We start from the raw sequence: 57,671 nt of genomic DNA, 5'->3' as shown, positions 1-57,671 counted from the left end.
GGAACGACACGTTCACACCCGTATTGAATTGCCAGCCGTCAATACCTGCCTCGCCCAGGCGGGTTTGGTAGCCACCGTTAGCAAAGAGCGTAATGTTTTCAGCAGCTTTTCCATTTATCCCCAGATTGAAACTGGCATAGCTACCTGGGGTGGCGGCGCTAAAGTCGGCGCTTTGATCCGCATTGTTCCCGGAGATCGTCACGCCAGGATTATTATTTTCATCCCAGTTCACCTGTGAACCGGCTGTGAACTCCAGCGCATCAGTAAGATGATAGCGATAACCAAGACCGGCGTGATAGAGCGGACGGACGATACTGTCGTAAGACGTGTGCGTATTATCAACGTCGTCGATATCATCAATATCAAGGTACTGTACTCCCACCCCTATCGCTGGAGTGACAACATGTTTGCCAAAGGTGAGATCTTTCCCCACGTTCAGATCGGCGGTCAGACCTTTCGCTTTCACTTTAGCAATACTTTCACCGCGCAGCGTGGTGCTGATATCACCACTGTATTTAGATACGTCCGGCAGTAGTTCACCGAACCAGCCGGAAGCATGACGCCATTCGGTCAGTGTGCTCAATGTATGTGCCGTGTAATCCCCTTGGCTTTCTCCATCCTGCGCATGTGGTGTGACGCTAATCTCAGCCGTTGACCATGCGACGTTAAGGGACAGGTGCTGTGACTCATCAGGACTTTGCCAGTGTGCTGCACGCCCACCAAACAGGAAGCCGTTTGCCTTTTGATCGAAATCGTAACCAAACTGGCTGAAGCTCAGGTTGCTGTTATAGCGATCATCCTGATGGAAGTATTCCATAAAGATGCCCAGATTTTCTTTCTCCGACCGCATAGCTTGCTGGTGAAGTGTGCTTCGCAGGGAATTGTTGTAGTTCAGTAGCGCCGTCGGCAGTGACAGATAGGACGGTACTTGTGGGATAACGGCACGACGAACGTTGTCTGCGGGCTGTTCTGGATCTGAAGGGAGATCCTCCGGCGGTGTTACATCAGGCAGTTCATCGTCAGCTGGTGTGTCTGGCTCGTCAACGACCTCTTCGGCTGGGATGGTGTTTTCCCCTTCAAAAAGAAGATCGTTTTGCAGACGGTAGTCCCAATATCGCTTGCCGGAGGTGAGATTATCACCTGCATCGCTTTTCCCTGGTGCGAAGGCATAAAGTGAATAGCGCCATGCCCCCATCGCAACATAACCACCGCTGAGCTTAACGCTTTCCTTACTGACACTGCCGTTTACCTGCACCAGCGAGACACCTTCTTGCGCATCGGCTTTACCATTGTTGTTGGTATCGGTATTCAGGGTTTCTCCCGAAAGTGAGAGATTGAGCCACAGCGGTTCATTTCCGCTGATATCGCCATTGATCACCAGACGGTCGGAAAGGCTGCTGGCTGTACCGAGCTGTGTGCGCAGAACCGCCTGACTATTGCTGCCAGTGGTCAGCGTACCGTTAATGTTCAGGGTTTCTGGTTCGAACACGCTAGCTTTCAGTAAGATTTCGGGTGTTTCGCGCTGCCAGCCGGGATAAATCACCGCGTTGTTGCCAAGCGTGATATCGGCCGTGGTTCCAGAGCCACTTAACAGTGTCCCACTGCCCATCGTGAGTGAAGAGGAGAGACGACCATTTAGTGCCAGTTGCCCTGCATTGATTGTTGTACCTCCCGTCCAATCGCCATTACCCGTGAACCACAGGATTCCGTTTCCCTCTTTCACCAGTTTGCCGTCTCCGCCGATGTCAGCGGTAATTTCAACGTCATTAAAGCCATCGGTGCTTTGATCCAGTGAACTGTCTTGAATAACGCGCAATGTGGCATTTTCGGCAAGTAAGGCTGAACCGCTGAATTTACTCCGGCTTTGCAGTATCAGTTCTGCGTTGTCGCTTATATTCACATTGCTGCTCAAGGCGCCATGCTCACCCACCATCAGGGACGTATTACTGCTAACGGTTGTGGTCGTGACAGCAAAGGTGCTATCAATCCAGTCGTTGCTAAACACGATATTATTAGCATGCGGGGTTGGACGCCCGCGCAGGATCAGATTGCCGTTAGTGAGGGACAACGTATTGACTGCGACATTACCCGCCAGCGTTCGCGTTTTGCTTTCCTCAGTGGATACGACAATATCAAGATTCCTCTGGCTCTCAGCAGCACCGATTTCACCAATAAACAACCGGTCTTTGTCAGAAGAGAGCGTGAGCGTAGAGCGTTGCTGGTTATTATTGTTGAGAAGGGTAGCACCGTTATCGTTGTGTTTGATTTCGTCAAAGGTCATATCGTAACCATTGAGATCAATATTACCGCCACGGAAGCCAAACTGGACGTTATCAGCCGTGATTTGACCTTCGCCCGCCAGTTGTACGGTAGGGCGGCCACTTACCAGCGTGATAGTTGAAAAGGCCTGACGTTGACCCTTCTCATCGACACGTTGTGCTAATACAACAGTACCATCACCGACATTTAGCGCACCGCCGTTGATACCTTCTGCGTTAACATAAAGTGTACCCGCGCCGATTTTATGAAGTGTATCGCCAGCCAGACCATTAACCTGCCAGTTGACGGTTTTATCCGCATCGACTTCTACACCACCACCGACCCAGGTATAGTTTTGTCCTTCAGCAGGTTTGACGATGTAGTCATTTGAAAACTGGAGCTTAGCCGCACCATGATTGACGGATTGCTCAAGAACGATTGTCCCCCCGTCACCATTAAAACGGAGATCTTTGGTGGCATCTAGCTCAGCATTTGTTGACTGGGAAGGTAATTCTTTGTTCGCAACTCCATGCCATTGCCAGTTTGCGGCACCTTGAGAAATATTATTACTGCGCCATATTATGCTGCCGTTCTCAGCGCTGTCCGTTACATCGGGATCGGTGTTTTTAGCTAATACACTCTGATAAAAATCGTTACGGAAATAAAGATTGTAACTATTGACGGAATAAGGGGTACTACCACTTATCCATGGAGATACTCCAATCAGTTTCCATATTTTATCCTGATTGTCGTAAACGAAAACAGGGCTTCCACTGTCTCCTGATTGCACCGCTGAACTAAAAGGGAGTGCTTGTGGATTAGGCGGACCGTAGTTTACCCAACGTAACCGGTAAGCATTTTCGAATACCGGGTTTGTAAACATACCACCAGTAACCCAGTTATAGGCACCCGTTAATGTTGTGACATTATTTGTCCCTGGAACAACCTGCTTCTGTGTGCCAGAACCGACTCGCGTATACCATGTATAACGTGATTTCTCTTTTAAAGCACTGCTGTCTTTAAGAATTGGCGTCGGAGCGCTTTCTGTCACCACTTTATTAAGTCGTGGTACGTGAAAGTCTATATTATATTCAGGAACGACAGGGTGATTATTACGGTTAATCAGGACATATTTCGTCTTGAATTTTGCATTGTTCCCGAAATCAACAGAAGTATAACCCCCATTATGCTTTACGCTGGTGATATAAGATGGGCCGACCAGCGTCGCGATACCCAGACTATCTGATACGCTAAAATCAGGCACTGGAAAATCGAGTGTCCCTGCAACAGTTCCATCCGTTTTATACACCACGATCCCTGTCGTGCCAGGGCTGTACTTCCCTTTGTTTTCAGCAAAATCTCTGTAATCCTGCACGGAAACGTCTTCACGCATCACACTTGCGTTAGCATCACAAAGCGCAAAAGAGATAAAACTGGCAAGCAGTTTTTTTTCCCATTTCATTAATCAGCCCCTTACAAAAATAAGGGGGGATTATATTTTTATCCGATTTCTGGCGGTTTAGTTTTTATTAATTTGTGAATTTTGTTTATCTTAATATATACAACTCAGTTATATTTTAGAAATCCACCGGAGCTTTAAACGTCATCGCATTACCGAAAATCGGATGGGTAATGGTCAGCATTTGCGCATGCAGTTGTAACCGCGGCGCTAATGCCAGCGCTTCTGGTGGCGCGTAGAATCGGTCTCCCAGAATCGGATGGCCGATGGCAAGCATATGGACACGAAGCTGATGCGAGCGCCCGGTAATCGGTTTAAGCAGTACGCGCGCAGTATTGTCGGGCGCGTACTCCAGCACTTCATACTCGGTTTGCGCTGCTTTGCCGGTTTCGTAGCAGACCTTTTGCTTTGGCCTGTTCGGCCAGTCGCAAATCAGCGGTAAATCTACCAGATCTTCTGCTTTTTCCGGGTGACCCCAGACGCGCGCCACATACTGTTTTTTCGGCTCACGTTCGCGAAACTGCCGCTTGAGTTCACGCTCAGCCTCTTTATTCAGAGCCACCACAATCACGCCGCTGGTTGCCATATCAAGGCGATGGACAGACTCAGCCTGCGGATGATCGCGCTGAATGCGCGTCATCACGCTGTCTTTGTGCTCTTCAAGACGCCCAGGGACGGATAACAGGCCACTCGGCTTGTTGACCACCATAATGTGTTCATCCTGATACAGGATGACCAGCCAGGGCTCCATCGGGGGATTGTAGGGCTCCATTACCATCTTGTGCTCCGCTTACTGGTGTGTCACGACGATAAGACGCAGTGCATCCAGACGCCAGCCAGCCTGATCCAGGCTTTCCAGAACCTGCTGGCGATTGCTTTCAATAGCAGCAAGTTCGTCATCACGAATGTTCGGGTTCACTGCTTTCAGGGCTTCCAGACGAGATAACTCGGCAGACAGCTTCTCATCCGCCTCGCTTCGTGCCGTGTCAATCAACGCTCTGGCCGCGCTTTCAGCCTGAGACTCACCCAGTTGCAGAATCGCGTGGACATCTTGCTGTACCGCATTCACCAGCTTGCTGCCCGTGTGGCGGTTGACCGCACTGAGCTGACGGTTAAAGCTTTCGAACTCGACCTGCGCAGCCAGGTTTGTACCGTTTTTATCCAGTAGCAGGCGCACAGGCGTTGGCGGCAGGAAGCGGGTTAGCTGTAACTGTTTTGGCGCTTGCGCTTCAACAACGTAGATAAGCTCCACCAGCAACGTACCTACCGGCAAGGCTTTGTTCTTCAGCAGTGAAATGGTGCTGCTGCCAGTATCACCTGACAAAATCAGATCCAGTCCATTGCGGATCAGCGGATGTTCCCAGGTAATGAACTGTGCATCTTCCCTGGACAGCGCCACGTCACGTTCGAAGGTGATGGTGCAGCCATCTTCCGGCAGGCCTGGGAAATCAGGCACAAGCATGTGATCGGATGGTGTCAGGACAATCATGTTCTCGCCACGGTCGTCCTGATTGATGCCAACGATATCAAACAGGTTCATAGAGAAACTGATCAGGCTGGTGTCATCATCTTGTTCTTCGATACTTTCTGCCAGCGCCTGGGCTTTCTCTCCACCATTGGAGTGGATCTCCAGCAGGCGGTCACGCCCCTTTTCCAGTTGAACTTTCAGCGCGTCGTGTTTCTCGCGGCAGGATTTGATCAACTCATCGAAACCGTCAGTATTTTCTGGGGCGGCCAGATAACCGATCAGATCGCTATGCACTTGATCGTAAATGGTGCGACCTGTCGGGCAGGTATGTTCAAATGCATCCAGCCCTTCGTGGAACCAGCGTACCAAAACGGACTGCGCTGTTTTTTCCAGATAAGGGACGTGAATTTGAATATCGTGTGCCTGACCAATACGGTCCAGACGGCCAATACGTTGCTCCAGCAGGTCCGGGTTAAACGGCAAATCGAACATCACCAGATTGCTGGCAAACTGGAAGTTACGCCCTTCAGAACCGATTTCAGAGCACAGCAGAACCTGTGCACCACTGTCTTCTTCACCGAACCAGGCTGCCGCACGGTCTCGCTCAACAATAGACATGCCTTCGTGGAACACTGCTGCACGAATACCTTCGCGCTCGCGCAACACTTGCTCCAGTTGCAGGGCGGTTGCCGCTTTGGCGCAGATCACCAGCACTTTCTGTGAGCGGTGGGCAGTCAGATAGCCCATCAGCCATTCAACGCGCGGGTCGAAGTTCCACCATGTGCCAGTATCGCCCTCGAACTCCTGGTAAATCTGTTCCGGATAAAGCATATCGCGCGCACGTTCTTCCGCTGTTTTACGCGCACCCATAATGCCGGAGACTTTAATCGCCGTTTGATACTGGGTCGGCAATGGAAGCTTGATGGTATGCAGTTCGCGTTTCGGGAAGCCTTTAACACCGTTACGGGTGTTACGGAATAGCACGCGGCTGGTTCCGTGGCGGTCCATCAGCATGGCGATCAGTTCCTGACGAGCGGATTCCGCGTCGTCACTGTCGCTGTTTGCTGCCTGTAACAGCGGCTCGATGTCCTGCTCACCAATCAGATCGCTCAGTGTATTGAGTTCATCATTCGATAAGTTTTTACCCGCCAGCAGTAGCGTGACTGCGTCAGCCACCGGGCGATAGTTTTTCTGCTCTTCAACAAACTGCTCAAAATCGTGGAAACGATTTGGATCAAGAAGGCGCAGACGGGCAAAGTGGCTCTCCAGGCCCAGCTGTTCTGGGGTTGCCGTCAGCAGCAGAACGCCAGGCACGCGCTCAGCCAATTGTTCAATGGCCATGTATTCACGGCTTGGGGCGTCTTCACTCCAGACCAGATGGTGTGCTTCATCGACGACCATCAGATCCCATTCGGCATCGCACAGGTGTTCCAGGCGCTGCTTGCTGCGGCGCACGAAATCCAGCGAGCAGATCACTAATTGCTCCGTTTCGAACGGGTTGTCCGCATCGTGCTGGGCTTCAGCGTAGCGTTCGTCATCGAACAGCGAGAAACGCAGATTAAAGCGGCGCAGCATTTCGACCAGCCACTGATGTTGCAGCGTTTCAGGAACCACAATCAGAACGCGCTCGGCAGCGCCCGAGAGCAGTTGTTGATGCAGGATCATGCCGGCTTCAATGGTTTTACCCAGGCCAACTTCGTCTGCCAGCAGCACGCGTGGCGCGTGGCGACGGCCTACATCATGGGCAATATTAAGCTGATGTGGGATCAGGCTGGTGCGCTGACCGCGCAGGCCACTCCACGGCATGCGGTACTGTTCACTTTGATACTTACGTGCGCGATAGCGCAGAGAAAAACGGTCCATGCGGTCAATCTGACCGGCAAACAGGCGGTCCTGCGGCTTGCTGAAAACCAGTTTGCTGTCGAGCAGCACTTCACGCAGGATGACATCAGTCTCGTCGGTATCGAGACGTGTGCCAATGTAAGCGAGCAATCCATTCTCTTCTTTTACGTCTTCAATCTTCAGCTGCCAGCCTTCATGGCTGGAAACGGTGTCGCCCGGGTTGAACATCACGCGGGTAACCGGGGAGTCATTGCGTGCGTACAGACGGTTTTCACCGGTTGCGGGGAACATGAGTGTCACCATACGCGCATCCAGCGCTACCACAGTTCCCAATCCAAGTTCGCTTTCTGTATCGCTGATCCAGCGTTGACCAAGTGTAAAAGGCATATTTGTTCGGCTCTAATCTTTAATTGCAGGCAATAGTTCAACCACCGTCATAAATGACGGTATCGAAAAATGGGTCCGGGAATGGAAAGGGCGCTATGGTACTGGATGGCAGCGATTTCGTCACGCGTCAAAATAAGCCAAGTTGCCCTGTCACTAGTGTAGCAAAATCATCGTCGATGAAGGGCAAAATTCCGTCAGCGACGGGTTGCAGCTGGCGCGTCAGGTAGTGTTCGTAGTCAAGCGGCGATTGTTGATAATCTACCGGTTCCGGGCCGCTGGTGGTCCATATGTACTTGATGGTTCCACGGTTTTGATACTGTGGCGCACGCCCACGGCGAATGTTTTCTTCATCAGCCAGACGTGCAGCACGGACGTGCGGGGGGACATTTCGCTGGTATTCCGCCAGTGGGCGGCGCAGGCGTTTGCGGTACACCAGTTGATCATCCAGCTCACCGGCCATCAGGCGGGCAATCGTCTCACGCACATAATCCTGATAGGGCTCGTTGCGAAAGATCCGCCGATAGAGCGTTTGCTGGAACTGCTGCGCCAGCGGCGTCCAGTCTGTTCGCACCGTTTCCAGCCCTTTAAACACCATGCGCTGGTCCTCACCCTCCTGAATTAACCCGGCGTAACGCTTCTTGCTACCCTGATCGGTTCCCCGAATGGTCGGCATCAAAAAGCGGCTGAAATGGGTTTCAAACTCCAGTTCTAATGCGCTGGTTAATCGCTCTTTTTGTAGATGGTTTTGCCACCAGCTATTGACGAAAGCGACCAGTTTTTTGCCAATTCGTGAGGCGTCGTCTTCATTGTGCACACGTTTTAGCCAGACGAAGGTTGAGTCGGTATCACCGTAAATGACGTCATAGCCCTGAGACTCAATCAGTGCTTTGGTCTGGCGCATGATCTCATGCCCGCGCATGGTGATTGACGAGGCGAGGCGCGGATCGAAGAACCGGCACGCGCTGGTTCCGAGCACGCCGTAAAAGGCATTCATGATAATTTTTAGCGCCTGCGACAGCGGTTGACTGCCGTGACGTTTGGCCTCATCACGCCCGTGCCAGATTTGGCTGACGATGTCTGGCAGGCAGTGTTTTTCACGGGAAAACCATGCGCCAAGAAAGCCCGTTGTGCTGTGTGCATCATCCGGTTGCGCCATGCCTTCTATCAAACCAACCGGATCGATAAGGAAGGTGCGAATAATCGACGGGTAAAGGCTTTTGTAATCCAGCACCAGGACAGAGTCGTACAGGCCGGGGCGGGAATCCATGACATAACCGCCGGGGCTTGCCTGCGGAGGGATTTCACCGAGGTTGGGGGCAACGTACCCAGCCCGATGCATTCGCGGCAGATACAGGTGGCCGAATGCGGCGACAGATCCTCCGTGCCTGTCCACCGCCAGTCCATTGACGGTTGCGCGTTCCAGCAGGAAGGGCATGATCTCTGTTTTGTGAAAAATCCGCGTAACCAGCTCGCAATCTTTCAGATTATAGGTCGCCAGGGCGGGTTTATCTTCGTTAAAACGCCGGTCAATCTCATCCATTCTGTCCCAGGGATTATCGATAGATTTCCCTTCGCCGAGCAGTTCCTGGGAGACGGTCTCAAGAGAGAATGACGAGAAACTCCAGAAGGCCGACTTCAGGGCTTCGATGCCGTCGATAAACAAACGGCCATTGGCCTGTGCGAAAAATACGCCGTTTTTAAAGCCGTGTTCACGCCATTCAATTTCGGTGTTGTCGCGCCCCAGCATCAGGGGAATACGGTAGCGTTCGGCATGTTTTTGCAGAACACGCAGGTCAAACTGGACGAGGTTCCAGCCGATGATCACATCAGGATCATGCTCAACAAACCAGTGGTTAAGCTTCTCCAGCAGTTGCGGACGGCTATTCACATACTCAAGCTGGAAATCGAGCGCAGCGGCGTCGCCATTGGGCGGTCCGAGCATATACACAACCCGTTGCCCGCATCCTTCCAGGCCGATGCAGTACAGCTCGCCATGGCGTGTGGTTTCGATATCCAGCGAGACCCACTTCAGTGGCGGACGATAGTCCGGGTTCGGTTTAAGGCGGGCATTAACCAGGCGTTTGCCTTGCGGTGTTCCATCAACCCAGACTGGTGCGGTAATAAACCGTTCCATCAGGAAACGTTCGGGGGGACGAATATCGGCTTCGTATAAGGTGATACCCGTTTCCCGCAGCAGCTTTTCATAGCGCATTAACTGGCGATGGGCGCGACAATAAAGGCCGTAAACAGGTTGACGATGGAAGTCTTTCAGCGCCAGTGGGGTGATGCGCCAGCCGTTTTCGCCCCGCAACATGTGTTTGGCTTTTTCGACATCAGACTCGGGGATAAAGGCGACAGATTCCTGCGGCGGTAGCGTCACGTTTAGCGGGCCATTATCTGTTGCCAGCCAGAACTCGACTTCTGTCCCCTGCGGAGTGTCCCGCCAGTGACGGGTCAGTAAAAAGCCAGCTTGTGCCTGCGTCACGCCGTTATCCCCTGAAATAAAACCAGGCGTGAGTATAGCCTGGTTGAGGGGGTTATGCTGTGGTTTTATACAGGTGTGATTTGCCGGATAATCACTCGTCCCGAAGGGGGGAGATTATTACTGCCCGTAATAGGCTTTTGCGCCGTGTTTACGCAGGTAATGTTTATCCAGCAACGTTTGTTGCATATCCGGCAGTTGCGGTGAGAGCTGGCGGCAGAAAATCCCCATATAGGCCACTTCCTCCAGCACGATGGCATTATGCACTGCATCTTCCGCATCTTTTCCCCATGCGAACGGGCCGTGAGAGTGCACCAGCACGCCTGGCATTTGTGCGGCGTCGATACCCTGTTTTTCAAAGGTTTCAACGATCACATTGCCTGTTTCCCATTCGTACTCGCCGTTGATTTCCGCATCGGTCATTTTCCGCGTGCAGGGGATCGTGCCATAAAAATAGTCTGCATGCGTTGTGCCCGTCGCCGGGATAGATTGTCCGGCCTGAGCCCAGATGGTCGCATGGCGAGAATGGGTATGCACAATACCGCCAATGGACGGGAATGACTGGTACAACAGACGGTGGGTCGGGGTATCGGAAGAGGGTTTTTTCTTCCCTTCCACAACGTCACCGGTCGCGATGCTGACCACCACCATATCTTCCGCCGTCATCGCGCTGTAATCGACGCCAGAAGGCTTGATAATGAATACCCCTTTGTCACGGTCGACTGCGCTGACGTTGCCCCAGGTCAGCGTCACGAGGTTATGCCTCGGCAGCGCCAGGTTGGCTTCAAGCACCTGACGTTTAAGATCTTCTAACATGCAATCCTCCAGGAAAAGAGGCCCACCCTGCGGCAGGCCAAAGGTTCCCCTGTTAACGTTTTGAACCGAAATAGACTTCGTTCCAGCGCAGTGCATCTTTGAATGCCGGCAGACGGGTATCGTTATCGATCACCGTCAGCTCAATATCGTGGAGTTCTGCAAACTGACGCATATCGTTCAGATCCAGCGCGTGGCTGAAGACGGTGTGGTGTGCGCCACCGGCCACAATCCAGGCTTCGGAAGCTGTTGGTAGATCAGGCTGTGCTTTCCATAGTGCGTTAGCGACCGGCAGTTTCGGCAGTGCGTGCGGGGTTTCGACAGCATCGACGCAGTTCACCAGAAGGCGGAAGCGATCGCCCAGATCGATCAGGCTGGCGTTGATCGCCGGTCCGGTACGGGTGTTGAAGATCAGGCGTGCCGGATCGGCTTTGCCTCCGATGCCGAGGTGCTGAACATCGAGGATCGGCTTATCTTCGACCGCGATAGAAGGACACACTTCCAGCATATGCGAGCCGAGCACCAGATCATTGCCGTTCTCGAAGTGGTAGGTGTAATCCTCCATAAAGGAAGTGCCGCCCTGCAGACCGGTTGACATCACCTTCATGATGCGAAGCAGGGCGGCGGTTTTCCAGTCGCCTTCGCCAGCAAAGCCATAGCCCTGCTGCATCAGACGTTGTACTGCAAGGCCTGGAAGTTGTTTCAGGCCATGGAGATCTTCAAACGTGGTGGTAAAGGCATGGAAGCCGCCCTGTTCCAGGAAACGCTTCATCCCCAGTTCGATGCGTGCCGCATCCAGTACGTTTTGACGTTTGTCACCGTGTATCTGCGCGGCTGCGGTCAGGCGATAGCTACTTTCGTATTCATCGACCAGCGCGCTGACTTCCCCGTCAGTAATCTCGTTCACGACCTGTACCAGATCGCCCACCGCCCAGGTATTCACGGAGAAGCCGAACTTGATCTGCGCGGCGACTTTGTCGCCGTCGGTCACTGCAACTTCACGCATGTTGTCGCCAAAACGCACCACTTTCAGGTGGCGGGTATCCTGTCTGGAGACCGCCTGGCGCATCCAGGAGCCGATGCGCTGTTGCGCATGTTGATCCTGCCAGTGACCAGTCACCACACCATGCTGCTGGCGCATACGTGCGCCGATGAAACCGAACTCGCGGCCGCCGTGCGCAGTCTGGTTCAGGTTCATAAAGTCCATATCAATGCTGTCCCACGGAAGGGAAGCGTTGAACTGGGTATGGAATTGCAGCAGTGGTTTATTAAGGATGGTCAGGCCGTTGATCCACATTTTGGCCGGAGAGAAGGTGTGCAGCCACACCACCATGCCTGCGCATTTGTCATCGTAGTTTGCATCGCGGCAAATATGGGTGATCTCATCGGGAGATGTTCCCAGTGGCTTTAACACGAGTTTGCACGGCAGTTTTGCTTCTGCATTCAGTGCATTCACGACATGCTCTGCATGTTGTGTCACCTGACGCAGTGCTTCCGGCCCGTACAGGTGCTGGCTGCCAATGACAAACCACACTTCATAATTATTAAAAATGGTCATTATTGTGTCCTTAATGTGTCAGGGTTGCCGTAGTGTCCGCGGTGTGTTTGGCCGGGGCGGCGACAGGGAGATAGTGAAGTTCGGCGCTTTTCGACCATTGCTGGTAGCGCTGATAAAGTTGTTCAAAGCGTTGAGCCTGCTCGGCGCGTGGCTGAAGCGTATTTTCAACGGCGCTTGCCATCTGTTTCTGCGCTGTCGGAATGTCTGCATGAACACCTGCGGCTACCGCAGCGAAAATAGCGGCCCCCAGTGCACAGCACTGATCGGAGGCCACAATTTGTAGCGGACGGTTAAGAACGTCGCAGCAGGCCTGCATGATCACCGGGTTTTTACGGGCGATCCCGCCCAGTGCCAGCACGTTGTTAACGTCGATCCCTTGTTCGGTGAAGCACTCCATAATGGCGCGTGCGCCAAAAGCAGTGGCGGCAATCAGGCCACCAAACAGAGCCGGAGCATCGGTGGCCAGGTTGAGATCGGTAATCACCCCTTTCAGACGCTGGTTGGCAAACGGCGTCCGGCGACCGTTAAACCAGTCGAGCACGACCGGGAGGTGATCAAGTGATGGATTTTGTGCCCAGGCATCGGTGAGTTGCGGCAGTAACTGTTTTTTACTGGCGGCGATTTGTGCCTTCAGCTCAGGATGTGCTGCGGCCAGCTGATCAAGCGGCCAGCCTAATACGCGACCAAACCAGGCGTAGATATCACCAAATGCTGATTGACCTGCCTCCAGTCCGATAAAGTCAGGAACGACACTCCCGTCCACCTGGCCGCAAATGCCTTTCACTGCGCGGCCACCCACGCTCGCTTTATCGGCCGTCAGGATGTCGCAGGTTGACGTCCCAATGACTTTGACCAGCGTATTTGGCTGTGCACCTGCGCCGACTGCGCCCATATGGCAGTCAAATGCGCCACCTGAAATCGTCACATTTTTCGGCAAGCCCAGGCGTTTGGCCCACTCGTCACACAGTGTGCCAACAGGCATGTCTGCGGTGTATGTATCCGTAAACAGGGGATACGTGAGATTTTTATTGATGATCGGATCGAGTTCATCAAAGAACGCAGCGGGTGGCAGCCCACCCCAGCTCTCATGCCACAGCGATTTATGCCCGGCGCTGCAACGACCACGGCGGATGTCCTGCGGACGCGTTGTGCCGGAAAGGAGTGCCGGAACCCAGTCGCAGAGTTCAATCCACGAGACTGCGGCCTGTGCAACGGCCCTGTCGGCGCGCGTGACATGTAAAATTTTCGCCCAGAACCACTCACTGGAATAAATTCCCCCGATATAGCGGGAATAATCAGTTTTGCCTGGCTGATGGCACAAACGGGTGATGGCTTCTGCTTCTTCGACGGCGGTATGGTCTTTCCACAATACGAACATGGCGTTCGGGTTATCGGCAAATTCAGGGCGAAGGGCCAGAACCCGGCCCTCAGCATCAACAGGGGCGGGTGTTGAGCCAGTACTGTCGACGCCAATCCCGACGATTTGCGCACGCTGAGCTTCATTCAATTCCGCCAGTACGGTCTTAATTGCTGCTTCCATCGACTCAATGTAATCACGCGGGTGATGACGGAACTGGTTGTTTGGCGCATCGCAGTAGCGCCCTTCCTGCCAGCGCGGATACCACTCAACGCTGGTTGCTATTTCCTGGCCAGTTGTACACTCCACTGCCAGGGCGCGAACTGAGTCGCTGCCAAAATCGAGGCCAATCGCAATTGCCATGGTGTTGCTCCATCAAAAAACAGGTATGAAAGAACATTAGAGACTGGGGGCGAAAATCGTCAGGCAGGATCCGCTAATCTTATGGACTAACGTGCTGTTGCGGTTGAAAGTGTGACGCCGTGCAAATATTCAATGTGGACATTTCTGCCGCAGTTATAGACACTTTTGTTACTGCTGATCCGCGCTCATCAACGGATAAATCAGGGGGAAGGGCTGAGTTAAGGCGGACCTAAAAGCGAAGTGATACTTTTTAGTGCTTTCAGAGGCCCGTTTTTATACTGCTTTTTTAGATATGGACAATTGGTTTCCTTCGGGACTGCCGGGAGAACTGAAATATGGCCGAAACGCAAAATGACCCCTTACTGCCGGGCTACTCATTTAATGCCCATCTGGTCGCGGGGCTGACCCCGATTGAATCGGAAGGCTATCTCGATTTTTTCGTTGATCGACCGCTGGGAATGAAAGGGTTTATTTTGAACCTGACTGTGCGTGGTGAAGGGGTGATCAAAAATAATGACCAGCAGTTTGTCTGCCGTCCTGGCGATATGTTGCTGTTCCCGCCGGGTGAAATTCACCATTACGGGCGTCATCCGGATGCTAAAGAGTGGTATCACCAGTGGGTCTATTTCCGCCCCCGCGCCTACTGGCAGGAGTGGCTCTCCTGGCCCGCTATTTTTGCCCATACGGGTTTCTATCGTCCTGATGAAGCTCATCTGACTCAGTTCCGGGAATTATTCGCCCAGATTATCGAGGCCGGGCAGGCAGGGGGACGTTATGCAGAACTGCTGGCGATTAATCTGCTGGAACAGGTGCTACTGCGGCGTATGGAGGCCATCAACGAATCGCTCAATCCACCGCTGGATAACCGGGTCCGCGATGCCTGTCAGTACATCAGTGACCATCTGGCAGATAGTCAGTTCGATATCGCCAGCGTTGCCCAGCACGTCTGCCTGTCACCGTCACGTTTGTCACATTTGTTTCGTCAGCAACTGGGAGTCAGTGTGTTGAGCTGGCGTGAAGATCAACGTATCAGCCAGGCGAAACTGTTGCTCAGTACGACCCGAATGCCTATCGCAACCGTAGGACGAAATGTGGGCTTTGAGGATCAGCTTTATTTCTCGCGTGTTTTTAAGAAATGTACCGGTGCGAGCCCCAGTGAATTCCGTGCAGGATGTGAATGAAAAGTAAAAAAAGATAAACACGCAGGTGAAGTTTCATCACAGCCAGTAAACTATTTAGACAATTGTTGTCTTGACGTGCCAGGGACCTCTTTGCAGAATCCCTGCTTCGTTTTCTGACCGGAATAGTTATGCAGGTATTGCTGGAACATTTTATTACTCAGTCCGTTATGTATTCGCTGATCGCGGTTGCGCTGGTGGCGTTTCTTGAGTCGCTGGCGCTGGTTGGGCTGATTCTACCCGGCACGGTTATGATGGCGGGCCTCGGCGCGCTTATTGGTAGCGGCGAGGTAAATTTCTGGCAGGCGTGGCTGGCCGGTATTATCGGTTGTTTGCTGGGGGACTGGATCTCTTTCTGGCTGGGCTGGCGTTTTAAGAGACCGCTGCACCGCTGGTCATTCATGAAAAAGAATAAAGCGCTGCTGGATAAAACCGAGCACGCTCTTCATCAGCACAGCATGTTCACCATTCTGGTCGGTCGGTTTGTGGGGCCAACACGCCCGTTAGTGCCGATGGTCGCCGGGATGCTGGATCTTCCCGTATCGAAATTTATCCTGCCCAACATCATTGGCTGTGTGTTCTGGCCGCCTTTCTATTTCTTGCCGGGGATTCTGGCCGGGGCCGCCATTGATATTCCTGCCGATATGCAAAGCGGCCATTTTAAATGGCTGTTGCTGGCGACGGTAGTGCTGCTGTGGCTGGCGGTATGGTTGTGCTGGCGACTGTGGCGCAGTGATAAAGCGGCAGTGGATCGCCTGACGCATTTTCTGCCTCGCTCACGTTTACTCTGGCTTGCACCGCTAATGTTGGGTATTGCAGTGGTCGCACTGGTGGCGCTTATTCGTCACCCGTTGATGCCGGTCTATTCTGCGATTTTATTGAAAGTGGTAAGCCGATAACTGACGAGCCCTCTGTTCTGCTTTGAGGGCATCAGTTCGCGCGGATCCCCAACAGGGAAGATGCATCCGCGGTGCCGCTTAGCAGTGCCTCCGTCTCACCATCCCAGGCAATACGTCCATCCGCAATGACTACCGAACGAGGCGCAATCCGGGCGGCATCTTCAATGCTGTGGGAAACCATCAGCATGGTGAGTTGCTGGCGCTGGCAGACCTCTTTTACCAGAGAAAGCATCTCCTGGCGCAGAGCAGGATCGAGAGCGGAAAATGGCTCGTCGAGCAGTAATACTGGCTGCTCGCGAACCAGACATCGTGCCAGTGCCACGCGCTGACGTTGTCCGCCTGAAAGCGCGCCAGGCAGACGGTCAATAAATGCGGTGATCCCCATTTGCGCTGCGATGATATCCAGTTTCTGCTGTTGCGCGGCGTTGAGTTTCAGCCCTGGATCCATTCCCAGCGCGATGTTTTGCCGGACTGTCAGGTGGGTAAACAGGTTGTTTTCCTGAAACAGCATTGATACCGGACGCCTGGCGGGCGGCGTGCGAGTATGTTCCCGGCCTTCAATCATAATTGTGCCGCTGGCAGGCGGGAGGAAACCGGCTATCAGGTTCAGCAAGGTGCTTTTCCCCGCACCACTCGGGCCGAGGACAGCAATCATTTCACCCTGCTGAACGGACAGCGTAAAACGCATCGGCAGATGCTGGTAAAGCCAGGTCACATCAATCAGTTTTAACATCACGCCCCGGAAGTTTTTCGATAACGGTAAATAAGGCGAAGCACAGTAAGAGCAGCAGCAATGCCGTTACGGCGCCATCCTGGCTGCGGTAAGAGCCAATTTGCTGATAGAGCCAGAAGGGTAACGTGCGGAAATCGTCGTTACCAAAAAGCGCAACCACGCCAAAATCACCAATCGACAAGACGCTGGCAAATGCCAGAGCCTGAGCCAGCGGGCGTTTTAACGCGCGCAGTTCCACGACTTTTAACCGTCGCCAGCCGCGCATCCCCAGCGATTGGCACAGCACGCTGTAACGACTGTTCACATCGCGCATGGGGTTTTCCAGCACTTTAAGCGCGTAGGGGATAGCCATTAGCGCATTGGTGAAAATCACAATACCATCAGCCCTTTCCGGCAGCCCAATGGTGGTGTTGAACAGTAAAAAGAAGCCTGTCGCCAGCACAATACCGGGCATCGCCAGAATCAACATGCCCGTCAACTCAAGCGCCTGCCCGGCCTTGCTGGCCTGGCGGGCGTAAAGCTCACGGCTGCTCCATAACAGCATCATGGTCAGTATTACGCATAACACCCCGGCAGCCAGCGCAATGCGCAGAGAGGTCCACAGGGCTTGCCAGAGCACAGGTTGCCATAATACGGACAACATGTTCAGGTTCAGACCATCGGCAACAACCGCCATCAGTGGCGGCAGCAGGAGCAATAATGCCAGCGTAATCAAGGCGGTATCGGTAATGCGGCTGTACAGACAATCCTGCGGATCGCGCCAGCCTGCTATTTGATTACTGCCCGGAGGAATCGCTTTACTTAAGCGCTGGCTCAGTAGCACCAGCCCCAGACAACAGACCATTTGCACCATGGCCAGCAATGCGGCCCGTCCTGGATCGTAGTCGTAGCTCAGTGCCTGATAGATTGCCAGCTCAATGGTGGTTGCCTGGGGGCCGCCGCCGAGCGAGAGGACTGTCGCAAAACTGGCAAAGCAGAGCATAAAAATAAGTGCAGCGACGGGGGGGATTTGTCGCCGCAGCCAGGGCCATTCGACAAAACGAAAGAACGGCCAGCCGCGCATTCCGAGCTGTGCTGCGAGCTGGCGCTGTTCACCGGGGATATTTTCCAGCGCCTGCAAAAAGAGCCGTGTTGCCATCGGCATATTGAAAAAGATGTGTGCCAGCAGGATGCCTTTCAGACCGTAGGGCGAAAAGGTCCACTCCAGTCCGAGAAGGCTGAACAGTGAGGCCAGCCAGCCCTGACGCCCGTAAACACTCAAAATACCGAACACCGCGACGAGCACAGGAAGGATCAACGTCATGGCACACAGACGCAACAATGCCTGTCGGCCAGGAAAATGTCGTCGGTAGAGCGCGCGAGCCAGAAAGATCGCCGGAACGACGGACAGCAATGCGGAGAGAAAAGCCTGCCAGAAGGAAAAACGGATGACATGCCAGAGATAGCTATCATGCCAGAGGGAGACAAGATCGCGCTCTGGCGCGTTTAACCACAACGCAAGGAATGCACCCAGGCTGACCGCCACCATCAGGATGGCGGCGAGCAGCCCAGGGACTAACCAGCCGGGGATTAACGGCTGACGGCGCGTTGCCATTCACTTACCCATGCAGCACGCTGCGCAGCAACCTGCTGCGGTGTAAATTCCAGTGAGGTTTGCGGTTTGGTCAGTTGATCAAAACCGGCAGGCAGCGTCACATTGGTCACCGGATACATCCAGTTGCCCGTTGGGATCGCATTCTGGAACGCAGGAGAAACCATAAACTTCAGGAACTTTTCGGCCAGTTCAGGCTGTTTGCTGGCGGTGGTACGCGCAGCGACTTCTACCTGCAGGTAGTGTCCTTCAGCAAAATTGGCGGCAGCGTAGTGGTCTTTCTTCTCAGCAATAATGTGATAGGCCGGGGAGGTGGTGTAGCTCAGCACCAGGTCACTTTCTCCTTTCAGGAACAAACCATAGGCTTCGCTCCAGCCTTTCGTGACGGTGACGGTTTTGGCCGCCAGCTTCTGCCAGGCTTCCGGTGCTTTATCGCCATACACTTTTTGCATCCACAGCAGCAGACCAAGCCCCGGTGTGCTGGTACGCGGATCTTCATAAATCACGCGCCATTTTTGATCGCTTTCAACCAGCTCTTTCAGGCTTTTCGGTGGGTTTTTCAGTTTGTTTTTGTCATACACAAACGCAAAATAGCCATAGTCGAAAGGCACGAAGGTATCGTTTTTCCAGCCGCCAGGAACGCTGACGGCATCGGTTGCTACGCCGCTTTTGGCAAACAGTTTGGTTTGTGAGGCGGCATCAAGCAGGTTGTTATCCAGGCCGAGGACGACATCGGCTTTGCTGTTTTTTCCTTCCATCCGCAGACGGTTGAGCAAGGAGACACCATCTTCCAGCGCCACGAACTTCAGCTCGCAGTTGCAGTCCGCTTCGAAGGCTTTTTTGACCACCGGGCCAGGACCCCAGTCGGCAGAGAAAGAGTCATAGGTGTAGACCGTCAGGACGGGTTTTGCGACAGCAGGCAGTGCGAAAAGCACCAGCAGGGGAAGAACTTTTTTTAACACTTTGCACCTCAGAGTTGAGTGGCAAAGGATTTTGAGCGACAGCCTCAAATCCCTTCGCCGGCGTTATCCGGATCAGGTTCGACGGGTATTATCTCAGCGCACATCAGCAGTGATGCAGCACCCCGTTGAGAACGGCGGTATTGTAATGATTTGGTGAAAATTACGAAAGTATTATGGTTCTGGTGGCGCAAACCAGGCCGATTTGAAGTCAAACCAGCCCAGGGTGTTCATGCGCAAACCACGCATACTTCGCTGGCCCTGGATCATCAGCCAGTGGTGAATGAGTGGCACAATTGCCTGTCCGGCAAGTAACTGCTGACACCAGGACGCCAGATTCATCTCGCCTGCGCGCCACTGCGCGGCATCCTGCTGCCAGTCGCGATCGATGCAGTGCTGGATCAGCGGAACTTCATACAGATGCGAAAACAGCGAGAAATCAAGCGGCAGGGTGAAGTTGGCGCTGTTCAGCCAGATATCGCTGATGATGTCACCGCGATGCCATTCATCATAGTCGACTTCCTGGATCTCCAGCTTGACGCCTTCAGCCGCCAGCAGTTTGCTCATGATTCTGGCTATGAAGCGGTGCTCGACGTGCTCGCGGTAGTAACTGAGGGTGATGGATTCCAGCCCAGCGGGTTTTTCACTGCTAATCGGGCGAGCATGATGCCAGCGGGGAAGTAATCCATAGGCCGGGAACCAGTAAGTCTGGTACTGCTCTTCGGCATGGTAAATCAGGTTTGCAGGAGCCAGAATGTGGCTCACCCATCGGCGAACATCCACGTTTGCACCGCGATGGGTCCGGGCATCAAACAGCAGATAGTAGCAGCCCTCTTCAAGGCGGCTCTCTACGGCTTTTTCCCCTGTTGTGGGGCCTTCTATTGTCAGACCAACGCTGAGTTCTTCGCTGATGTCCGGTAGCACCCAGACGTTCACTTCGTCGATCAGCGCCCGGTAGCCAAAATAGTCATCGAACGCCCGGATCTTCAACTGGTTATTATTGTTGCGTGATACCGAGTATGGCCCTGTGCCAATCGGCAGGCTGGCGAAATTATTCAGAGACCCCCATTCGGCCGGCAAGATCATGGATGGCACATAGCCCAGCAGCCAGGGCAGCCATTTATCGGGTTGGGATAACTCAATATCCAGCGTCCAGGCTGTAGGTGAGTGAATATGTAAAATGTGGGAATAAAGCGGCAGTTTGCGGGCACGCTCAAGCGAGGCAATGACATCGCTCATTTCCAGTTCACGGCCATGGTGGAAATGGATGCCTGGACGAAGAAAAAAGCGCCAGTGGAGTGGGGTAAGTTGTTGCCAGTGGTGCGCAATATCCGCTTCCAGTTCCCCGTTTTCCTCATTTATGCGCGTCAGCCCGCTGAAGATCTGGCGAGCCATGTGCGTTTCAGAGCGGCGTAATGCCGTACCAGGCAACAGATTTTTCATCGGACGGTAGTAGAGCACCCGCAGGATGTGGCGTCCCTGGCGAAAGCTGCGGCCAAGATGAGACACCAGCATCTGGCGTACAGCCGCCTTGTCGCCAACCAGTTGCACCAGTTGATCGATTCTGTCCTGCTCCAGCAGATCCTCTGCTCGTTGTTGCTGAAGCGCCAGCCCGGTATAGAGGAAGGTCAGATGCGAGCGTTTGCCGCGCCCCGCTTCGGCTTCCCAGTTCAGCCAGCCCTGCTGCTGCATGGTGTTGAGCAATGTACGCATATGTCGGCGGGAACAGTTCAGCAGTTCGGCCAGCTCGTTTAGCGTGGTGTCCTGTGATTGCCCCTCACAGCACTGCCAAAGGCGGATAAATTGTTGTTGCAGACGACCGGACGGCATAAAAGGGGAACTCCTGACAAAAAATCAGCAATTTATTAATCCCTATATTAAGCCAATAATTCTTCCCGATGAAGCGAGGAGGTAAATTATGAAGAGGTCTACCGCACGTCAGTTTTATCAGCAGTATTTTTCAGCGACAAAGGGAGTGTCCTGGCTGGCCCGCCGGTGCGCAGAACAGCGGCTGAAAATGTTGGAGGATCTGATGCAGTGGGATGTTACGAAACCGACCTCTTCTCGCTAACTCGCCTCGATCATGTGTGACTGAGTATTGGTGCTAATCACCCGCCAGCAAAATGTTTTTGCTGGCTTTTTTCGTTTATTATTCCACCCACTTTTGAATCGCTTTCTTCATAAGGATTTGCGCATGCTCTGGTTGATGACAATGGGGCGACGCCTGAACGGCGTCTATGCCGCTTTTATGCTGGTGGCCTTTATGATGGGCGTGGCTGGGGCATTACAGGCTCCGACGCTCAGCCTGTTCCTCAGCCGTGAAGTCGGTGCGCAACCTTTCTGGGTTGGCCTGTTTTACACCATCAACGCGATTGCCGGGATCCTGGTCAGCCTTGGGCTGGCGAAACGATCGGATAGCCGTGGGGATCGCCGTAAGCTGATTCTGTTTTGCTGCGCGATGGCGGTAGGAAATGCGTTGCTGTTTGCTTTCAACCGCCATTACCTGACGCTTCTTACCTGCGGCGTGTTGCTCGCCTCGTTGGCGAATACCGCAATGCCGCAGCTTTTCGCGCTGGCCCGTGAATACGCCGATAATTCTGCGCGTGAAGTGGTGATGTTCAGTTCGGTAATGCGTGCGCAACTCTCACTGGCATGGGTTATTGGCCCGCCGCTGGCGTTTATGCTGGCGTTGAATTATGGCTTCACCATGATGTTCTCCATTGCGGCGGGGATTTTTGCCATCAGTCTGGCGCTGATTGCCTTCGTGTTACCCTCGGTGGCGCGGGTGGAACAGACAGCAGATAAGCCGATAACTCAGGTGAGCGGCTGGAAAGATAAAAACGTTCGCATGTTGTTTATCGCCTCTACGCTGATGTGGACCTGCAACACCATGTACATCATTGATATGCCGCTGTGGATCAGCAGCGATCTGGGGCTTCCGGACAAAATTGCTGGGATATTGATGGGAACGGCTGCCGGGCTTGAGATCCCGGCGATGATTCTGGCGGGTTACTACGTCAAACGTTTTGGAAAACGCCCGATGATGGTGATTGCCGTCGCCGCAGGTGTAGTGTTCTATCTCGGGTTAATTTTCTTCCACTCACGTGAGGCGTTACTGGTGCTGCAACTGTTCAATGCGGTCTTCATTGGTATCGTCGCCGGGATCGGCATGCTCTGGTTCCAGGATCTGATGCCCGGAAGAGCGGGTTCTGCAACCACGCTCTTTACCAACAGCATCTCAACGGGCGTTATTCTGGCGGGGGTTATTCAGGGAGCATTGTCCCAAAGCTACGGTCATTCGGCGGTGTATTGGGTGATTGCGGTGATATCCGTTGTCACACTGCTGCTGACCTGCCGTGTCAAAGATGTGTGATAGACACGTTTTTTGAATATAGCCTGGCTGACGGAAGCATATTGTTTCCGTCATTTTCTCGGGTGTTATGAAATAGATACATGAGAAACAGCCTAAGTGTGTATGGCACACAGAATTGAGCCGCTTTAATTAATCGCTTGTTGCACTTCTGAGATCAATAAAATACTATTTTTGTGATGTAAAATATCGCCCCATTATTGATATTTTTACCTTACTGTTCAACGGACTGACGGTGAAAACTGTTGCTGGCACACCTGCAAGAGTACGCTATTATGGTCTACGGACACACCCCAGACGGCGATGGATATGCCAGTGAAAAGTCATCTCTGCTGCCTATGAATTTCTTTAAAAAACCGCAGTTTAGCCTTCATTTATGTTGCTATTTTGCCACTCATTAACAAATTATAATCGGTAAACACGATGAATTCGTTCGTGGATATTTTTTCCGCCTATCTTTATGGTCTTAAATTTGTTGCAATTACGCTTGCCATAATGATGTTAATCAGTGGCTTAGATGATTTATTCATCGATATTGTCTACTGGTGTCGTCGCCTTTTCAGGCTATTAACGGTATATCGTCGCCACCCGCGCATGGATTATCGCGAGCTGTATAAGCCCGATGAAAAACCGCTGGCGATTATGGTTCCAGCATGGAATGAAACCGGTGTGATTGGCAATATGGCTGAACTGGCGGCAATGACGCTGGACTACGAGAATTACCATATCTTCGTGGGTACTTATCCAAACGATCCAGATACTCAGCGAGATGTGGATGAAGTCTGCGCCCGTTTTCCGAATGTGCACAAAGTCGTGTGTGCCCGGCCTGGCCCCACCAGTAAAGCGGATTGCCTGAATAATATTCTCGACGCCATTACCCAGTTTGAACGCAGCGCGAATTTCACCTTTGCCGGCTTTATTTTGCATGATGCGGAAGATGTTATTTCGCCGATGGAGCTGCGTTTGTTTAACTATCTGGTCGACAGAAAAGATCTTATCCAAATCCCTGTCTATCCGTTTGAACGTAGCTGGACGCATTTTACCAGCATGTCCTATATCGATGAATTCGCCGAACTCCACGGTAAAGATGTACCGGTGCGTGAGGCCATCGCTGGTCAAGTTCCCAGTGCAGGTGTAGGGACATGTTTTAGCCGTCGTGCGGTAATGGCACTGCTGGCTGATGGTGATGGTATTGCTTTTGATGTACAGAGTCTTACCGAAGATTACGACATTGGCTTCCGTCTGAAGGCCAAAGGGATGACGGAAATCTTTGTACGTTTCCCGGTGGTGGACCCTTCTCAGGAAGCCAAACGTCCACGCCGGTTTTTACAGAACGTCCGTTGGTCGTCCGTGATTTGTGTGCGGGAATATTTTCCGGATACCTTTACGACCGCCATGCGCCAGAAATCACGCTGGATCATCGGCATCGTTTTCCAGGGATTTAAAACCCACCGCTGGGCTGATAGCCCTACGCTTAACTACTTCCTGTGGCGAGATCGGAAAGGAGCGATCAGTAACTTCCTGAGCTTCTTTGCCATGATCATTATGATCCAGCTGGTGATGCTGCTGATTTACCAGCGGTTGTGGCCAGATGCCTGGCAGTTCCTCTCTATTTTCACGGGTGGGCCCTGGTTAGTGACGCTGCTCTGGATTAACTTCGGTCTCATGGCTAACCGAATTCTCCAGCGCGTGATTTTTGTGACAGCCTATTATGGCCTTACGCAAGGTTTGCTGTCCGTGTTGCGTTTGTTCTGGGGCAACCTGATCAACTTCATGGCCAACTGGCGTGCCCTGCGCCAGGTGATTCAGCATGGGGATCCGCGCCGCGTGGCATGGGATAAAACCACCCATGATTTCCCAAGCGTGACGGGCGAAAACCGCGCACTGCGTCCATTAGGGCAAATTCTGATTGAGCAGAAGGTGATTACCGAAGAACAGCTCGAAGATGCGCTGACAAACCGTATTTTGGGTTTACGTCTGGGCGGATCGCTGTTGATGCAGGGAATGATTACGGCGGAACAGCTTGCTGCCGCGCTGGCGGAGCAAAATGGTGTTAAAACCGAATCCATTGATGCGTGGGAGATTGATAAGTCGCTCATCGCTATAATCCCTGCTTCGGTTGCCTTGCGATATGCCGTATTACCCCTGCGCGTTGACGGTAATCTGCTGACGGTTGCCAGTGAGGATGGGATCGACCCGGTATCGCTGGCGGCGCTGGAGCGTAAAGTTGGGCATCAGGTGAATTATGTCATTGTGCCACGTGGTCAGGTGGTTACTGGCTTGCGCTACTGGTATGCACGTTATCGCAATCGGGATGACCGGGAGATGCTCCGCTCAGCGGTGACAAAAGGCTGGCTCACACCATCACAGGCTGATGACATCTGGCAATACTTCGTTCCTCGACAACTGCTCTTCGCTGAAGTGTTGACGACGCTCGGACATATCAACCACTCCGCAATGTCGGTGCTGTTGTTGCGTCATGAGCGAAGCGATATGCCACTGGGGGAATTCCTGGTGTCAGAAGGCGTCATTACGCAAGAGATGCTTGATCATGTTCTTGAATTACAAAAAGAACTTCAGGTATCCATGCGCGAGCTGTTGTTACGCGCCGGAATTAATGAGTCGCAACTGGATGAACTGGAGCAGGAACAGGCATGAACAGGGAACATGAAATCCGCATTGCACCGCGATTATTAACGGTACTGGTTGCTGCACTGCTCAGTAGCCCGGTGCTGGCGGAAAGCCAGATCACAGAGACTTCAGCCACCGCACTGGGGCTGAGTGATTATCGACACTTTATGATTTATCCGCATCTGGAAAAGGCAGTACGAGCGCAAAAGAGTCAGGATGAACAGACTGCGCTCAAAGAGTTCCGCTACATCCATCAGCAACTTCCTGACAATGTGCCATTGACGCTGTACCTGGCTGATGCCTATCGCCATTTCGGGCATGATGAGCAAGCCCGTCAGGTGCTGACAGCGCAACTGAAACGCTATCCAGGCGATAAACGCCTGGTGCAGCGGCTGGAAGAGATCCCGGTTATTACCACCCCGGTGACGACGATTGAGCAACTGCTTGCACAGCAAAAAAGCTGTGATGCCGCACCTACTGCGCGTTGTCGGGCTGAGACGGGCCAAAATGCATTGAAACTGGAACAGCTGGCAGTTGCCAGAGCGCAGTTGAACGATACCGCTTTTGCCGCTTCTGGCGAAGGACGTGAGCTGGAAGACGCGATTATACAGCGGGCGATTTACCTCAAAGTCTGGCCAGCGGCTGATGACATTTTTACCCGTAAACAGCAGCAAAACCGGTTGAGTGATGCCGAGAAAAAACAGTGGTTTGACGTACTGCTCGCCGGGAAACTTGACGATCGCCTGTTGGCTCTGCAATCGCAAGGTGTGTTTAGCGATGCCCAGCATCAACTGGATTATGCCGGTACGCTGGCCACGCGGGGTGATCGCGCGGCGTTGCAGCGTTACCTCAGGGAGAATAAGCCTCACTTCCAGGATGCCGCCCAGGAAAAACGCTGGCTGTACCTGATTTCCCGCTTCGGAAACGATCCGTATCAACTGCTTCGCCAGTATTCCCCACAGTTTCCGGCCAATGACATGCTGGAAGAGCGATTTGCTCTGAGTACCTCGAACCAGGATACGGCGGAAAGTATTCGCTTAGCACGCCAGATGTACCAGCGCGATCCCGGTAATCTTAAGCAACTTGATCAACTGACATGGCTGCTGATGCAGGCCAACCAGTCCCGTGATGCGGCGGTACTTTTGCTCCAGCGTTATCCTTTTGGTGGACAATCTCATGCAGCTGGACAGCTGATCGAACGTCTGGCGGGATTACTGCAGACCTATCCTGAGCTGATGACAGCCGCGCAGCGTGCGCGGCTGTCCGCGCCGCTGGCTACGGCATCTTTGCGCCAGGCACAAAGTCAGTTACCTGGGGTTAATCAGGATTGCGAGACGACACGTCGGCTGTTTGGGGATATGTCGGCTAATTATAATGCTGCGACATGGCGCAGCCTTGCCGGGTGCTACCAGCACGACAATCCTGGTATGGCGCTGCACGCGCTCCAGCAGGCGGAAAAACGTCAGCCAGATGCCTGGCAGCATCGCGCCGTGGCTTATCAGGCCTACGCTGTTGAGGACTATCCTGTCGCCATGCGTGCCTGGAAAGCGCTGAGTCTGGCGGACATGAAGAATGAAGATGTGATGGCGGCAGCCACCACGGCCCATGCGGCAGGGGATACGGCAAACCGCGACAAATGGCTTGATGAAGCCCAGCGCCGTGGACTCGACAATACCGAGGCCTGGTGGTGGTTACATGCCCAGCGTTTCCTGCCTTCGCAGCCTGAAAACGCCATCAGCGATCTTAGCCATGCGATTGCGATCCAGCCAACGGTGAAGGCGCTGCTTGCCAGAGCCGCGCTGTATCGCGAGCAGGGTAAAACGCAAACGGCTGTTGACGATTTGCGGCAGGCTTTGTCGATCGAACCCGCTAACAGCGACGCGCAGGCGGCGCTTGGCTATGCCCTGTGGAGCAACGGCGACTATGCTTCGTCGCGGGATATGCTCGAAACTGCGCTCAAGTCCACGCCTGATGATCCGCAACTGGTGCGTCAACTGATGTATGTGAATGAGCGTCTGGCCGATATTCCGCAGACCCAACAGTATGCCCGTATGGTGGTCGATGATATTGATGCCAATGCGCAGATCAGCCCGCTGACGCCGGCGCAAAACCAGGAGAGGTTTAACGTTCGCCGCCTGCATGAGGACATTGCCCGCCGTTGGAGCTTCAGTTTTGATTCCACAATAGGTCTGCGTTCCGGTGCAATGAACTCCGCGAGTACGATACCGGGGAACGTTGCTATGGGTAAAAGCTACCGTAGCTATGGCCAGATGGAGGCTGAGTATCGTATTGGCCGTAATATGTTGCTGGAAGGCGATATGTTGTCGGTGTATAGCCGTCTGTTTGCCGATACCAGTGGAAGCAATGTGGTGCTGCCCGTCAAACAGCCGATGCTGGGAACGGGGATCCGCTGGAAACCGTTGCACGATTACACGCTGTTTTTTGCCGCAGAACAGCAAGTTCCCCTTGATCACCACCACGGTGAGGCCGATGCGATGCTACGCGTAAGCGCGTCGTTCTTTAACAACGGGCGATACAGCGACGAGTGGCATCCGAACGGACCAGGCTGGTTTGCGCAGAACCTCTATCTTGATGGCGCACAGTACGTTCGCCAGGATACGCAGGCCTGGACGGTGGATTACCGTACCAGCTGGCATCAGAAAGTTGCGCAAGGGCAGACGGTTGAGCCCTATGCGCATGTTCAGCTCAACGGTTATCGTGATGACTATACGGTGGGAAGTCAGTTAGGTGGTGTCGGTGTTCGCTGGAACATCTGGACCGGGCAGACACATTACGACGCCTGGCCGCATAAAGTCAGTCTTGGACTGGAATACCAGCACACCTTTAAATCGATTAACCAGAATGTTGGGGAACGTAATAACGCTTTCCTCACCGTGGGAGTTCATTGGTAATGTTTAAACGATGTCAAATTGTGCTGCTTCTGCTGTTGGTAAGTCCTCTGGCCTGTGCGATGAAAGGGGTGTTTTGGCAGCCACAGCTGAGAGATAACAGCGTAACAGAGGTCCAGTGGACGTCTCTGATGCAGACGTTGCGCCAGCAGGGGTTTGATACGCTGGTGCTGCAATGGACGCAGTACGGCGATGCTTTTGCTGATGAAAATGGTCGTTTTCTGTTACGCCAGCGTGCAGAGCACGCACGTGCGGCCGGGCTGAAAGTCGTGCTCGGGTTGAACGCAGACCCTGCGTTTTTTGACCGTCAGAAACAACCCGCAGCCGCGCTGGAACACTACCTGGGTCGACTGCGTGTGGCGGATATCGCTCAGGCGAAACGCTGGCGCGATCAGATGGCGTTTCAGCCTGATGGCTGGTACATCAGTGCTGAAATTGACGACCATAACTGGCGCAATACACATGCCCGCGAGTTACTGTTTAGCTGGCTGGAGAATACCCGTAAACAGCTCACTGCGGTGGAGAATAAACCGGTCTATATCAGTAGCTTCTTTGCCGGGAATATGACGCCAGAGAGCTATAGCCAGATGCTGGCAGAGATCCATGTCCGTGGCATTAACGTCTGGGTGCAGGATGGGCGGGGCGTTGGGACACTGAGTGATGCCGTTCGGGATCTTTATCTGGCGGCGAGTTCTGGTTGTCAGGGCGATACGCCTACCAGTGGGATCGTCTATGAAATCTTTAGCGTTCGTCCTGGTAAGACATTCAGTGCTGTGCCTCAGCCTGCGGACGCCATCGCGAAAGCTCTGAGACAATCATCTTCCTGCGGTAAGGATCGGTTGTACTTCTCACTGCGTTACTTGCCTGTCGCAGAGAACACGCTGAAACATGACTAACCGATAAAAAAGGGCCTGCATGACGCAGGCCCTTTTTTTAGCCCATAAACGCAGGCTGTTTATTTTCGTAAGCGGCAATCGCATCGTCGTGTTGCAGGGTTAAACCAATGCTGTCCAGGCCATTGATCATGCAATGGCGGCGGAAAGCATCAATCGTAAAGCTGTAGGTTTTATCCCCGGCTTTTACGACTTGCCCTTCCAGATCCACTTCAAACGACATCCCCGGATTCGCCTGCACCAGGTTGAACAATTCGTCGACCTGATCATCGCTCAGCGTCACAGGCAGCAACTGGTTGTTGAAGCTGTTGCCGTAGAAGATATCGGCGAAACTCGGCGCGATCACCACTTTGAAACCGTAGTCTGTCAGTGCCCACGGAGCATGCTCGCGCGATGAGCCACAGCCAAAGTTTTCCCGCGCCAGTAAAATCGACGCACCCTTAAATTGCGGGAAGTTCAGCACAAATTCAGGGTTAGGCTGTTGCCCCTGATCATCGAGGAAACGCCAGTCATTAAACAGATGCGCGCCAAACCCCGTGCGGGTGACTTTCTGCAAAAATTGCTTGGGAATGATCGCGTCAGTATCAACGTTGGCTGCATCCAGTGGGACAACCAGGCCTGTATGTTGGGTAAATTTCTCTGCCATGATTGTCTCCTTATTTCAGGCTGCGAATATCGGCAAAATGGCCGGTGACGGCAGCAGCAGCGGCCATCGCCGGGCTGACCAGGTGGGTACGTCCACCACGACCCTGACGGCCTTCAAAGTTACGGTTGCTGGTAGAGGCACAACGTTCGCCTGGGTTCAGACGGTCATTGTTCATCGCCAGACACATGGAGCAACCCGGCAAACGCCATTCGAAACCGGCTTCAATAAAGATTTTGTCCAGACCTTCTGCTTCCGCCTGTGCTTTCACCGGGCCAGAACCCGGTACAACCAGCGCTTGCACGCCCGGCGCGACTTTACGTCCTTTGGCGATCTCAGCTGCGGCACGCAAATCTTCAATACGGGAGTTGGTGCAGGATCCGATAAAGACTTTATCAATGGTGACATCTGTCAGTGGTACACCAGGTTTCAGCCCCATGTAGGCTAACGCTTTTTCTGCGCTGGCACGTTCGACTGGATCGGCGAAGGAGGCCGGATCAGGCACGTTGTCGTTGACGGAAATGACCTGGCCTGGGTTTGTTCCCCAGGTGACCTGTGGCGCAATCTCTTCTGCCTGCAAGGTCACAACGGTATCAAAAGCTGCACCGTCGTCAGTTTTCAGCGTTGTCCAGTAGTTGACCGCATCATCAAAACTCTTGCCTTTCGGCGCATGCAGGCGGCCTTTCACATAGTTGAAAGTGGTTTCGTCTGGCGCAACCAGCCCGGCTTTTGCACCCATCTCAATGGCCATGTTGCACAGGGTCATACGGCCTTCCATGCTCAGCGCCTGGATGGCTTCGCCGCAAAATTCAACGACGTGACCTGTACCGCCTGCACTGCCGGTTTTACCGATGATCGCCAGTACGATGTCTTTTGCAGTGATGCCTGGCGCGGCTTTGCCCTTCACTTCAATTTTCATGGTTTTGGCGCGGCCCTGTTTCAGGGTCTGTGTCGCCAGAACGTGTTCAACTTCAGATGTGCCAATACCAAAGGCCAGTGCACCAAACGCACCGTGTGTGGCGGTATGAGAGTCACCACAGACGATGGTCATGCCCGGCAGCGTGATACCTTGCTCTGGCCCCATAACGTGGACGATGCCTTGATACGGGTGATTCAGGTCATACAACTCTACGCCAAACTCGTTGCAGTTCTTAATCAGCTCCTGCATCTGGATACGCGCCATTTCACCTGACGCATTGATATCTTTGGTCTGGGTGGAGACGTTGTGATCCATGGTGGCGAAGGTTTTGCCCGGTTGACGAACCGGACGTTTGTGCGCACGCAGGCCGTCAAAGGCTTGTGGAGAGGTCACTTCGTGGACCAGATGACGGTCGATGTACAGCAACGGGGTTTCGTTTGGCGCTTCATACACAACGTGCGCATCAAACAATTTTTCGTATAACGTCTTCGCCATGATTACACCCCTTCAGCGACATAGCGGGCAATGATATCGCCCATTTCATCGGTACTGACTGCTGCCGCGCCGCGGGCTAAATCCCCGGTACGGATACCTTCTTCTAACGCACGGTTGATGGCATTTTCGATGGCGGTGGCGGCATCGTTCGCATCCAGGCTGTAGCGCAGCAGCAGGGCCAGGGACAGGATTTGGGCAATCGGGTTTGCGATGTTTTTGCCTGCGATATCCGGTGCGGAACCGCCTGCAGGTTCGTACAGACCAAACCCTTCTTCATTCAGGCTTGCGGAAGGCAGCATGCCCATGGAACCGGTGATCATCGCGCATTCATCTGACAGGATGTCGCCAAACAGGTTGGAGCACAGCAGAACATCGAACTGAGAAGGATCTTTGATCAACTGCATAGTCGCGTTGTCGATATACATGTGTGCCAGCTCGACGTCCGGATACCCTTTTGCGACTTCGCTGACGATCTCACGCCATAAAATAGAGGACTGCAGAACGTTCGCTTTATCAATCGACGTCACTTTACGGCGGCGTTTACGCGCGGATTCAAAGGCGATATGGGCGATACGTTCGATTTCAAAACGGTGATACACCTCGGTATCAAAAGCTTTCTCATGCTGACCGCTGCCTTCACGGCCTTTAGGCTGACCAAAATAGATCCCCCCGGTCAGCTCACGCACGCACAGGATATCGAAGCCATTCGCGGCGATGTCCGCACGCAGTGGGCAGAACTCTTCCAGCCCCTGGTACAGCTTCGCTGGACGCAGGTTGCTGAACAATTTGAAATGCTTACGCAATGGCAGCAGTGCGCCACGCTCAGGTTGTTCAGCGGGGGGCAGATGCTCCCATTTCGGACCACCCACGGAGCCAAACAGGACAGCATCGGCATTTTCACAGCCTTCGACGGTTGCTTTTGGCAATGGCGTCCCGTGATTATCGATAGCGATCCCACCCACGTCATGGTGGCTGGTGCTAATTTTCATCGCAAAACGCGTGCGAACGGCTTCCAGTACTTTCAGCGCCTGTGCCATCACTTCCGGACCAATACCGTCGCCCGGTAACACAGCAATATGGTAATTCTTCGACATTACACGGTTTCCTTTTTGTTCTCTTTATTCTGAGCTTTGCGTTGCAATTCTTTTTCGACTTCGGCGGCGCGCCAGATGTTGTTCAGGACATGCACCATTGCTTTGGCAGAAGATTCAACGATATCGGTCGCCAGGCCGACGCCATGGAAGCGGCGACCGTTGTAATTGACCACGATATCCACCTGACCCAGTGCGTTTTTACCCTGGCCTTTGGCAGTCAGATCATATTTGACCAGTTCCACGTCATAGCTGGTGACGCGGTTGATTGCCTGATAAATCGCATCAACCGGGCCGTTGCCGTTAGCGGCTTCCGCTTTAACTTCATCGCCACAGGCCAGTTTGACGGAGGCGATGGCAATGTCGCTGGAGCCAGACTGTACACTGAAGTAGTCCAGACGGAAGTGTTCAGGTTCTTCCTGCTGTTTGTTTATGAATGCCAGCGCTTCCAGATCGTAGTCGAAGACCTGGCCTTTCTTGTCGGCCAGCTTCAGGAAAGCGTCGTACAGGTGATCCATGTTGTAGTCGCTTTCTTTGTAGCCCATCTCTTCCATGCGATGTTTCACCGCAGCGCGGCCGGAACGTGACGTCAGGTTCAGTTGCACCTGGTTCAGGCCAATGGACTCTGGCGTCATGATTTCGTAGTTTTCGCGGTTTTTCAGGACGCCGTCCTGGTGAATACCTGAGGAGTGCGCAAATGCACCAGTACCGACAATCGCTTTATTCGCCGGAACCGGCATGTTGCAAATCTGGCTGACGGTCTGGCTGGTGCGCCAGATTTCGTTGTGATTAATCTGAGTGTGCACGTTCATGATGTCCCGGCGCACTTTGATGGCCATGATCACTTCTTCCAGCGAACAGTTACCTGCGCGCTCACCGATACCGTTCATCGCGCCTTCAACCTGGCGTGCACCGGCATGAACGGCGGCAATGGCGTTGCCGACGGCCAGGCCCAAATCATCATGGGTATGAACGGAGATGATGGCTTTATCAATATTTGGAACGCGGTCATACAGACCGGTGATGATGTTGGCGAATTCGAACGGCATGGTGTAGCCGACGGTGTCCGGAATGTTGATGGTGCGCGCGCCGGCATTGATGGCCGCTTCAACCACACGAGCCAGGTCTTCAATTGGCGTTCTGCCGGCATCTTCACAAGAGAATTCAACATCATCGGTGTGGTTGCGTGCGCGTTTAACCATATAAACTGCACGTTCGATAACCTCATCCAGCGTGCTGCGCAACTTGGTCGCAATGTGCATCGGCGAGGTGGCGATAAAGGTATGAATACGGAATGCTTCCGCGACTTTCAGCGATTCGGCTGCGACATCAATATCTTTCTCAACACAACGGGCCAGGCCACATACACGGCTGTTTTTGACATGACGTGCGATGGTTTGAACCGACTCAAAATCACCCGGTGAAGAGACAGGGAAGCCCACTTCCATCACGTCGACGCCCATGCGTTCGAGGGCCAGTGCAATCTGCAGTTTTTCTTTCACACTCAGGCTTGCCTGTAATGCCTGTTCACCGTCACGTAAGGTCGTATCGAAAATAATGACTTGCTGGCTCATGGGTTAGGTCCTTGTCTGTCTTAGGTCGCCTTGCTACGAGCATAAAAAAACCCGCGCAATGGCGCGGGTTTCTTGTTTACTGAAGACGATTCAATGCTGAATTTCGCCCGCCAGTCTACCGCGCACAGTGGATGCGTTTAGTAGTAGTAGACCGAGTGAACGAATGTTGCGAGTCATGAATCATGCTCCAGATAAATACGATATGTATCTAGTGGTACTGGATACGGTGATTCATGTCAACCCCTTGGGGTAAAATGACATCAATTCCCCGACGTGATGCACCCATTAACTTTAGCTTATTGTGCTGGTTTTTTCTTTTATGACCATTCTAATTGTCTAATTTTGGAAATGGCATTCATCTTCGGAATGATTTAAATATAATTTGTATCAATTAAACATAATATGATTTTTACTCCCTGTGATCGTAAATCTTTTAAGTATCATTAAATTATAACTATGATGAATGATGTGGAGGCCCAAAAATGGGATGTTATGATAATGGAATGTTAACTACTGCGCGTGCTTTGGCTTTAATAGTTTAATAATACTTAAACCATCATTAACCTGACAGGTGATTGTTTATTTACATCATTTATGATTTGATCTCGCGCATATTGCTTTTTATATGTTTAGAACTCTCTTCTTTGTCAGTAAAGCGCTTGTCGTTTTCTCGTTGATTACGGCTTTATATATTCCGAATTTTAAATAATTCGCTTTCGTAGGTTGTATATGCATGGTAAATCATATTTTTCGAAGTTATTACTGCTCATTGATAAAGGGAGTTTAGTGTGACAGTGGAATCAGGAATGCCAGAAAATAATATTAAACAGGCCCGAGTGTATGATGGCGTTAAACCTCAGTTGCGCACGGTTGATCTCAATCTTTTAACCGTGTTTGATGCGGTGATGCAGGAACAAAATATCACGCGAGCGGCACAGACACTTGGGATGTCGCAACCCGCGGTGAGTAACGCTGTCGCCCGGCTTAAGGTAATGTTTAATGACGAGTTATTTGTGCGTTATGGACGAGGCATTCAGCCCACGGCCCGCGCATTTCAACTGTTCGGAGCCATCCGGCAGGCGCTTCAGCTAGTTCAAAATGAGCTTCCTGGGTCTGGTTTTGAACCGTTGGTGAGTGAGCGTGCGTTCAATCTTTGTGTGTGCAGTCCGCTGGATAATTATTTGACGTCGATTATTTACAATCGAGTTGAAGAAATTGCGCCAAATATTCATCTGGTATTTAAATCGTCGCTAAATCAAAACACTGAACACCAACTTCGTTATCAGGAGACAGAATTTGTCCTGGGTTATGAGGAGTTTCGGCGTCCAGAGTTTTCATGTGTACCGCTGTTTAAGGATGAAATGGTTTTAGTGGCCAGTAAAAAACATCCACGTATGAATGGACCATTGCGGGAAAGCGATGTGTATAACGAACAGCATGCGGTTGTTGCTCTCGACCGATATGCTTCATTTAGCCAACCGTGGTATGACACTATCGATAAACAAGCGAGTGTTGCTTATCAGGGAATGGCAATGGTGAGCGTATTAAATATTGTCTCACAAACTCAACTGGTCGCTATTGCACCGCGCTGGCTGGCTGAAGAATTCGCCCCTCAGTTAAATCTGCAAGTTCTTCCTCTGCCTTTAAAGCTAAATAGCCGAACCTGTTATCTTTCCTGGCATGAAGCGGCTGGAAGGGATAAAGGCCATCAATGGATGGAAGAGTTACTCATCAGCGTTTGTCGGCGATAAGCTTATCGGGATAAATCGTCCCTGAACTTGCGATTTATCCTGCATTTTTTTATTTCCATGTTATTTTGTCCTGTATGATTTTTTTCTGCTTGCTGTGAACCTCGCAAAAATAGATGAATTCCTGAATCCGCTCTCTTTTAACCGATGAATTGTCATCGTGTTCACTTATTCCAGATGAATTCACCATATCCAGTCGCAATGCGTGTTGTTTCTGCTTTCATTGCCATTTGCTGCCCTCCGTTTGCTAATTGCCTGCCTCATAACGAGCGGTTAAGGTAACTGTCACTCTGCAAAATATAAGATTGGGACATCCCGATCAGAAGACGGAACGGAAATGAATTCTGCCATCCGTCTATAACAAAAAGCCTGGAGGCAAAGCATGGAGATGTTGTCTGGCGCGGAAATGGTCGTCCGATCGCTTATTGATCAGGGCGTGAAGCAAGTGTTCGGCTATCCCGGAGGCGCGGTACTTGATATTTATGATGCGCTACATACGGTAGGTGGCATTGACCATGTTCTGGTACGTCACGAACAGGCGGCTGTGCATATGGCTGATGGGCTGGCGCGAGCAACGGGTGAAGTAGGCGTTGTACTGGTTACGTCTGGCCCTGGGGCAACCAATGCCATCACCGGTATTGCCACTGCGTATATGGATTCGATCCCACTGGTCATTCTCTCCGGCCAAGTTGCTACCTCGCTGATTGGCTATGATGCTTTTCAGGAGTGCGACATGGTGGGGATCTCGCGTCCTGTCGTAAAGCACAGTTTCCTGGTCAAACAAACGGAAGACATTCCCGGTGTGCTTAAGAAAGCTTTCTGGCTGGCGGCAAGCGGCCGTCCTGGCCCGGTGGTTGTCGATCTGCCAAAAGATATTCTGAACCCAGCAAACAAACTGCCTTATGCCTGGCCAGAATCGGTGAGCATGCGCTCTTATAACCCGACGACCCAGGGACATAAAGGGCAGATTAAGCGAGCGCTGCAAACACTCCTGGCGGCCAAAAAACCGGTTGTCTACGTAGGCGGTGGGGCGGTTAACTCAGCTTGTGAAACGCAACTGCGTGAGTTGGTTGAAAAGCTCAATCTTCCTGTTGCATCGTCGCTGATGGGGTTAGGGGCGTTCCCGGCAACACATCGTCAGGCTTTGGGTATGTTGGGGATGCACGGGACGTATGAAGCCAATATGACCATGCATAACGCCGATGTGATTTTTGCTGTCGGGGTACGTTTTGACGATCGCACCACCAATAATCTGGCGAAATACTGTCCTAACGCAACGGTGTTGCATATCGATATTGATCCCACATCGATTTCCAAAACGGTTCCAGCCGATATTCCGATTGTTGGTGATGCACGTCAGGTGCTGGATCAAATGCTGGATCTGTTGGGGCAAGAAACGATCACACAGCCACTGGATGAGATCCGTGACTGGTGGCAGAACATCGAACAGTGGCGTGCGCGTCATTGTCTGAAATACGACACGAAAAGCGAAAATATCAAACCGCAGGCTGTTATCGAAACGATCTGGCGTCTGACCAAAGGCGAGGCCTACGTGACGTCCGATGTGGGCCAGCATCAGATGTTTGCTGCACTTTATTACCCGTTTGATAAACCTCGTCACTGGATCAATTCTGGTGGTCTGGGAACTATGGGTTTTGGCCTGCCTGCTGCACTTGGCGTAAAACTGGCTTTACCGAATGAAACTGTCGTGTGCGTGACGGGTGATGGCAGTATTCAGATGAATATCCAGGAACTGTCTACGGCACTGCAATATGAGCTTCCGGTTCTGGTGTTGAACCTGAACAATGGCTATCTCGGTATGGTGAAGCAGTGGCAGGACATGATCTACTCTGGTCGCCATTCCCAGTCTTATATGACGTCATTACCCGATTTTGTCCGCCTGGCTGAAGCTTACGGCCACGTTGGCATGCGTGTGACTGACCCAACTGAACTGGAAGCAAAACTCGGTGAAGCACTTGAGCACGTTAAGAACAACCGCCTCGTTTTTGTCGATGTCATTGTCGACGGTACAGAGCACGTGTATCCGATGCACATTCGCGGAGGGGGTATGGACGAAATGTGGTTAAGCAAAACGGAGAGAACCTGATATGCGCCGGATATTATCTGTATTACTGGAAAACGAGTCAGGCGCGTTGTCACGTGTCATTGGGCTTTTTGCACAGCGCGGCTACAACATTGAAAGCCTGACCGTAGCCCCAACGGACGATCCGACGCTTTCGCGCATGACTATTCAGACCGTGGGCGATGCGAAAGTGCTTGAGCAGATCGAAAAACAGTTGCACAAACTGGTCGATGTACTGCGAGTGAGCGAATTAGGGCAGGGCGCATATGTCGAGCGTGAAGTCATGCTGGTTAAGATTCAGGCTAGCGGGTATGGACGTGAGGAAGTCAAACGGAACACGGATATTTTTCGTGGGCAGATTATCGATGTAACGCCTTCTATATATACTGTGCAACTCGCAGGAACCAGCGACAAGCTGGATGCATTCCTGGCATCCATCCGGGATGTGGCGAAAATTGTAGAGGTTGCGCGCTCAGGTATCGTGGGGCTCTCCCGCGGTGATAAAATCATGCGTTAGATGTCAAAACAATTTGCCTCTTTCTGCCCGGTCGCCAAAGCCGGGCTTTTTTTTGCGTAACGGGCAGTCAATGCAGATAAAAGCGGTTGCCGCGATGACTATTCTGCGTTTACATGTTAAAAGATTTAACCATAACCTTGACAAGGCCATGGACTCTTTTCTTTTTTTAAGGGGCAATTGTGAAACTGGATGAAATCGCCCGGCTAGCCGGCGTGTCACGAACTACGGCAAGCTATGTGATTAACGGTAAAGCAAAGCAATACCGTGTCAGCGATAAGACCGTTGAGAAAGTCATGGCAGTGGTGCGTGAACATAACTACCATCCGAATGCTGTCGCTGCTGGCCTTCGTGCCGGACGAACCCGCTCTATAGGCCTGGTGATCCCCGATCTGGAAAACACCAGCTACACCCGTATTGCTAACTATCTCGAACGTCAGGCTCGCCAGCGCGGTTATCAACTTTTGATTGCCTGTTCGGAAGATCAGCCAGATAACGAGATGCGTTGCATTGAACATCTGCTTCAACGGCAGGTGGATGCGATCATCGTTTCAACCTCGTTACCGCCTGAACACCCGTTTTATCAACGCTGGGCAAATGATCCGTTCCCCATCGTTGCACTGGACCGAGCGTTGGACAGAGAGCACTTCACCAGTGTTGTGGGTGCAGACCAGGATGATGCTGAAATGCTGGCGGCAGAGTTGAGAACGTTTCCGGCAGAAACGGTGCTCTATTTGGGAGCCCTACCGGAGCTTTCTGTGAGTTTCCTGCGTGAGCAAGGATTCCGGACCGCCTGGAAAGATGATCCACGTGAAGTGCACTATCTCTATGCCAATAGCTACGAGCGCGAAGCCGCAGCGCAGTTGTTCGAAAAATGGCTGGAAACGCACCCTATGCCGCAGGCATTGTTCACGACCTCTTTTGCGCTGCTGCAAGGGGTTATGGATGTGACATTACGCCGCGACGGGAAATTGCCATCCGATCTGGCGATTGCAACCTTCGGTGATAATGAACTGCTGGACTTCCTCCAGTGTCCGGTTCTTGCCGTTGCCCAGCGCCATCGCGATGTAGCAGAACGTGTATTGGAAATTGTTCTGGCAAGCCTTGATGAGCCGCGTAAGCCTAAACCGGGGTTAACCCGCATCAAACGTAATCTTTATCGTCGCGGAATTCTGAGTCGCCATTAATGAAATAGAGAAAGGGGAGTGAAAACTGCCCCTTTTTTTGTGGAATAATTCAGAATCGTAATTCCCGGATAAAATTTAGGATAATTCCTTAGGAATCATAGCCTGCTATTTTTCTTAATTGATTTGGGCTTTTAAATTGTCTTTAAAAGCGCATTTAGCCCTTTCTCATTCGTTGTTTTGTATTGTTTTGTTACAAAGACTGTCCGGCCGATGAATAATCAGCCGTTTTTTCTGTCCACCGACCAGCCTGTGCTGCTCTGCTGCGGTTCCACGTGCCGTTATGATGAATCTGACGCTGTTATCACCAGACAATATGTCTTAAAATGCCGCCCGCGTCGCAAACTGACACTTTATATTTCCCTGCGATGATATTGAGTGGCCCTTAACGCTAGTGTGCATATTCTGTTTTTTTCTTACAAATATTCATAACGTTAATTTTGCCTCGCCAGTTGTGCAGTTATTAATCAGGTCGGGTTATATCCCTAAATAGACGCCTTTCGGGCCGATATAGCGATAGTCCTGGCTTGACAAGCTTTTCCCTCGCTCCGTAAACTCCTTTATGTGGGAATTTGTGGGTTAAAGTGGTGAGGAGGGGTGAGGCTGGCATGTTCCGTGGAGCAACGTTAGTCAATCTTGACAGCAAAGGGCGTTTATCGGTTCCAACCCGATACCGCGATCAGCTGATCGAGAACGCTTCAGGTCAAATGGTTTGCACCATTGACATCAACCACCCCTGCCTGCTGCTTTACCCCTTACCTGAATGGGAAATTATTGAGCAAAAGCTGTCGCGACTGTCGAGCATGAACCCGCAAGAACGCCGTGTGCAGCGGCTGTTATTGGGACATGCCAGTGAGTGTCAGATGGATAACGCAGGGCGTTTACTGATAGCGCCTGTGTTGCGGCAGCATGCCGGTCTGACAAAAGAAGTGATGCTGGTCGGGCAGTTCAACAAGTTTGAACTGTGGGATGAAACGACCTGGTATCAACAGGTCAAGGAAGATATCGACGCTGAGCAGTCTGATTCCGCAACATTGTCGGAACGGCTGCAGGACTTGTCTCTATAAATATGATGGAAAATTATAAACATACAACGGTGTTGCTGGATGAGGCCGTTAACGGCCTGAATATTCGTCCAGACGGCATCTACATTGACGGAACCTTTGGCCGTGGTGGTCACTCGCGTTTGATTCTCTCTCAACTGGGCGAGGAAGGACGCTTGCTGGCAATTGACCGCGATCCGCAGGCGATTGCCGTTGCGCAAACCATCAATGACCCTCGCTTTTCCATCGTGCATGGCCCCTTTTCTGCGCTCGCCGATTATGTTGCTGAGCGTGGCCTGACGGGTAAGATCGACGGGATTCTTCTCGATCTTGGCGTATCTTCACCACAACTTGATGACGCAGAACGTGGTTTTTCCTTTATGCGCGACGGCCCACTGGATATGCGCATGGACCCTACCCGGGGTCAGTCTGCTGCCGAGTGGCTGCAAACCGCTGATGAAGCGGATATCGCCTGGGTGATAAAAACCTTTGGTGAAGAGCGTTTTGGAAAACGTATTGCGCGCGGCATCGTTGAGCGTAACCGCATCGAACCGATGACACGCACGAAAGAGTTGGCAGAGGTGATTGCTACGGCAATGCCGGTGAAGGATAAACACAAACATCCCGCGACCCGTACCTTCCAGGCGGTTCGCATCTGGGTAAACAGTGAACTGGAGGAAATAGAGCTGGCGCTAAAAAGCTCGCTCGGCGTGCTGGCCCCTGGTGGGCGGTTATCCATTATCAGTTTCCATTCGCTGGAAGACCGTATTGTGAAGCGCTTTATGCGTGAGCAAAGCCGCGGTCCACAAGTGCCAGCGGGGTTACCGATGACGGAAGAACAACTCAGGAAGCTGGGCGGCCGTCAATTGCGAGCATTAGGCAAGTTGATGCCGGGTGAAGAAGAGGTGGCAGAGAATCCACGTGCCCGTAGTTCAGTGCTGCGAATCGCAGAGAGGACGAACGCATGATCAGCAGAGTGACAGAGACCCTAAGCAAAGTTAAAGGATCGTTAGGAAGCAACGAGCGCCATGCTTTGCCTGGCGTGATCGGCGACGATCTTTTGCGGTTTGGGAAACTGCCACTCTGCTTGTTCATTTGCATCATTGTGACGGCCGTAACGGTGGTAACAACAGCCCACCATACACGTTTATTAACTGCGCAACGCGAGCAGATGGTACTGGAACGCGATGCACTGGATATCGAATGGCGAAATCTGATTCTTGAAGAAAACGCGCTCGGCGATCACAGCCGGGTTGAACGGATCGCAACGGAAAAGCTGCAATTGCAGCATGTTGATCCTTCGCAGGAAAATATCGTAGTACAAAAATAAGGGAAAACGCGACGCATGAGAGCAGCGGCAAAAACGCAAAAACCAAAACGTCAGGAAGAGCAGGCCAACTTTATTAGTTGGCGTTTTGCGTTGCTGTGTGGCTGTATTTTGCTGGCGCTGAGTTTCCTTCTGGGACGCGTGGCGTGGCTACAAATCATCGCACCTGACATGCTGGTACGTCAGGGAGACATGCGTTCTCTTCGCGTGCAGGAGGTATCGACCTCCCGCGGGATGATTACCGATCGCTCAGGCCGTCCATTGGCAGTGAGTGTCCCTGTTAAGGCGATTTGGGCCGATCCCAAAGAATTGCACGATGCGGGTGGTATAACGCTTGATAACCGCTGGAAAGCGCTTTCGGATGCGCTGAAGATGCCACTGGATCAGTTGGCCGCCCGTGTTAATGCCAACCCAAAAGGGCGCTTTATCTATCTGGCTCGTCAGGTCAACCCTGATATGGCGGACTACATTAGAAAGCTGAAGCTGCCGGGCATACACCTGCGTGAAGAGTCTCGTCGTTATTATCCTTCCGGCGAAGTAACCGCTCACCTCATCGGCTTTACCAACGTCGATAGCCAGGGTATTGAAGGTGTTGAAAAAAGCTTTGATAAGTGGCTGACCGGTCAACCAGGCGAGCGTATCGTGCGTAAAGACCGCTATGGCCGTGTCATTGAGGATATCTCTTCCACCGACAGCCAGGCGGCGCACAACCTGGCCCTGAGTATTGATGAACGTTTGCAGGCGCTGGTGTACCGCGAGCTGAATAACGCCGTTGCTTTTAACAAGGCTGAATCCGGCAGTGCCGTGCTGGTGGACGTGAGTACCGGCGAAGTGTTGGCGATGGCGAATAGCCCATCCTATAACCCGAATAATTTTACCGGCACGGCAAAAGATGCCATGCGTAACCGGGCGATCACCGACGTGTTCGAACCGGGCTCAACGGTAAAACCGATGGTGGTGATGACAGCGCTTCAGCGTGGCATCGTCAATGAAAGTACTGTTCTGAATACGATCCCTTACCGAATTAATGGCCACGAGATTAAAGACGTGGCGCGTTACAGCGAATTGACCCTGACAGGGGTTTTGCAGAAGTCGAGTAACGTCGGTGTTTCCAAGCTGGCGTTAGCGATGCCGTCCTCAGCGTTAGTAGAGACTTACTCACGTTTTGGGCTAGGAAAGGCGACCAATTTGGGGTTGGTCGGAGAACGCAGTGGCTTATATCCTCAAAAACAACGGTGGTCTGACATAGAGAGGGCCACCTTCTCTTTCGGCTACGGGCTAATGGTAACGCCGTTACAGTTAGCGCGAGTCTATGCAACGATTGGCAGCTATGGCGTCTATCGCCCGCTGTCGATTACCAAAGTTGATCCACCGGTTCCGGGTGAGCGTATCTTCCCGGAATCCATTGTTCGTACCGTTGTTCATATGATGGAAAGCGTAGCGCTGCCTGGTGGTGGCGGCGTGAAAGCGGCGATTAAAGGTTATCGCATCGCCATTAAAACCGGTACGGCGAAAAAAGTGGGGCCGGATGGCCGCTATATCAACAAATACATTGCCTATACCGCAGGCGTTGCGCCTGCCAGCAATCCGCGTTTTGCGCTCGTGGTCGTTATCAACGACCCACAAGCGGGTAAATACTACGGTGGCGCTGTCTCCGCGCCCGTGTTCGGAGCCATCATGGGCGGCGTTTTGCGCACCATGAATATCGAACCGGATGCGCTGGCGACTGGCGAGAAAAGTGAATATGTAATTAATCAAGGCGAGGGTACAGGTGGCAGATCGTAATTTGCGCGACCTTCTCGCTCCGTGGGTGTCAAATGCACCGGAGCGAGCACTGCGAGAGATGGTACTGGACAGCCGTGCGGCTGCATCTGGCGATCTTTTTGTGGCGGTGGTCGGTCATCAGGCGGACGGGCGTCGATATATCCCGCAGGCGATTGCGCAAGGTGTAGCTGCCATTATTGCTGAGGCTAAAGATGAGGCAACCGACGGCGAAATCCGTGAAATGCACGGTGTGCCGGTTATCTATCTCAGCCAGTTAAATGAGCGTCTCTCCGCGTTGGCGGGACGTTTCTATCACGAGCCTTCCGACCAGTTGCGCCTGGTTGGCGTAACCGGCACTAACGGTAAAACCACCACCACGCAACTGATGGCGCAATGGAGCCAGTTGTTGGGTGAAACCAGTGCGGTGATGGGAACGGTAGGGAATGGGCTGCTGGGTAAAGTTAACCCGACGGAAAATACCACCGGTTCAGCAGTTGACGTTCAGCATGTTCTGGCGGGTCTTGCAGGACAAGGCGCGACGTTTGCTGCGATGGAAGTCTCTTCACACGGACTGGTGCAGCATCGTGTTGCTGCGCTGAAATTTGCGGCTTCCGTCTTTACCAATTTAAGCCGCGACCACCTCGATTATCATGGTGATATGGAGCATTACGAAGCCGCAAAGTGGCTGCTGTACTCCACACATCACAGCGGTCAGGCGATCATTAATGCTGATGACGAAGTGGGCCGCCGCTGGCTGGCAAAACTGCCGGATGCGGTTGCGGTATCGATGGAAGATCACATTAATCCGAATTGCCGCGGCCGTTGGCTGAAGGCTGTCGAGGTCAATTATCACGATAGCGGCGCAACTATTCGCTTCAACTCCTCATGGGGCGAGGGTGAAATTGAAAGTCGCCTGATGGGGGCTTTTAACGTCAGCAACTTGTTGCTGGCATTGGCCACACTGCTGGCGTTGGGTTATCCGCTGGACGACCTGGTGAAAACCGCTGAACGCCTGCAACCAGTTTGTGGTCGCATGGAAGTGTTTAGTGCTCCAGGTAAACCGACGGTGGTCGTTGACTATGCCCACACACCGGATGCGCTAGAAAAAGCGCTGGAAGCGGCACGTCTGCATTGCGCAGGGAAACTCTGGTGTGTCTTTGGTTGCGGCGGCGATCGCGACAAAGGCAAACGTCCATTGATGGGCGCAATTGCTGAACAGTTCGCTGATATTCCGGTTGTGACCGATGACAACCCACGTACAGAAGAGCCGCGTGCCATCATTAACGACATTCTGGCGGGAATGCTGGATGCAGGTCGAGCACACGTGGTGGAAGGCCGTGCGGAAGCGGTGACAAATGCCATCATGCAAGCGCAGGAGAATGATGTGGTTCTGCTGGCGGGTAAGGGGCATGAAGATTATCAGATCGTCGGAAACCGTCGTCTGGATTACTCCGACCGCGTCACTGCAGCTCGTTTGCTGGGAGTTGTCGCATGATTAGCATCACGCTGAACCTGGCTGCTGCAATCCTGCAGGGCACACTGCATGGTCAGGATCTAACGATTGATGCAGTGACGACAGATACTCGTAAAATTACGGCGGGTTGTCTGTTTGTGGCACTCAAGGGCGAGCGTTTCGACGCACACGATTTTGCAGAACAGGCTAAAGAGAGCGGTGCGGGTGCGCTGCTGGTCAGCCGTAAGCTCGATATCGATCTGCCGCAGATTGTGGTGAAAGATACGCGTCTGGCGTTTGGCGAGCTGGCTGCGTGGGTACGCCAGCAGGTTCCGGCCAGGGTTGTGGCGTTGACGGGATCTTCAGGTAAAACCTCGGTTAAAGAGATGGCTGCGGCGATCCTCGGCCAGTGCGGCAACACGCTATATACCGCAGGAAACCTAAATAATGACATCGGCGTGCCGATGACATTACTTCGCCTCACCAAAGAACATCAATTTGCCGTGATCGAATTAGGGGCAAACCACCAGGGCGAAATTGCCTGGACGGTGAGCCTGACACGCCCGGAAGCCGCGTTGGTGAACAATCTGGCGGCTGCGCACCTGGAAGGTTTTGGTTCGCTGGAAGGTGTCGCCAAAGCCAAAGGTGAGATTTACACCGGCCTGCCGATTGACGGTATCGCGATTATGAATGCCGATAACAATGACTGGCTGAACTGGCAGAGCATTATTGGTGCGCGTAAAACCTGGCGCTTCTCACCGAATGCCGCCAATAGTGATTTTACGGCGACCAATATCCATGTGACCTCACATGGCACGGAATTTACGCTCAATACCCCAACAGGGGGTGTCGATGTTCTGTTGCCGCTGCCGGGACGACACAATATTGCTAATGCGCTGGCTGCTGCAGCCTTATCTATGGCTGTTGGCGCAACACACGACGCGATCAAAACCGGATTGTCGACGCTGAAAGCTGTACCAGGACGTCTGTTCCCGATCCCGCTTGCCGAAAACAAGTTGTTGCTGGATGACTCCTATAACGCGAACGTCGGGTCGATGACAGCGGCTGTACAGGTTCTGTCCGAAATGCCGGGCTATCGTGTGATGGTCGTTGGCGATATGGCTGAACTGGGTGATGAAAGTGAAGCCTGTCATCTCCAGATTGGGGAAGCCGCAAAAGCTGCGAGCCTTGATAGCGTTCTGAGTACCGGGAAACTGAGTCAGGCAATTAGTCAGGCGAGTGGTGTTGGCGAGCATTTTGCGGATAAAGCGGCATTGATTGAACGTCTGAAAACGTTGATTGCTGAAAAACAAATTGTGACTGTGTTAGTGAAAGGTTCACGTAGTGCCGCCATGGAAGAGGTTGTGCACGCATTACAGGAGAACGGAACATGTTAGTTTGGCTGGCCGAACATTTGGTCAAATATTACTCAGGCTTTAACGTCTTTTCCTACCTGACGTTTCGTGCCATCGTCAGCCTGCTGACTGCGCTGTTCATCTCATTGTGGATGGGCCCGCGTATGATCGCCCGTCTGCAAAAACTCTCTTTCGGCCAGGTTGTGCGTAACGATGGTCCGGAGTCGCACTTCAGCAAGCGCGGTACGCCGACCATGGGCGGCATCATGATTCTGACCGCCATCGTCGTATCGGTCCTGTTATGGGCGTATCCGTCTAACCCGTATGTCTGGTGTGTACTGACGGTTCTGATCGGCTACGGCATCATTGGCTTTGTGGATGATTACCGAAAAGTTGTGCGTAAAGATACCAAAGGCCTGATTGCCCGTTGGAAGTATTTCTGGATGTCGGTCATTGCGCTGGGTGTGGCTTTTGCGCTGTACCTTGCAGGAAAAGATACACCAGCCACCGAGCTCGTGGTTCCATTCTTTAAAGACGTGATGCCGCAGTTAGGGCTGTTCTACATTCTGCTGGCTTATTTCGTGATTGTGGGCACGGGTAATGCCGTGAATCTGACGGACGGCCTGGACGGCCTGGCAATCATGCCGACGGTTTTCGTCGCGGCTGGTTTTGCGTTAGTGGCCTGGGCCACCGGTAACATGAACTTTGCCAACTACTTGCACATTCCGTATTTACGTCACGCAGGTGAACTGGTGATCGTCTGTACGGCGATTGTCGGGGCTGGTTTGGGATTCCTGTGGTTCAACACCTATCCGGCTCAGGTATTTATGGGTGATGTTGGCTCGCTGGCACTGGGTGGTGCGCTGGGTATCATTGCTGTGTTGCTGCGTCAGGAGTTTCTGCTGGTGATCATGGGCGGTGTGTTCGTAGTAGAAACGCTGTCGGTCATTTTGCAGGTCGGTTCCTTCAAACTACGTGGGCAGCGTATTTTCCGCATGGCGCCGATTCACCACCACTATGAATTGAAAGGCTGGCCAGAACCGCGTGTTATTGTGCGCTTCTGGATTATTTCGCTGATGCTGGTGCTGATTGGCCTGGCAACGCTGAAGGTACGTTAATCATGGCAGATTACCAGGGCAAAAAAGTCGTTATCATCGGGTTGGGCCTGACGGGCCTTTCCTGCGTGGACTTTTTCCTCGCACGGGGCGTGACGCCACGCGTGATGGATACGCGTGTGTCTCCGCCAGGTCTGGATACACTGCCGGAACAGGTTGAACGTCACCTGGGCGGGCTGAATGATGATTGGCTGCTGGCTGCCGATCTCATCGTTGCAAGCCCTGGCATGGCACTGGCACATCCTTCACTCAGCGCTGCGACAGATGCGGGCGTTGAGATTGTTGGAGATATCGAGCTGTTCTGTCGTGAAGCGCAAGCCCCGGTCATCGCCATTACAGGTTCTAACGGCAAAAGCACCGTCACTACCCTGGTCGGTGAGATGGCAAAAGCGGCGGGCATCAATGTAGGCGTTGGTGGCAATATTGGCCTGCCAGCCTTGATGCTGCTGGATAAGGGCTGTGAACTTTATGTTCTGGAACTTTCCAGCTTCCAGTTGGAAACGACCTCAAGCCTACAAGCGGCGGCGGCGACGATCCTGAACGTAACCGAAGATCATATGGATCGCTATCCATTCGGTCTGCAGCAGTATCGTGCGGCGAAACTGCGCGTTTATGAAAATGCCAAAGTTTGCGTGGTCAATGCCGATGACGCCCTGACCATGCCGGTGCGCGGTGCAGACGAACGTTGCATCAGCTTTGGGATCACCATGGGTGATTATCATCTGAACCGCCAGCAGGGCGAGACCTGGCTGCGCGTGAAGGGTGAAAAAGTGCTGAACGTGAAAGAGATGAAGCTGTCCGGCCAGCATAACTACACCAATGCGCTGGCGGCGTTGGCACTGGCTGATGCTGTCGGTTTGCCGCGTTCTTCCAGCCTGAAAGCACTGACCACCTTTACGGGTCTGGCACACCGCTTCCAGCTGGCGCTGGAACACAACGGTGTGCGCTGGATTAACGACTCCAAAGCGACCAATGTTGGCAGTACGGAAGCAGCACTAAATGGTCTGCACGTTGATGGCACATTACATCTGCTGTTGGGTGGTGATGGTAAATCAGCGGACTTCTCTTCGCTGAAGCATTATCTGGCGGGAGATAACATCCGTCTTTACTGTTTTGGTCGTGATGGTCGCGAACTGGCTGACTTGCGCCCTGAAATCGCCGAGCAAACCGAGACAATGGAGCAGGCAATGCAGTTGATTGCTCCGCGCGTTAAGCCTGGCGATATGGTACTGCTCTCTCCGGCGTGTGCAAGTCTCGATCAGTTTAAGAATTTCGAACAGCGTGGTGATGTCTTTACCCGTCTGGCGAAGGAGTTAGGCTGATGCGTTTATCTCTCCCTCGCCTCAAAATGCCGCGCCTGCCAGGATTTGGGATCCTGACGTGGCTGTTTGCGGCACTGAAAGGCTGGGTGATGGGCTCTCGGGAGAAGGATACCGACAGCCTGATCATGTACGATCGCACATTGTTCTGGCTCACTCTGGGGCTGGCTGCCGTGGGCTTTATCATGGTGACATCAGCATCAATGCCTGTAGGTCAGCGACTGGCAAACGATCCTTTTCTGTTCGCCAAACGTGACGGTTTGTACATCATTCTGGCGTTCTGTCTGGCAATGGTAACGTTACGCCTGCCGATGGAATTCTGGCAGCGCCACAGTACAGCTATGCTGATTGCCTCGATTATCATGCTGTTGATTGTACTGGTAGTGGGGAGCTCAGTTAACGGTGCATCACGCTGGATTGCGTTTGGTCCACTGCGTATTCAGCCAGCAGAGTTCACCAAATTATCGTTGTTCTGCTATCTGGCTAACTATCTCGTACGAAAAGTTGACGAAGTACGTAATAACCTCCGTGGCTTCTTAAAACCGATGGGGGTGATCCTGGTGCTCGCGGTCTTGCTGCTGGCGCAGCCTGACCTGGGTACGGTGGTGGTGCTGTTTGTAACCACATTAGCCATGCTGTTCCTGGCGGGGGCGAAATTATGGCAGTTCATTGCCATCATCGGCATGGGGATTTCGGCGGTCGTACTGTTGATCCTCGCCGAACCTTACCGTATTCGCCGTGTGACCTCTTTCTGGAACCCATGGGAAGATCCATTTGGCAGTGGTTACCAGCTGACTCAGTCTTTGATGGCCTTTGGTCGAGGCGAGGTTTGGGGCCAGGGGCTGGGCAATTCAGTGCAGAAACTGGAGTATTTGCCTGAAGCACATACCGACTTCATCTTCTCCATTATTGGGGAAGAACTGGGTTATATCGGTGTGGTATTGGCACTATTAATGGTATTCTTCGTCGCTTTCCGTGCCATGTCGATTGGCAGGAAAGCGCTGGAAATCGATCACCGCTTCTCAGGTTTCTTAGCCTGCTCAATAGGTATCTGGTTTAGCTTCCAGGCATTGGTAAACGTAGGGGCCGCAGCGGGTATGCTGCCGACCAAGGGCCTGACGTTGCCGCTTATCAGTTATGGTGGTTCCAGTCTGTTGATTATGTCGACGGCCATCATGTTGTTGTTACGCATAGATTATGAGACGCGTCTGGAAAAAGCTCAGGCGTTTACGCGAGGTTCACGATGAATCAACCGAAGCGGTTAATGGTGATGGCGGGAGGGACTGGCGGGCATGTGTTCCCAGGGCTTGCTGTCGCGCACCATTTAATGGACCAGGGCTGGCAGGTTCGCTGGCTGGGAACCGCCGATCGCATGGAAGCCGATCTCGTACCGAAACACGGTATTGAGATCGATTTTATCCGCATTTCCGGATTACGCGGCAAAGGGATCAAGGCACTACTTCTGGCTCCGGTGCGTATTTTTAACGCCTGGCGTCAGGCGCGCACCATTATGAAGCGTTTCAAGCCGGATGTGGTGTTAGGTATGGGCGGCTATGTTTCAGGTCCGGGTGGACTCGCTGCGTGGTCGCTGGGTATTCCAGTTGTGCTACACGAACAGAATGGCATTGCCGGACTGACCAACAAGTGGCTGGCGAAAATTGCCACCAAAGTGATGCAGGCCTTCCCTGGTGCATTTCCTAAAGCCGATGTGGTTGGCAACCCGGTTCGTGTAGATGTACTGGCGCTGCCATTACCTGACTCTCGTCTTGCGGGCCGTGAAGGGCCGGTTCGTGTGTTGGTCGTGGGTGGCTCTCAAGGGGCTCGTATTCTTAACCAGACGATGCCGCAGGTTGCAGAGAAACTGGGTGATGCAGTGACTATCTGGCATCAAAGCGGCAAAGGTGCGCAACAGACAGTAGAACAAGCTTATGCTGAAGCTGGGCAACCGCAGCATAAGGTGACTGAATTTATTGATGACATGGCTGCGGCTTATGCCTGGGCCGATGTCGTGGTATGCCGCTCTGGGGCGCTTACCGTGAGTGAGATTGCTGCAGCTGGCTTGCCTGCGCTGTTTGTCCCTTTTCAGCACAAAGACAGGCAGCAGTACTGGAATGCGCTTCCGCTTGAGAAAGCGGGAGCCGCGAAAATATTTGAACAGCCACAATTTACCGCAGATGCGGTCGCCGCCACCCTGGCGGGCTGGAATCGGGAAGCATTGCTGGATATGGCACAACGTGCTCGCGCGGCGGCTATTCCCGATGCGACAGAGCGGGTGGCTAAAGAAGTGATACTGGCCGCACAGGCTTAACCCTCGCAGCGCGTGTTGCGCTGCACGTTTTTTTTGAAGTAGTCGATGGCGTTTAGAGAATGAATACACAACAACTGGCGAAACTGCGTTCAATCGTGCCCGAGATGCGTCGCGTCCGGCACATTCACTTCGTTGGCATCGGTGGTGCTGGCATGGGCGGTATTGCCGAAGTGTTAGCTAACGAAGGTTACCAGATCAGTGGTTCCGATCTGGCACCAAACCCTGTTACGCAGCAGTTGACGGCGCTTGGGGCGACGATCTATTTCAACCATCGTCCAGAAAACGTGCGTGACGCGAGTGTGGTTGTGGTATCCAGCGCCATCTCTTCCGATAACCCTGAGATTGTTGCCGCACATGAAGCGCGTATCCCGGTGATTCGTCGCGCAGAAATGCTGGCAGAACTGATGCGTTTTCGTCATGGCATTGCGGTTGCCGGGACCCATGGTAAAACCACCACGACGGCAATGGTATCCAGCATTTATGCGGAAGCGGGGCTTGATCCGACGTTTGTTAACGGTGGTTTGGTGAAGGCGGCGGGTGTACATGCACGCCTGGGTCATAGCCGTTACCTGATTGCTGAAGCGGATGAAAGTGATGCATCTTTCCTGCACTTACAGCCAATGGTGGCGATTGTCACCAACATCGAAGCTGACCATATGGATACCTACCAGGGCGACTTCGAGAACTTAAAGCAGACGTTCATTAACTTCCTGCACAACCTGCCGTTCTATGGACGCGCGGTGATGTGCGTTGATGACCTTGTGATCCGTGAACTGCTGCCACGTGTTGGCCGTCAAATAACTACCTATGGATTCAGTGAAGACGCTGACGTCCGTGTGGAAGATTACAAACAAGTTGGTGCTCAGGGGCATTTCACACTGGCACGCCAGGATAAAGCATTGTTGCATGTGACGCTGAATGCGCCGGGTCGCCATAATGCATTGAACGCAGCTGCGGCGGTTGCGGTTGCGACTGAAGAAGGCATTGACGACGAGGCTATTTTACGCGCACTGGAAAGTTTCCAGGGAACGGGCCGCCGTTTTGATTTCCTCGGCGAATTCCCGCTGGATAGCGTAAACGGTAAATCCGGTACGGCAATGCTGGTTGATGACTACGGCCACCATCCGACAGAAGTCGATGCCACGATTAAAGCAGCACGCGCAGGTTGGCCAGATAAAAACCTGGTGATGATTTTCCAGCCGCATCGTTTTACCCGTACCCGCGATCTGTATGACGATTTTGCCAGCGTGTTGTCTCAGGTTGATACGTTGCTGATGTTGGATGTTTATTCTGCGGGTGAAAGTCCTATTCCAGGGGCTGATAGCCGTTCTTTGTGTCGCACCATTCGTGGACGCGGTAAAGTAGACCCTATTTTGGTGTCCGATCCTGCTCAGGCCGCGGCAATTTTGGCTCCTGTGTTGACCGGTAACGATTTGATTCTCATCCAGGGCGCAGGAAATATTGGCAAAATCGCCCGTACCTTAGCTGAAATCAAACTGAAGCCGCAAACTCCGGAGGATGAACGCCATGGCTGATAAGATTGCAGTCCTGCTCGGCGGAACCTCTGCGGAGCGCGAAGTCTCACTGAACTCTGGCGCAGCTGTTGTGGCTGGCCTGCGTGAAGGCGGAGTGAATGCTCACCCTGTCGATCCTAAAGAGGTGGATGTCACGCAGCTAAAAGCGATGGGCTTCGATAAAGCCTTTATTGCACTTCATGGTCGCGGCGGTGAAGACGGCACGTTACAGGGGTTGCTTGATTTAATTGGTCTTCCCTATACCGGCAGCGGAGTGATGGCGTCCGCTATCTCTATGGACAAATTGCGCAGCAAATTACTGTGGCAGGGCGCAGGTCTGCCTGTCGCTCCATGGGTGGCGTTGACGCGACGCGAATTTGAAATGGGCCTTCAGGATAGCGTTAATACACGCATTGTGGCGCTAGGGTTACCGGTTATTGTAAAGCCCAGCCGCGAAGGTTCGAGTGTAGGGATGTCAAAAGTCGACAAAGCGGGTGATTTGTCTTCTGCCTTAGCATTGGCATTTCAACATGATGAAGAAGTTTTGATTGAAAAATGGCTCAGCGGGCCAGAATTTACCGTTGCGATGCTCGGTGAAGATATTTTACCGTCAATTCGTATCCAACCGGCTGGAACCTTCTATGATTATGAGGCGAAGTATCTCTCTGATGAGACGCAATATTTCTGCCCAAGTGGTCTGGAAGTTGAACGCGAAACAGATTTGCAGTCCCTGGTGCTTAAAGCCTGGAATGTTCTGGGGTGTCGCGGCTGGGGGCGAATTGATGTCATGCTCGATAGTGACGGACAATTTTACTTGTTAGAGGCGAATACTTCACCAGGCATGACCAGCCACAGCCTCGTGCCAATGGCAGCGCGTCAGGCGGGAATGAGCTTCTCACAGCTAGTCGTACGTATTTTGGACCAGGCAGGCTGATATGTCTCAGGCTGCCTTGAACACGCGCAACCGCGAAGAGGAAGAAGAGTATTCCTCCCGGCGGAGTAATGGAACGCGTCTTGCAGGGATCATTTTCCTGCTCGGTGTGCTGTGCACCGTGTTTATCAGCGGCTGGATGGTACTGGGCTGGATGGAAGATGCACAACGGTTACCCCTGTCAAAACTGGTGGTCACCGGAGAACGTCACTACACGCGTAATGATGACATCCGCCAGTCAATTCTGGCGTTGGGGTCGCCTGGCACGTTCATGACTCAGGACGTCAATATTATCCAGAGCCAGATTGAACGTCTGCCGTGGATAAAACAGGCGAGTGTAAGAAAGCAATGGCCTGATGAATTGAAGATTCATCTGGTTGAATATGTGCCCATTGCGCGCTGGAATGATCAGCACATGGTTGACGTAGATGGAAACTCCTTTAGCGTCCCAAGCGATCGTGTCAGTAAGCAAAATTTACCGATGTTGTACGGCCCGGAAGGTAGTGAAAACGAAGTGTTACAGGGTTTTCGTGATATGGGGCAGGTGCTGGCTAAGGACAGATTTACGTTAAAAGATGCAGCAATGACGGCACGCCGCTCATGGCAACTGACTTTAACGAATGGAATTAAGCTCAATCTTGGCCGTGGCGACACGATGAAGCGTCTGGCGCGTTTTGTGGAACTTTACCCGGTTTTACAGCAGCAGGCACAGACTGACGGCAAACGGATAAGCTACGTTGATTTGCGTTATGACTCAGGCGCAGCAGTCGGTTGGGTTCCGGCTCCGGTTGAGGAACCTAATCAGCAACAGAATCAGGCACAGGTACAGGCAGAACAACAATGATCAAGGCGACGGACAGAAAACTGGTAGTTGGACTGGAGATTGGGACCGCGAAGGTTGCCGCTTTAGTAGGGGAAGTTCTGCCCGACGGTATGGTCAATATCATTGGTGTGGGAAGTTGCCCGTCCCGTGGTATGGATAAAGGTGGGGTAAACGATCTTGAGTCGGTGGTGAAATGCGTACAGCGTGCCATCGATCAGGCTGAGTTAATGGCAGATTGCCAGATTTCCTCTGTCTATCTGGCTCTTTCTGGCAAGCATATTAGCTGCCAGAATGAAATCGGCATGGTTCCGATTTCAGAAGAAGAAGTGACGCAAGAAGACGTTGAAAACGTTGTGCACACGGCGAAATCTGTGCGCGTTCGCGATGAGCATCGCGTGCTTCACGTGATTCCGCAGGAATATGCGATCGACTATCAAGAGGGGATCAAGAACCCAGTCGGTCTTTCTGGCGTCCGGATGCAGGCAAAAGTGCACTTAATTACGTGTCACAACGACATGGCGAAGAACATTGTTAAAGCCGTTGAACGTTGTGGCCTGAAAGTTGACCAACTTATTTTCGCCGGTCTGGCAGCAAGCTATTCTGTGCTGACCGAAGACGAACGTGAATTAGGCGTCTGTGTGGTCGATATTGGTGGTGGTACAATGGATATGGCCGTGTATACCGGCGGAGCCTTGCGCCACACAAAAGTTATCCCTTATGCAGGGAATGTTGTCACCAGCGATATTGCCTACGCCTTTGGTACGCCACCGAGCGATGCAGAGGCCATCAAGGTACGCCATGGATGTGCACTGGGTTCTATCGTCGGTAAAGATGAGAGCGTTGAAGTGCCAAGCGTAGGGGGGCGTCCGCCACGCAGCCTGCAACGCCAGACGCTGGCTGAGGTCATTGAGCCTCGTTACACCGAGTTGCTCAACCTGGTCAACGAAGAGATTTTGCAGTTACAGGAACAGCTTCGCCAGCAGGGTGTTAAACACCATCTTGCCGCGGGGATTGTATTAACCGGCGGTGCGGCGCAAATTGAAGGTCTTGCGGCCTGCGCTCAGCGCGTGTTCCATACACAAGTGCGTATTGGTGCACCGCTGAATATCACCGGTTTAACGGATTATGCTCAGGAGCCGTACTATTCAACGGCTGTGGGCCTGCTTCATTATGGGAAAGAATCCCATCTTAGTGGCGAAGCAGAAGTGGAAAAGCGAGTGTCAGTGGGGTCGTGGGTCAAACGACTCAATACCTGGCTGCGAAAAGAGTTTTAATTTTTTTAAGAGACCAGAGAAAATTAGCGGTCTCGGGCGACAGGCACAAAACGGAGAGAAATTATGTTTGAACCTATGGAATTGACCAACGACGCGGTGATTAAAGTCATCGGCGTCGGTGGCGGCGGCGGTAATGCCGTAGAGCATATGGTGCGTGAGCGTATTGAAGGTGTTGAATTTTTTGCGGTTAACACCGATGCACAGGCACTGCGTAAGACGGCGGTAGGCCAGACTATTCAGATCGGCGGTGGCATCACCAAAGGTCTGGGCGCTGGAGCTAACCCAGAAGTTGGGCGTAATGCTGCCGAAGAAGATCGTGAAGCCCTGCGTGCTGCACTGGAAGGTGCGGACATGGTATTTATCGCCGCAGGTATGGGCGGTGGTACTGGAACAGGTGCTGCACCGGTTGTTGCTGAAGTAGCAAAAGATTTAGGTATTCTGACCGTTGCTGTTGTGACTAAGCCTTTCAACTTTGAAGGCAAGAAGCGTATGGCATTCGCGGAGCAGGGTATCACTGAGTTGTCCAAGCATGTGGACTCTCTGATTACCATCCCGAACGACAAACTGCTGAAAGTGCTGGGTCGCGGTATCTCCCTGCTGGATGCGTTTGGCGCAGCGAACGATGTGCTCAAAGGTGCAGTTCAGGGTATCGCTGAGCTGATCACGCGTCCGGGTCTGATGAACGTTGACTTTGCAGACGTTCGCACCGTGATGTCTGAAATGGGCTATGCGATGATGGGTTCTGGTGTGGCGAGCGGTGAAGACCGTGCTGAAGAAGCGGCTGAAATGGCTATCTCTTCTCCACTGCTGGAAGACATCGACCTGTCTGGTGCGCGCGGCGTTCTGGTCAACATCACTGCTGGCTTTGACCTGCGTCTGGATGAGTTCGAAACGGTGGGTAACACTATTCGTGCGTTCGCATCGGATAACGCAACTGTTGTTATCGGTACTTCCCTTGATCCGGAAATGAACGATGAACTGCGTGTGACTGTGGTAGCTACTGGTATCGGCATGGACAAACGTCCAGAGATCACCCTGGTGACCAATAAGCAGACTCAGCAGCCCGTGATGGATCGTTACCAGCAGCACGGTATGGCTCCACTGACTCAAGAGCAGAAACCGGCCGCTAAAGTGGTGAACGACAATACGCCGCAAACCGCGAAAGAGCCAGATTATCTGGATATCCCAGCGTTCCTGCGCAAGCAAGCTGACTAAGAATTGGCTGGAATTTGGGGATTTTCGCTCTTTGTGCTAAACTGGCCCATCGATAGTGATATACACTCTCGGTTGGATAGGTAATTTGGCGAGATTATACGATGATCAAACAAAGGACACTTAAACGTATCGTTCAGGCGACTGGCGTCGGTTTGCATACCGGCAAGAAAGTCACACTGACGTTACGCCCTGCGCCGGCCAATACCGGGGTCATCTATCGTCGCACCGACTTGAATCCACCGGTAGATTTTCCGGCTGATGCCAAATCTGTGCGTGATACTATGCTCTGTACTTGCCTGGTGAATGAGCATGACGTGCGGATTTCTACCGTAGAGCACCTGAACGCTGCCCTGGCTGGTTTGGGTATCGACAACATTATGATTGAAGTCGATGCACCAGAAATCCCAATCATGGATGGTAGTGCTGCTCCGTTCGTTTATTTATTGCTGGATGCCGGCATTGAAGAACTGAACTGTGCGAAGAAATTTGTTCGCATCAAAGAGACGGTTCGTGTTGAAGATGGCGATAAGTGGGCTGAGTTCAAGCCGTTTAATGGTTTTTCGTTGGACTTTACCATCGATTTCAACCATCCGGCGATTGATGCCAGTACCCAACGCTATGCAATGAACTTCTCTGCTGATGCGTTTATGCGCCAGATTAGTCGTGCGCGTACTTTCGGTTTCATGCGTGATATCGAATATCTGCAGTCCCGTGGTTTGTGCCTGGGCGGCAGCTTCGATTGTGCCATCGTTGTTGACGATTATCGCGTATTGAACGAAGACGGTCTGCGTTTTGAAGACGAATTTGTTCGTCACAAAATGCTTGATG

Annotated in this window: 43 protein-coding genes and 1 riboswitch (2 of these 44 running past the window's edge); of the genes, 27 read left to right on the top strand and 16 right to left on the bottom strand. The window is 52.6% G+C overall.

Going from position 1 to position 57,671, the window contains the following annotated elements; all coding sequences use genetic code 11:
- The 7 genes from GF617_RS05355 to araB form a co-directional block, all read right to left on the bottom strand.
- On the bottom strand, window positions 1–3,721 hold the 5' portion of the coding sequence (locus GF617_RS05355; protein WP_203451248.1) for a S6 family peptidase. It extends 5 nt beyond the left edge of the window; the window shows 3,721 of its 3,726 coding nt (coding positions 1–3,721); its start codon is at window positions 3,719–3,721; its stop codon lies beyond the left edge, outside the window.
- Window positions 3,722–3,836: 115 nt separating this feature from the next.
- The gene (gene rluA, locus GF617_RS05350) at window positions 3,837–4,496 is read right to left on the bottom strand and encodes a bifunctional tRNA pseudouridine(32) synthase/23S rRNA pseudouridine(746) synthase RluA (RefSeq protein WP_203451247.1); all 660 of its coding nucleotides are present in this window, start codon (window positions 4,494–4,496) and stop codon (window positions 3,837–3,839) included.
- 12 nt (window positions 4,497–4,508) lie between these two features.
- Window positions 4,509–7,415 carry an RNA polymerase-associated protein RapA gene (gene rapA / locus GF617_RS05345; RefSeq protein WP_203451246.1) on the bottom strand — a complete coding sequence of 969 codons (2,907 nt, stop codon included), beginning with the start codon at window positions 7,413–7,415 and terminating at the stop codon, window positions 4,509–4,511.
- A 127-nt stretch (window positions 7,416–7,542) separates the two neighbouring features.
- Entirely contained in the window at window positions 7,543–9,900 is a 2,358-nt protein-coding gene (gene polB, locus GF617_RS05340) for a DNA polymerase II (RefSeq protein WP_203451245.1), read from the bottom strand.
- A gap of 117 nt (window positions 9,901–10,017) precedes the next feature.
- On the bottom strand, window positions 10,018–10,713 hold the full coding sequence (gene araD, locus GF617_RS05335; protein ID WP_203451244.1) for an L-ribulose-5-phosphate 4-epimerase: 696 nt from the start codon (window positions 10,711–10,713) through the stop codon (window positions 10,018–10,020).
- A 52-nt stretch (window positions 10,714–10,765) separates the two neighbouring features.
- On the bottom strand, window positions 10,766–12,268 hold the full coding sequence (gene araA / locus GF617_RS05330; RefSeq protein WP_181622224.1) for an L-arabinose isomerase: 1,503 nt from the start codon (window positions 12,266–12,268) through the stop codon (window positions 10,766–10,768).
- A 10-nt stretch (window positions 12,269–12,278) separates the two neighbouring features.
- Window positions 12,279–13,988 carry a ribulokinase gene (araB, locus tag GF617_RS05325; RefSeq protein WP_203451243.1) on the bottom strand — a complete coding sequence of 570 codons (1,710 nt, stop codon included), beginning with the start codon at window positions 13,986–13,988 and terminating at the stop codon, window positions 12,279–12,281.
- A gap of 335 nt (window positions 13,989–14,323) precedes the next feature.
- On the opposite strand from araB, the gene araC reads away from it, so the two are divergent.
- Both araC and GF617_RS05315 read left to right on the top strand, forming a co-directional pair.
- Entirely contained in the window at window positions 14,324–15,169 is an 846-nt protein-coding gene (araC, locus tag GF617_RS05320) for an arabinose operon transcriptional regulator AraC (RefSeq protein WP_181622226.1), read from the top strand.
- Window positions 15,170–15,297: 128 nt separating this feature from the next.
- Window positions 15,298–16,065 carry a DedA family protein gene (locus GF617_RS05315; RefSeq protein WP_203451242.1) on the top strand — a complete coding sequence of 256 codons (768 nt, stop codon included), beginning with the start codon at window positions 15,298–15,300 and terminating at the stop codon, window positions 16,063–16,065.
- A gap of 31 nt (window positions 16,066–16,096) precedes the next feature.
- Here the strand turns inward: GF617_RS05315 and thiQ are convergent, their stop codons facing one another.
- The 4 genes from thiQ to sgrR form a co-directional block, all read right to left on the bottom strand.
- Window positions 16,097–16,798 carry a thiamine ABC transporter ATP-binding protein ThiQ gene (thiQ, locus tag GF617_RS05310; protein ID WP_181622228.1) on the bottom strand — a complete coding sequence of 234 codons (702 nt, stop codon included), beginning with the start codon at window positions 16,796–16,798 and terminating at the stop codon, window positions 16,097–16,099.
- Window positions 16,782–18,392, bottom strand: a complete 1,611-nt coding sequence (gene thiP, locus GF617_RS05305; RefSeq protein WP_181622229.1) for a thiamine/thiamine pyrophosphate ABC transporter permease ThiP — start codon at window positions 18,390–18,392, stop codon at window positions 16,782–16,784. Before thiP ends, thiQ begins: the two co-directional genes overlap by 17 nt.
- Window positions 18,368–19,351, bottom strand: a complete 984-nt coding sequence (gene thiB, locus GF617_RS05300; protein ID WP_181622230.1) for a thiamine ABC transporter substrate binding subunit — start codon at window positions 19,349–19,351, stop codon at window positions 18,368–18,370. The genes thiP and thiB overlap by 25 nt, the downstream gene beginning before the upstream one ends.
- A 31-nt stretch (window positions 19,352–19,382) precedes the next feature.
- Window positions 19,383–19,486: riboswitch (TPP riboswitch) on the bottom strand.
- 36 nt (window positions 19,487–19,522) lie between these two features.
- Complete coding sequence (sgrR, locus tag GF617_RS05295) at window positions 19,523–21,178, bottom strand: HTH-type transcriptional regulator SgrR (RefSeq protein ID WP_181622231.1); 1,656 nt, start codon at window positions 21,176–21,178, stop codon at window positions 19,523–19,525.
- Between the two features lie 88 nt (window positions 21,179–21,266).
- Between sgrR and sgrT the strand changes: the two genes are divergently transcribed.
- The 5 genes from sgrT to GF617_RS05270 all read left to right on the top strand — a co-directional run bounded on the left by sgrT (window position 21,267) and on the right by GF617_RS05270 (window position 29,154).
- Entirely contained in the window at window positions 21,267–21,419 is a 153-nt protein-coding gene (sgrT, locus tag GF617_RS05290) for a glucose uptake inhibitor SgrT (RefSeq protein WP_181622232.1), read from the top strand.
- 123 nt (window positions 21,420–21,542) lie between these two features.
- The gene (locus GF617_RS05285; RefSeq protein WP_203451241.1) at window positions 21,543–22,721 is read left to right on the top strand and encodes a sugar efflux transporter; all 1,179 of its coding nucleotides are present in this window, start codon (window positions 21,543–21,545) and stop codon (window positions 22,719–22,721) included.
- A 420-nt stretch (window positions 22,722–23,141) separates the two neighbouring features.
- Window positions 23,142–25,376, top strand: a complete 2,235-nt coding sequence (gene nrfB / locus GF617_RS05280; protein WP_203451240.1) for a cyclic di-3',5'-guanylate-activated glycosyltransferase NrfB — start codon at window positions 23,142–23,144, stop codon at window positions 25,374–25,376.
- Window positions 25,373–28,261, top strand: coding sequence for a tetratricopeptide repeat protein (locus GF617_RS05275; protein ID WP_203451239.1), 2,889 nt, complete (start codon window positions 25,373–25,375; stop codon window positions 28,259–28,261). Before nrfB ends, GF617_RS05275 begins: the two co-directional genes overlap by 4 nt.
- The gene (locus GF617_RS05270; RefSeq protein ID WP_203451238.1) at window positions 28,261–29,154 is read left to right on the top strand and encodes a DUF4434 family protein; all 894 of its coding nucleotides are present in this window, start codon (window positions 28,261–28,263) and stop codon (window positions 29,152–29,154) included. Before GF617_RS05275 ends, GF617_RS05270 begins: the two co-directional genes overlap by 1 nt.
- 37 nt (window positions 29,155–29,191) lie before the next feature.
- Here the strand turns inward: GF617_RS05270 and leuD are convergent, their stop codons facing one another.
- The 5 genes from leuD to leuL all read right to left on the bottom strand — a co-directional run bounded on the left by leuD (window position 29,192) and on the right by leuL (window position 34,050).
- Window positions 29,192–29,797, bottom strand: a complete 606-nt coding sequence (leuD, locus tag GF617_RS05265; protein WP_203451237.1) for a 3-isopropylmalate dehydratase small subunit — start codon at window positions 29,795–29,797, stop codon at window positions 29,192–29,194.
- Between the two features lie 10 nt (window positions 29,798–29,807).
- Window positions 29,808–31,208 (bottom strand): 3-isopropylmalate dehydratase large subunit, encoded by a 1,401-nt coding sequence (gene leuC / locus GF617_RS05260; RefSeq protein ID WP_203451236.1) that lies wholly within the window; start codon window positions 31,206–31,208, stop codon window positions 29,808–29,810.
- 2 nt (window positions 31,209–31,210) lie between these two features.
- Window positions 31,211–32,302 (bottom strand): 3-isopropylmalate dehydrogenase, encoded by a 1,092-nt coding sequence (gene leuB / locus GF617_RS05255; RefSeq protein WP_181622239.1) that lies wholly within the window; start codon window positions 32,300–32,302, stop codon window positions 31,211–31,213.
- On the bottom strand, window positions 32,302–33,873 hold the full coding sequence (gene leuA, locus GF617_RS05250) for a 2-isopropylmalate synthase (protein ID WP_203451235.1): 1,572 nt from the start codon (window positions 33,871–33,873) through the stop codon (window positions 32,302–32,304). Before leuA ends, leuB begins: the two co-directional genes overlap by 1 nt.
- Window positions 33,874–33,963: 90 nt before the next feature.
- Complete coding sequence (gene leuL / locus GF617_RS27490) at window positions 33,964–34,050, bottom strand: leu operon leader peptide (protein WP_181623687.1); 87 nt, start codon at window positions 34,048–34,050, stop codon at window positions 33,964–33,966.
- A 629-nt stretch (window positions 34,051–34,679) separates the two neighbouring features.
- On the opposite strand from leuL, the gene leuO reads away from it, so the two are divergent.
- The 20 genes from leuO to lpxC form a co-directional block, all read left to right on the top strand.
- Window positions 34,680–35,624, top strand: a complete 945-nt coding sequence (gene leuO, locus GF617_RS05240) for a transcriptional regulator LeuO (protein ID WP_181623688.1) — start codon at window positions 34,680–34,682, stop codon at window positions 35,622–35,624.
- 379 nt (window positions 35,625–36,003) lie between these two features.
- Window positions 36,004–37,728 (top strand): acetolactate synthase 3 large subunit, encoded by a 1,725-nt coding sequence (ilvI, locus tag GF617_RS05235; protein WP_203451234.1) that lies wholly within the window; start codon window positions 36,004–36,006, stop codon window positions 37,726–37,728.
- Window position 37,729: 1 nt separating this feature from the next.
- Window positions 37,730–38,221, top strand: a complete 492-nt coding sequence (gene ilvN / locus GF617_RS05230) for an acetolactate synthase small subunit (protein WP_181622242.1) — start codon at window positions 37,730–37,732, stop codon at window positions 38,219–38,221.
- A 179-nt stretch (window positions 38,222–38,400) separates the two neighbouring features.
- A complete protein-coding gene (cra, locus tag GF617_RS05225; protein ID WP_013095565.1) occupies window positions 38,401–39,405 on the top strand; it encodes a catabolite repressor/activator in 1,005 nt (334 codons plus the stop codon).
- A gap of 605 nt (window positions 39,406–40,010) precedes the next feature.
- Window positions 40,011–40,469, top strand: coding sequence for a division/cell wall cluster transcriptional repressor MraZ (gene mraZ, locus GF617_RS05220; protein WP_181622243.1), 459 nt, complete (start codon window positions 40,011–40,013; stop codon window positions 40,467–40,469).
- Between the two features lie 2 nt (window positions 40,470–40,471).
- Window positions 40,472–41,413 (top strand): 16S rRNA (cytosine(1402)-N(4))-methyltransferase RsmH, encoded by a 942-nt coding sequence (gene rsmH / locus GF617_RS05215; protein ID WP_203451233.1) that lies wholly within the window; start codon window positions 40,472–40,474, stop codon window positions 41,411–41,413.
- On the top strand, window positions 41,410–41,775 hold the full coding sequence (gene ftsL, locus GF617_RS05210; RefSeq protein ID WP_014068894.1) for a cell division protein FtsL: 366 nt from the start codon (window positions 41,410–41,412) through the stop codon (window positions 41,773–41,775). The genes rsmH and ftsL overlap by 4 nt, the downstream gene beginning before the upstream one ends.
- Before the next feature lie 15 nt (window positions 41,776–41,790).
- Window positions 41,791–43,557: a peptidoglycan glycosyltransferase FtsI gene (locus GF617_RS05205; RefSeq protein ID WP_181622245.1), complete on the top strand. Its 1,767-nt coding sequence runs from the start codon at window positions 41,791–41,793 to the stop codon at window positions 43,555–43,557.
- A complete protein-coding gene (murE, locus tag GF617_RS05200; RefSeq protein WP_181622246.1) occupies window positions 43,544–45,031 on the top strand; it encodes a UDP-N-acetylmuramoyl-L-alanyl-D-glutamate--2,6-diaminopimelate ligase in 1,488 nt (495 codons plus the stop codon). The genes GF617_RS05205 and murE overlap by 14 nt, the downstream gene beginning before the upstream one ends.
- Window positions 45,028–46,386 (top strand): UDP-N-acetylmuramoyl-tripeptide--D-alanyl-D-alanine ligase, encoded by a 1,359-nt coding sequence (gene murF / locus GF617_RS05195; RefSeq protein ID WP_203451232.1) that lies wholly within the window; start codon window positions 45,028–45,030, stop codon window positions 46,384–46,386. The genes murE and murF overlap by 4 nt, the downstream gene beginning before the upstream one ends.
- Window positions 46,380–47,462: a phospho-N-acetylmuramoyl-pentapeptide-transferase gene (gene mraY, locus GF617_RS05190; RefSeq protein WP_028016681.1), complete on the top strand. Its 1,083-nt coding sequence runs from the start codon at window positions 46,380–46,382 to the stop codon at window positions 47,460–47,462. The genes murF and mraY overlap by 7 nt, the downstream gene beginning before the upstream one ends.
- Window positions 47,463–47,464: 2 nt before the next feature.
- Window positions 47,465–48,781 carry a UDP-N-acetylmuramoyl-L-alanine--D-glutamate ligase gene (murD, locus tag GF617_RS05185; protein ID WP_203451231.1) on the top strand — a complete coding sequence of 439 codons (1,317 nt, stop codon included), beginning with the start codon at window positions 47,465–47,467 and terminating at the stop codon, window positions 48,779–48,781.
- The gene (gene ftsW / locus GF617_RS05180) at window positions 48,781–50,025 is read left to right on the top strand and encodes a cell division protein FtsW (protein WP_181622249.1); all 1,245 of its coding nucleotides are present in this window, start codon (window positions 48,781–48,783) and stop codon (window positions 50,023–50,025) included. The genes murD and ftsW overlap by 1 nt, the downstream gene beginning before the upstream one ends.
- A complete protein-coding gene (gene murG, locus GF617_RS05175) occupies window positions 50,022–51,086 on the top strand; it encodes an undecaprenyldiphospho-muramoylpentapeptide beta-N-acetylglucosaminyltransferase (RefSeq protein ID WP_203451230.1) in 1,065 nt (354 codons plus the stop codon). The genes ftsW and murG overlap by 4 nt, the downstream gene beginning before the upstream one ends.
- Before the next feature lie 59 nt (window positions 51,087–51,145).
- Window positions 51,146–52,621 carry a UDP-N-acetylmuramate--L-alanine ligase gene (gene murC / locus GF617_RS05170; RefSeq protein ID WP_181622251.1) on the top strand — a complete coding sequence of 492 codons (1,476 nt, stop codon included), beginning with the start codon at window positions 51,146–51,148 and terminating at the stop codon, window positions 52,619–52,621.
- Window positions 52,614–53,534: a D-alanine--D-alanine ligase gene (locus GF617_RS05165; RefSeq protein WP_203451229.1), complete on the top strand. Its 921-nt coding sequence runs from the start codon at window positions 52,614–52,616 to the stop codon at window positions 53,532–53,534. Before murC ends, GF617_RS05165 begins: the two co-directional genes overlap by 8 nt.
- A gap of 1 nt (window position 53,535) precedes the next feature.
- Window positions 53,536–54,375, top strand: a complete 840-nt coding sequence (gene ftsQ / locus GF617_RS05160) for a cell division protein FtsQ (protein WP_181622253.1) — start codon at window positions 53,536–53,538, stop codon at window positions 54,373–54,375.
- Window positions 54,372–55,628 carry a cell division protein FtsA gene (gene ftsA, locus GF617_RS05155; protein ID WP_010426970.1) on the top strand — a complete coding sequence of 419 codons (1,257 nt, stop codon included), beginning with the start codon at window positions 54,372–54,374 and terminating at the stop codon, window positions 55,626–55,628. Before ftsQ ends, ftsA begins: the two co-directional genes overlap by 4 nt.
- 63 nt (window positions 55,629–55,691) lie before the next feature.
- Window positions 55,692–56,843 (top strand): cell division protein FtsZ, encoded by a 1,152-nt coding sequence (gene ftsZ, locus GF617_RS05150; protein WP_181622254.1) that lies wholly within the window; start codon window positions 55,692–55,694, stop codon window positions 56,841–56,843.
- Window positions 56,844–56,944: 101 nt separating this feature from the next.
- Window positions 56,945–57,671 carry the 5' portion of a UDP-3-O-acyl-N-acetylglucosamine deacetylase gene (gene lpxC, locus GF617_RS05145; RefSeq protein WP_181622255.1) on the top strand. It continues 191 nt past the right edge of the window, so the window shows 727 of its 918 coding nt (coding positions 1–727); the start codon lies at window positions 56,945–56,947; its stop codon lies off the right edge, out of view.

Source organism: Lelliottia sp. RWM.1 (assembly GCF_016859735.1).
Classification (GTDB): Bacteria; Pseudomonadota; Gammaproteobacteria; order Enterobacterales; family Enterobacteriaceae; genus Enterobacter.
This window is presented reverse-complemented; position numbering and strand designations above follow the sequence as displayed.

Coding starts and splice junctions, on each gene's coding strand:
- rluA (WP_203451247.1), bottom strand. CDS start 4,496: ATGGTAATGGAGCCCTACAATCCCCCGATGGAGCCCTGGCTGGTCATC.
- rapA (WP_203451246.1), bottom strand. CDS start 7,415: ATGCCTTTTACACTTGGTCAACGCTGGATCAGCGATACAGAAAGCGAA.
- araD (WP_203451244.1), bottom strand. CDS start 10,713: ATGTTAGAAGATCTTAAACGTCAGGTGCTTGAAGCCAACCTGGCGCTG.
- araA (WP_181622224.1), bottom strand. CDS start 12,268: ATGACCATTTTTAATAATTATGAAGTGTGGTTTGTCATTGGCAGCCAG.
- araB (WP_203451243.1), bottom strand. CDS start 13,988: ATGGCAATTGCGATTGGCCTCGATTTTGGCAGCGACTCAGTTCGCGCC.
- araC (WP_181622226.1), top strand. CDS start 14,324: ATGGCCGAAACGCAAAATGACCCCTTACTGCCGGGCTACTCATTTAAT.
- GF617_RS05315 (WP_203451242.1), top strand. CDS start 15,298: ATGCAGGTATTGCTGGAACATTTTATTACTCAGTCCGTTATGTATTCG.
- thiQ (WP_181622228.1), bottom strand. CDS start 16,798: ATGTTAAAACTGATTGATGTGACCTGGCTTTACCAGCATCTGCCGATG.
- thiP (WP_181622229.1), bottom strand. CDS start 18,392: ATGGCAACGCGCCGTCAGCCGTTAATCCCCGGCTGGTTAGTCCCTGGG.
- sgrR (WP_181622231.1), bottom strand. CDS start 21,178: ATGCCGTCCGGTCGTCTGCAACAACAATTTATCCGCCTTTGGCAGTGC.
- sgrT (WP_181622232.1), top strand. CDS start 21,267: ATGAAGAGGTCTACCGCACGTCAGTTTTATCAGCAGTATTTTTCAGCG.
- GF617_RS05285 (WP_203451241.1), top strand. CDS start 21,543: ATGCTCTGGTTGATGACAATGGGGCGACGCCTGAACGGCGTCTATGCC.
- nrfB (WP_203451240.1), top strand. CDS start 23,142: ATGAATTCGTTCGTGGATATTTTTTCCGCCTATCTTTATGGTCTTAAA.
- GF617_RS05275 (WP_203451239.1), top strand. CDS start 25,373: ATGAACAGGGAACATGAAATCCGCATTGCACCGCGATTATTAACGGTA.
- GF617_RS05270 (WP_203451238.1), top strand. CDS start 28,261: ATGTTTAAACGATGTCAAATTGTGCTGCTTCTGCTGTTGGTAAGTCCT.
- leuD (WP_203451237.1), bottom strand. CDS start 29,797: ATGGCAGAGAAATTTACCCAACATACAGGCCTGGTTGTCCCACTGGAT.
- leuC (WP_203451236.1), bottom strand. CDS start 31,208: ATGGCGAAGACGTTATACGAAAAATTGTTTGATGCGCACGTTGTGTAT.
- leuB (WP_181622239.1), bottom strand. CDS start 32,302: ATGTCGAAGAATTACCATATTGCTGTGTTACCGGGCGACGGTATTGGT.
- leuA (WP_203451235.1), bottom strand. CDS start 33,873: ATGAGCCAGCAAGTCATTATTTTCGATACGACCTTACGTGACGGTGAA.
- leuL (WP_181623687.1), bottom strand. CDS start 34,050: ATGACTCGCAACATTCGTTCACTCGGTCTACTACTACTAAACGCATCC.
- leuO (WP_181623688.1), top strand. CDS start 34,680: ATGCCAGAAAATAATATTAAACAGGCCCGAGTGTATGATGGCGTTAAA.
- ilvI (WP_203451234.1), top strand. CDS start 36,004: ATGGAGATGTTGTCTGGCGCGGAAATGGTCGTCCGATCGCTTATTGAT.
- ilvN (WP_181622242.1), top strand. CDS start 37,730: ATGCGCCGGATATTATCTGTATTACTGGAAAACGAGTCAGGCGCGTTG.
- mraZ (WP_181622243.1), top strand. CDS start 40,011: ATGTTCCGTGGAGCAACGTTAGTCAATCTTGACAGCAAAGGGCGTTTA.
- rsmH (WP_203451233.1), top strand. CDS start 40,472: ATGATGGAAAATTATAAACATACAACGGTGTTGCTGGATGAGGCCGTT.
- ftsL (WP_014068894.1), top strand. CDS start 41,410: ATGATCAGCAGAGTGACAGAGACCCTAAGCAAAGTTAAAGGATCGTTA.
- GF617_RS05205 (WP_181622245.1), top strand. CDS start 41,791: ATGAGAGCAGCGGCAAAAACGCAAAAACCAAAACGTCAGGAAGAGCAG.
- murF (WP_203451232.1), top strand. CDS start 45,028: ATGATTAGCATCACGCTGAACCTGGCTGCTGCAATCCTGCAGGGCACA.
- mraY (WP_028016681.1), top strand. CDS start 46,380: ATGTTAGTTTGGCTGGCCGAACATTTGGTCAAATATTACTCAGGCTTT.
- murD (WP_203451231.1), top strand. CDS start 47,465: ATGGCAGATTACCAGGGCAAAAAAGTCGTTATCATCGGGTTGGGCCTG.
- ftsW (WP_181622249.1), top strand. CDS start 48,781: ATGCGTTTATCTCTCCCTCGCCTCAAAATGCCGCGCCTGCCAGGATTT.
- murG (WP_203451230.1), top strand. CDS start 50,022: ATGAATCAACCGAAGCGGTTAATGGTGATGGCGGGAGGGACTGGCGGG.
- murC (WP_181622251.1), top strand. CDS start 51,146: ATGAATACACAACAACTGGCGAAACTGCGTTCAATCGTGCCCGAGATG.
- GF617_RS05165 (WP_203451229.1), top strand. CDS start 52,614: ATGGCTGATAAGATTGCAGTCCTGCTCGGCGGAACCTCTGCGGAGCGC.
- ftsQ (WP_181622253.1), top strand. CDS start 53,536: ATGTCTCAGGCTGCCTTGAACACGCGCAACCGCGAAGAGGAAGAAGAG.
- ftsA (WP_010426970.1), top strand. CDS start 54,372: ATGATCAAGGCGACGGACAGAAAACTGGTAGTTGGACTGGAGATTGGG.
- ftsZ (WP_181622254.1), top strand. CDS start 55,692: ATGTTTGAACCTATGGAATTGACCAACGACGCGGTGATTAAAGTCATC.